At 70.8% G+C, this 55520-nt stretch carries 51 protein-coding genes and 2 pseudogenes (1 of these 53 cut by a window edge); 37 read left to right on the top strand and 16 right to left on the bottom strand.

Annotated elements, in window-relative coordinates:
* The 3 genes from ACZ6Z4_RS18365 to ACZ6Z4_RS18355 form a co-directional block, all read left to right on the top strand.
* Window positions 1-1876, top strand: the 3' portion of a protein-coding gene (locus tag ACZ6Z4_RS18365) for an acyl-CoA dehydrogenase family protein (RefSeq protein WP_465565230.1). The gene continues 92 nt to the left of window position 1, outside the view; 1876 of the gene's 1968 nt are visible here — the last part of the coding sequence; the start codon falls outside the window, past its left edge; its stop codon occupies window positions 1874-1876.
* Window positions 1869-2480, top strand: a complete 612-nt coding sequence (locus ACZ6Z4_RS18360) for a hypothetical protein (protein ID WP_363671835.1) — start codon at window positions 1869-1871, stop codon at window positions 2478-2480. Before ACZ6Z4_RS18365 ends, ACZ6Z4_RS18360 begins: the two co-directional genes overlap by 8 nt.
* A gap of 528 nt (window positions 2481-3008) precedes the next feature.
* Window positions 3009-3923 carry a GNAT family N-acetyltransferase gene (locus tag ACZ6Z4_RS18355; RefSeq protein ID WP_465565222.1) on the top strand — a complete coding sequence of 305 codons (915 nt, stop codon included), beginning with the start codon at window positions 3009-3011 and terminating at the stop codon, window positions 3921-3923.
* Here the strand turns inward: ACZ6Z4_RS18355 and ACZ6Z4_RS18350 are convergent.
* Complete coding sequence (locus ACZ6Z4_RS18350; protein ID WP_465565219.1) at window positions 3901-6414, bottom strand: bifunctional FO biosynthesis protein CofGH; 2514 nt, start codon at window positions 6412-6414, stop codon at window positions 3901-3903. The two genes, ACZ6Z4_RS18355 and ACZ6Z4_RS18350, sit on opposite strands and share 23 nt — an antisense overlap.
* 91 nt (window positions 6415-6505) lie before the next feature.
* On the opposite strand from ACZ6Z4_RS18350, the gene ACZ6Z4_RS18345 reads away from it, so the two are divergent.
* Both ACZ6Z4_RS18345 and ACZ6Z4_RS18340 read left to right on the top strand, forming a co-directional pair.
* On the top strand, window positions 6506-7126 hold the full coding sequence (locus ACZ6Z4_RS18345; RefSeq protein WP_465565214.1) for a TetR/AcrR family transcriptional regulator: 621 nt from the start codon (window positions 6506-6508) through the stop codon (window positions 7124-7126).
* Window positions 7127-7195: 69 nt separating this feature from the next.
* Window positions 7196-9085 (top strand): FtsX-like permease family protein, encoded by a 1890-nt coding sequence (locus ACZ6Z4_RS18340; RefSeq protein WP_465565208.1) that lies wholly within the window; start codon window positions 7196-7198, stop codon window positions 9083-9085.
* A gap of 3 nt (window positions 9086-9088) precedes the next feature.
* On the opposite strand, the gene ACZ6Z4_RS18335 is transcribed toward ACZ6Z4_RS18340, so the two are convergent.
* On the bottom strand, window positions 9089-10309 hold the full coding sequence (locus ACZ6Z4_RS18335; RefSeq protein WP_465565202.1) for an MFS transporter: 1221 nt from the start codon (window positions 10307-10309) through the stop codon (window positions 9089-9091).
* Window positions 10306-10752 (bottom strand): MarR family winged helix-turn-helix transcriptional regulator, encoded by a 447-nt coding sequence (locus ACZ6Z4_RS18330; protein ID WP_465565196.1) that lies wholly within the window; start codon window positions 10750-10752, stop codon window positions 10306-10308. The genes ACZ6Z4_RS18335 and ACZ6Z4_RS18330 overlap by 4 nt, the downstream gene beginning before the upstream one ends.
* 113 nt (window positions 10753-10865) lie before the next feature.
* Here ACZ6Z4_RS18330 and ACZ6Z4_RS18325 point away from each other — a divergent pair, with 113 nt between their 5' ends.
* The 3 genes from ACZ6Z4_RS18325 to ACZ6Z4_RS18315 are packed head-to-tail and all read left to right on the top strand — an operon-like array spanning window position 10866 to window position 13601.
* Window positions 10866-11600 carry an SDR family NAD(P)-dependent oxidoreductase gene (locus tag ACZ6Z4_RS18325; RefSeq protein WP_465565193.1) on the top strand — a complete coding sequence of 245 codons (735 nt, stop codon included), beginning with the start codon at window positions 10866-10868 and terminating at the stop codon, window positions 11598-11600.
* Window positions 11590-13059 carry an aldehyde dehydrogenase family protein gene (locus tag ACZ6Z4_RS18320; protein WP_465565190.1) on the top strand — a complete coding sequence of 490 codons (1470 nt, stop codon included), beginning with the start codon at window positions 11590-11592 and terminating at the stop codon, window positions 13057-13059. The genes ACZ6Z4_RS18325 and ACZ6Z4_RS18320 overlap by 11 nt, the downstream gene beginning before the upstream one ends.
* Window positions 13056-13601, top strand: a complete 546-nt coding sequence (locus tag ACZ6Z4_RS18315; protein WP_465565184.1) for an Lrp/AsnC family transcriptional regulator — start codon at window positions 13056-13058, stop codon at window positions 13599-13601. The genes ACZ6Z4_RS18320 and ACZ6Z4_RS18315 overlap by 4 nt, the downstream gene beginning before the upstream one ends.
* A 115-nt stretch (window positions 13602-13716) precedes the next feature.
* Here ACZ6Z4_RS18315 and ACZ6Z4_RS18310 read toward each other — a convergent pair whose 3' ends face one another.
* From ACZ6Z4_RS18310 to ACZ6Z4_RS18275, 8 genes are all read right to left on the bottom strand, one after another.
* On the bottom strand, window positions 13717-14553 hold the full coding sequence (locus ACZ6Z4_RS18310; RefSeq protein ID WP_363671856.1) for an SAM-dependent methyltransferase: 837 nt from the start codon (window positions 14551-14553) through the stop codon (window positions 13717-13719).
* A 71-nt stretch (window positions 14554-14624) separates the two neighbouring features.
* Window positions 14625-17078 carry an excinuclease ABC subunit UvrA gene (locus ACZ6Z4_RS18305; RefSeq protein WP_465565175.1) on the bottom strand — a complete coding sequence of 818 codons (2454 nt, stop codon included), beginning with the start codon at window positions 17076-17078 and terminating at the stop codon, window positions 14625-14627.
* Window positions 17079-17119: 41 nt separating this feature from the next.
* The gene (locus ACZ6Z4_RS18300) at window positions 17120-17974 is read right to left on the bottom strand and encodes a LamG domain-containing protein (RefSeq protein WP_465565173.1); all 855 of its coding nucleotides are present in this window, start codon (window positions 17972-17974) and stop codon (window positions 17120-17122) included.
* A gap of 11 nt (window positions 17975-17985) precedes the next feature.
* Entirely contained in the window at window positions 17986-18972 is a 987-nt protein-coding gene (locus ACZ6Z4_RS18295; protein WP_465565170.1) for a LacI family DNA-binding transcriptional regulator, read from the bottom strand.
* Window positions 18969-20174: a Gfo/Idh/MocA family protein gene (locus ACZ6Z4_RS18290; RefSeq protein WP_465565168.1), complete on the bottom strand. Its 1206-nt coding sequence runs from the start codon at window positions 20172-20174 to the stop codon at window positions 18969-18971. Before ACZ6Z4_RS18290 ends, ACZ6Z4_RS18295 begins: the two co-directional genes overlap by 4 nt.
* The gene (locus ACZ6Z4_RS18285; protein ID WP_465565165.1) at window positions 20171-21004 is read right to left on the bottom strand and encodes a carbohydrate ABC transporter permease; all 834 of its coding nucleotides are present in this window, start codon (window positions 21002-21004) and stop codon (window positions 20171-20173) included. Before ACZ6Z4_RS18285 ends, ACZ6Z4_RS18290 begins: the two co-directional genes overlap by 4 nt.
* A complete protein-coding gene (locus ACZ6Z4_RS18280; RefSeq protein ID WP_465565159.1) occupies window positions 21001-21924 on the bottom strand; it encodes a carbohydrate ABC transporter permease in 924 nt (307 codons plus the stop codon). The genes ACZ6Z4_RS18285 and ACZ6Z4_RS18280 overlap by 4 nt, the downstream gene beginning before the upstream one ends.
* Complete coding sequence (locus ACZ6Z4_RS18275; RefSeq protein ID WP_465565154.1) at window positions 21921-23198, bottom strand: ABC transporter substrate-binding protein; 1278 nt, start codon at window positions 23196-23198, stop codon at window positions 21921-21923. Before ACZ6Z4_RS18275 ends, ACZ6Z4_RS18280 begins: the two co-directional genes overlap by 4 nt.
* 169 nt (window positions 23199-23367) lie before the next feature.
* On the opposite strand from ACZ6Z4_RS18275, the gene ACZ6Z4_RS18270 reads away from it, so the two are divergent.
* The 8 genes from ACZ6Z4_RS18270 to ACZ6Z4_RS18235 all read left to right on the top strand — a co-directional run bounded on the left by ACZ6Z4_RS18270 (window position 23368) and on the right by ACZ6Z4_RS18235 (window position 31632).
* Window positions 23368-24912 carry a glycoside hydrolase family 3 protein gene (locus ACZ6Z4_RS18270; RefSeq protein ID WP_465565151.1) on the top strand — a complete coding sequence of 515 codons (1545 nt, stop codon included), beginning with the start codon at window positions 23368-23370 and terminating at the stop codon, window positions 24910-24912.
* A 4-nt stretch (window positions 24913-24916) separates the two neighbouring features.
* Entirely contained in the window at window positions 24917-25675 is a 759-nt protein-coding gene (locus tag ACZ6Z4_RS18265; protein WP_465565148.1) for a 6-phosphogluconolactonase, read from the top strand.
* Window positions 25662-26846 carry an N-acetylglucosamine-6-phosphate deacetylase gene (locus ACZ6Z4_RS18260; protein WP_465565145.1) on the top strand — a complete coding sequence of 395 codons (1185 nt, stop codon included), beginning with the start codon at window positions 25662-25664 and terminating at the stop codon, window positions 26844-26846. Before ACZ6Z4_RS18265 ends, ACZ6Z4_RS18260 begins: the two co-directional genes overlap by 14 nt.
* Window positions 26843-27859: an NAD-dependent epimerase/dehydratase family protein gene (locus ACZ6Z4_RS18255; RefSeq protein ID WP_465565142.1), complete on the top strand. Its 1017-nt coding sequence runs from the start codon at window positions 26843-26845 to the stop codon at window positions 27857-27859. The genes ACZ6Z4_RS18260 and ACZ6Z4_RS18255 overlap by 4 nt, the downstream gene beginning before the upstream one ends.
* A 1-nt stretch (window position 27860) precedes the next feature.
* Window positions 27861-28904: a dihydrodipicolinate synthase family protein gene (locus ACZ6Z4_RS18250; protein WP_465565139.1), complete on the top strand. Its 1044-nt coding sequence runs from the start codon at window positions 27861-27863 to the stop codon at window positions 28902-28904.
* 75 nt (window positions 28905-28979) lie between these two features.
* A complete protein-coding gene (locus ACZ6Z4_RS18245; RefSeq protein ID WP_465566779.1) occupies window positions 28980-29636 on the top strand; it encodes an acyl-CoA-like ligand-binding transcription factor in 657 nt (218 codons plus the stop codon).
* Entirely contained in the window at window positions 29633-31240 is a 1608-nt protein-coding gene (locus ACZ6Z4_RS18240; RefSeq protein ID WP_465565132.1) for an MDR family MFS transporter, read from the top strand. Before ACZ6Z4_RS18245 ends, ACZ6Z4_RS18240 begins: the two co-directional genes overlap by 4 nt.
* 92 nt (window positions 31241-31332) lie before the next feature.
* Entirely contained in the window at window positions 31333-31632 is a 300-nt protein-coding gene (locus ACZ6Z4_RS18235) for a thiamine-binding protein (protein ID WP_344182297.1), read from the top strand.
* On the opposite strand, the gene ACZ6Z4_RS18230 is transcribed toward ACZ6Z4_RS18235, so the two are convergent.
* Window positions 31629-32369: an SDR family oxidoreductase gene (locus ACZ6Z4_RS18230; protein WP_465565126.1), complete on the bottom strand. Its 741-nt coding sequence runs from the start codon at window positions 32367-32369 to the stop codon at window positions 31629-31631. The genes ACZ6Z4_RS18235 and ACZ6Z4_RS18230 overlap by 4 nt on opposite strands.
* Window positions 32370-32469: 100 nt before the next feature.
* Here ACZ6Z4_RS18230 and ACZ6Z4_RS18225 point away from each other — a divergent pair, with 100 nt between their 5' ends.
* Entirely contained in the window at window positions 32470-33342 is an 873-nt protein-coding gene (locus ACZ6Z4_RS18225; protein ID WP_465565119.1) for a helix-turn-helix transcriptional regulator, read from the top strand.
* A 37-nt stretch (window positions 33343-33379) separates the two neighbouring features.
* Window positions 33380-34684 carry an RICIN domain-containing protein gene (locus ACZ6Z4_RS18220; protein ID WP_465565114.1) on the top strand — a complete coding sequence of 435 codons (1305 nt, stop codon included), beginning with the start codon at window positions 33380-33382 and terminating at the stop codon, window positions 34682-34684.
* Here the strand turns inward: ACZ6Z4_RS18220 and ACZ6Z4_RS18215 are convergent.
* Window positions 34681-35580, bottom strand: coding sequence for a bile acid:sodium symporter family protein (locus ACZ6Z4_RS18215; RefSeq protein WP_465565107.1), 900 nt, complete (start codon window positions 35578-35580; stop codon window positions 34681-34683). The two genes, ACZ6Z4_RS18220 and ACZ6Z4_RS18215, sit on opposite strands and share 4 nt — an antisense overlap.
* Before the next feature lie 95 nt (window positions 35581-35675).
* On the opposite strand from ACZ6Z4_RS18215, the gene ACZ6Z4_RS18210 reads away from it, so the two are divergent.
* From ACZ6Z4_RS18210 to ACZ6Z4_RS18195, 4 genes are all read left to right on the top strand, one after another.
* A complete protein-coding gene (locus tag ACZ6Z4_RS18210; RefSeq protein WP_465565103.1) occupies window positions 35676-36755 on the top strand; it encodes an oxidoreductase in 1080 nt (359 codons plus the stop codon).
* 69 nt (window positions 36756-36824) lie between these two features.
* The gene (locus ACZ6Z4_RS18205) at window positions 36825-37643 is read left to right on the top strand and encodes an endonuclease/exonuclease/phosphatase family protein (protein ID WP_465565100.1); all 819 of its coding nucleotides are present in this window, start codon (window positions 36825-36827) and stop codon (window positions 37641-37643) included.
* Between the two features lie 233 nt (window positions 37644-37876).
* Window positions 37877-39259, top strand: a complete 1383-nt coding sequence (locus ACZ6Z4_RS18200; RefSeq protein WP_465565095.1) for a C40 family peptidase — start codon at window positions 37877-37879, stop codon at window positions 39257-39259.
* An 89-nt stretch (window positions 39260-39348) separates the two neighbouring features.
* Window positions 39349-39519 carry a hypothetical protein gene (locus ACZ6Z4_RS18195; RefSeq protein ID WP_363671903.1) on the top strand — a complete coding sequence of 57 codons (171 nt, stop codon included), beginning with the start codon at window positions 39349-39351 and terminating at the stop codon, window positions 39517-39519.
* Here the strand turns inward: ACZ6Z4_RS18195 and ACZ6Z4_RS18190 are convergent.
* Together ACZ6Z4_RS18190 and ACZ6Z4_RS18185 are read right to left on the bottom strand one after the other, a co-directional pair.
* Window positions 39506-41059, bottom strand: coding sequence for an alpha/beta hydrolase (locus ACZ6Z4_RS18190; protein ID WP_465565091.1), 1554 nt, complete (start codon window positions 41057-41059; stop codon window positions 39506-39508). The two genes, ACZ6Z4_RS18195 and ACZ6Z4_RS18190, sit on opposite strands and share 14 nt — an antisense overlap.
* A gap of 91 nt (window positions 41060-41150) precedes the next feature.
* Window positions 41151-41639: an inorganic diphosphatase gene (locus ACZ6Z4_RS18185; protein WP_363671907.1), complete on the bottom strand. Its 489-nt coding sequence runs from the start codon at window positions 41637-41639 to the stop codon at window positions 41151-41153.
* Between the two features lie 50 nt (window positions 41640-41689).
* On the opposite strand from ACZ6Z4_RS18185, the gene dacB reads away from it, so the two are divergent.
* The 15 genes and pseudogenes from dacB (at window position 41690) to ACZ6Z4_RS18110 (ending at window position 55068) form a co-directional block, all read left to right on the top strand.
* Window positions 41690-43060 (top strand): D-alanyl-D-alanine carboxypeptidase/D-alanyl-D-alanine endopeptidase, encoded by a 1371-nt coding sequence (gene dacB / locus ACZ6Z4_RS18180; protein ID WP_465565081.1) that lies wholly within the window; start codon window positions 41690-41692, stop codon window positions 43058-43060.
* Between the two features lie 36 nt (window positions 43061-43096).
* Window positions 43097-44179 carry a zinc-dependent metalloprotease gene (locus ACZ6Z4_RS18175; protein WP_363671911.1) on the top strand — a complete coding sequence of 361 codons (1083 nt, stop codon included), beginning with the start codon at window positions 43097-43099 and terminating at the stop codon, window positions 44177-44179.
* Complete coding sequence (tilS, locus tag ACZ6Z4_RS18170; protein ID WP_465565071.1) at window positions 44151-45188, top strand: tRNA lysidine(34) synthetase TilS; 1038 nt, start codon at window positions 44151-44153, stop codon at window positions 45186-45188. The genes ACZ6Z4_RS18175 and tilS overlap by 29 nt, the downstream gene beginning before the upstream one ends.
* Before the next feature lie 4 nt (window positions 45189-45192).
* Entirely contained in the window at window positions 45193-45744 is a 552-nt protein-coding gene (gene hpt / locus ACZ6Z4_RS18165; protein WP_363671916.1) for a hypoxanthine phosphoribosyltransferase, read from the top strand.
* Between the two features lie 196 nt (window positions 45745-45940).
* Window positions 45941-47971 carry an ATP-dependent zinc metalloprotease FtsH gene (gene ftsH, locus ACZ6Z4_RS18160; protein ID WP_465565065.1) on the top strand — a complete coding sequence of 677 codons (2031 nt, stop codon included), beginning with the start codon at window positions 45941-45943 and terminating at the stop codon, window positions 47969-47971.
* Between the two features lie 40 nt (window positions 47972-48011).
* A pseudogene (locus tag ACZ6Z4_RS18155) lies at window positions 48012-48251 on the top strand (GTP cyclohydrolase I); the annotation flags it as partial.
* 954 nt (window positions 48252-49205) lie between these two features.
* Window positions 49206-49553 (top strand): annotated as a pseudogene (folE, locus tag ACZ6Z4_RS18150) (GTP cyclohydrolase I); the annotation flags it as partial.
* Between the two features lie 134 nt (window positions 49554-49687).
* On the top strand, window positions 49688-50839 hold the full coding sequence (locus ACZ6Z4_RS18145; protein ID WP_465565062.1) for a S1 family peptidase: 1152 nt from the start codon (window positions 49688-49690) through the stop codon (window positions 50837-50839).
* A 142-nt stretch (window positions 50840-50981) separates the two neighbouring features.
* The gene (gene folP / locus ACZ6Z4_RS18140; RefSeq protein ID WP_465566776.1) at window positions 50982-51779 is read left to right on the top strand and encodes a dihydropteroate synthase; all 798 of its coding nucleotides are present in this window, start codon (window positions 50982-50984) and stop codon (window positions 51777-51779) included.
* Window positions 51776-52282 carry a nuclear transport factor 2 family protein gene (locus ACZ6Z4_RS18135; protein ID WP_465565059.1) on the top strand — a complete coding sequence of 169 codons (507 nt, stop codon included), beginning with the start codon at window positions 51776-51778 and terminating at the stop codon, window positions 52280-52282. Before folP ends, ACZ6Z4_RS18135 begins: the two co-directional genes overlap by 4 nt.
* Window positions 52279-52668: a dihydroneopterin aldolase gene (folB, locus tag ACZ6Z4_RS18130; RefSeq protein ID WP_363671930.1), complete on the top strand. Its 390-nt coding sequence runs from the start codon at window positions 52279-52281 to the stop codon at window positions 52666-52668. Before ACZ6Z4_RS18135 ends, folB begins: the two co-directional genes overlap by 4 nt.
* Complete coding sequence (gene folK, locus ACZ6Z4_RS18125; RefSeq protein WP_363671932.1) at window positions 52665-53231, top strand: 2-amino-4-hydroxy-6-hydroxymethyldihydropteridine diphosphokinase; 567 nt, start codon at window positions 52665-52667, stop codon at window positions 53229-53231. Before folB ends, folK begins: the two co-directional genes overlap by 4 nt.
* A gap of 2 nt (window positions 53232-53233) precedes the next feature.
* On the top strand, window positions 53234-53746 hold the full coding sequence (locus ACZ6Z4_RS18120; RefSeq protein WP_465565047.1) for a DUF3180 domain-containing protein: 513 nt from the start codon (window positions 53234-53236) through the stop codon (window positions 53744-53746).
* Between the two features lie 11 nt (window positions 53747-53757).
* Window positions 53758-54198 (top strand): hypothetical protein, encoded by a 441-nt coding sequence (locus ACZ6Z4_RS18115; RefSeq protein ID WP_184799463.1) that lies wholly within the window; start codon window positions 53758-53760, stop codon window positions 54196-54198.
* A 75-nt stretch (window positions 54199-54273) separates the two neighbouring features.
* Entirely contained in the window at window positions 54274-55068 is a 795-nt protein-coding gene (locus tag ACZ6Z4_RS18110; RefSeq protein ID WP_465565043.1) for an inositol monophosphatase family protein, read from the top strand.
* Here ACZ6Z4_RS18110 and ACZ6Z4_RS18105 read toward each other — a convergent pair whose 3' ends face one another.
* Window positions 55069-55437, bottom strand: a complete 369-nt coding sequence (locus ACZ6Z4_RS18105; protein ID WP_465565040.1) for a vitamin K epoxide reductase family protein — start codon at window positions 55435-55437, stop codon at window positions 55069-55071.
* Between the last annotated feature and the right edge of the window lie 83 nt (window positions 55438-55520).

The following is a 55520-nucleotide window of genomic DNA, read 5'->3' as shown; positions in this document are numbered from 1 at the left end:
CGCCGGGCTGCGGCTGAGCCGCGACGAGTACCGCGACGAGGTGCTCCGGACGCTGAAGGAGATGGCCGCCCAGGGGCACCCGTCCCGCGGCTTCCCCAAGGAGTACGGCGGCCAGGGCGACCTCGGCGGCTTCATCGCCGGCTTCGAGACGCTCGCGTACGGCGACCTGTCGCTGATGGTGAAGGCCGGCGTCCAGTTCGGCCTGTTCGCGGGCGCGATCCTGCACCTGGGCACCGAGCGGCACCACGAGCGGTACCTGGCCGACGCGCTCACCGGCGACCTGCTCGGCTGCTTCGCGATGACCGAGACCGGGCACGGCTCGAACGTCCAGGCGCTGCAGACCACCGCGACGTACGACGAGGCGACCGGCGAGTTCGTCGTGCACACCCCGACCGCGGCGGCGCGCAAGGACTACATCGGCAACGCGGCCCGGCACGGCCGGCTGGCGGCGGTCTTCGCCCAGCTCGTGGTCGGCGGCGAGTCGCACGGCGTGCACTGTCTGCTGGTCCCGATCCGCTCGGACGCCGGTGAGCCGCTGCCGGGCGTGACGCTCAGCGACTGCGGGCCGAAGCTCGGGCTGAACGGCGTCGACAACGGGCGGATCGTCTTCGACCAGGTCCGGGTGCCGCGCGAGGCGCTGCTCGACCGGTACGCGCAGGTCGATGCCGACGGCACCTACCGCAGCGACATCGAGAACCCGGACCGGCGGTTCTTCACGATGCTCGGCACGCTGGTCCAGGGCCGCGTGTCGGTCGGTGGTTCGGCGATCAACGCGAGCAAGGTCGCGCTGACGATCGCGATCCGGTACGCCGGCCAGCGCCGCCAGTTCGGCGCGCCCGGAAGCACCGAGGAGGCACTGCTGCTCGACTACCGGATGCACCAGCGCCGCCTGCTCCCGCTGCTGGCCCGGACGTACGCGCTGCACTTCGCGCAGGCCGAGCTGGTCGAGAACTTCGCGCGGATCTTCGGCGCCGACGACGGCGACCCGCGAGACGCCCGCGACGGGCGCGGCGGCGGCACCGGCGGCGACGAGCACGACCGTCGCGCGCTGGAAGCCCAGGCGGCCGGGACCAAGGCGCTCGGGACCTGGCACGCCACCGACACCATCCAGATGTGCCGGGAAGCCTGCGGCGGCGCCGGCTACCTGGCCGAGAACCGGCTGTCGACGCTGAAGGCCGACACCGACGTCTTCACCACCTTCGAGGGTGACAACACCGTCCTGCTGCAGCTGGTCGCCAAGGGCCTGCTGACCGACTACCGGCGCTCGTTCGGCGAGCTCGACCCGCTCGGTACGGCGCGCTTCGTCGCGGCGCAGGCGGTCGAGATCGCGGTCGAGAAGACCGCGCTGCGCGGACTGGTCGAACGGCTGCGCGACGTCGTACCGAACCGGTCGGACTCGACCGACCCGGACGCGGGGCTGCGCGACGACGACTACCACTCGGGGCTGCTGCGGTTCCGCGAGCAGCACATGCTGTCCGGGGTCGCGCGCCGGCTGAAGGCCGGGATCGACGCCGGGGACGATGCCTTCGAGGTGTTCAACCGCTGCCAGGACCACGTCATCGCGGCCGGGCGGGCGCACGTCGAGCGGGTCGTGCTGGAGGCGTTCCAGCACGCGGTCCAGGCGGCGCCGGAAGGTGAGACGCAGGACCGGCTGAAGGAGCTGTACGACCTGCACGCGCTGGCCACGATCGAGAACGACCGGGCCTGGTTCCTCGAGCACGGGCGGCTGTCCGGCCCGCGCTCGAAGGCGATCACGGCGCTGGTGAACGAGCTGTGCGGGCGGATCCGGGGCTTCGCGACCGACCTGGTGGACGCGTTCGGCGTACCGGGCGCGGCGGTCGACGTACCGATGGTTGTACGGTCGCTGCATGAGTGAGCCGATCGAGCCCGCCTCCGCTGCCGAGGCCGCCCGCGAACTGGCCAAGGTGCTGCTGGCCCAGGCCGACGCCCTGGACCTGCACGACCTGCGGGCGACGACGGCGATCGAGAACGTCCGGGTGCAGTCGCGGGTGCTGGCCGACGCCGTGCACGAGCGCGGCTGGGGCGACATCTTCCTGGGCATCGACTCCTACGACCCCGACGAGCTGGACGACGTACCGCTCGGGCCGGACGACTTCGACGACCCCGCGGACTACCGCGAGCTGGTCGAGGGGGTCGCCGAGATGGACGAGCCGATGATCCCGGAGAACGGGCTGCGGCTCAGCTACCAGGCCCGCTACGACTTCGTGGTGACCGACCCGGAGGCGTTCGTCGCGTACGTGCGCAGCCGCGCCGACGAGGCCCAGAACGACGACGTGATCGACGACATCGAGGACGCCCGGTCGGCGTTCGAGCTGCTCGGCTACCTGGACGGCATCGGCTCCAAGGACTACGACACGGTCGGCCTCAGCCCGGCCGGCGGCGAGGAGTCCCACAAGGTGGTCGAGTTCTCGCTGTGGGACATGGACCCCACCCGGCGCGACGACACCTACCCGTACTGAGCTGTTCCCGGGGCCGGGATCCCCTTCCAGCACGGCGATCCCGGCCGCGAAGACAATCAAGCACGCAAGCTTTTTACTTGTTGCGGCAGGCAACGTCGGTACGGAACGTGACGACTTGTATACAGTCTGTCGCCTTCTGAAAAGCCAATGCAAATGTTTGATGCCGAGGATGGCCCCGCTCCGGGCTCGCGTGACAACGTTCAGTTGTCGGCGACGGACGGGTCGCTGACACAGGCTCCTGGTGGAACACCGAACTCCCGTCCGCGACCGGACTGTACCTCCCCTGCCGGCCGCGGAAACGAGTCCGGGCCCACCTTCCTTCGGGCCGAACGCCCTCTCGGGGCAGAGCAAGACGCCGGTCGTGCCGCACAGGGACGCCGGTCGCCAGTGAGGTGGTGACCGACGCCCGGCACGGCCGGCGTTTTCTTGTCCCGGTGGTACCGGTGCGACTGGGGACCGATACCACCGGGCCAGGCCCCGGCCCGAAAATCAGGAGCCGATCGCGGCCCGGCCGGGCAAGCTGAGCGCATGACGACCAGCATCCGGACCGTGCGCACCGACGCCGACCACGAGGCCTGGCGGGCGGTGCGGATCGCGATCATGCCGTACGAGCGCTGCCCGAGCGTCGCGGAGCTCCGCGCCGTCGAGCATCCCGGCCGGCTGATGCTGCTCGCCGAGCTCGACGGCGAGGTCGTCGGCAGCGGTGTGGCGGACCGCTCAGGTGACCGGGAGCGCGAAGCGCTGTCGGCGCTGGTGCTGCCGGAGTACCGGCGGCGTGGAGTGGGTACGGCGGTGCTCCGGGTGCTCGCCGAGCACGCCGTTGCCCAGGGCTACGACATGGCCGGGGCGAGCGTCGACGAGGAGGAGTCGCTGCGGTTCACCGAGCGGTTCGGTTTCGTCGAGTCGAACCGGCAGGTCGAGCAGCTGCGCAAGATCGGCGCCGAGCCGTGGCCCGAGCCGCCCACGGCGTACGAGGTCGTCTCGGTCGCCGAGCGCCCGGAGCTGTGGGTGCAGGCGTACCAGGACGTCGCGCTGCCGACCTTCCCGGACATGGACCACCCGTCCGCGCTGAAGGTGTCGCTCGAGGACTGGGAGCAGGAGTGGATCAACGACCCGGCCGCGATGTTCGTCGCGGTCGCGGGTGAGCAGGTGATCGGCGTCGCCGGGCTGATGCTCGACACCGACAAGCCCGAGCGCGCCGAGGTCGCCTACACCGCCGTACGCCGGGAGTGGCGCGGCCAGGGCGTCGCCGCGGCGCTGAAGCGCACCAGCATGGCGTGGGCCGCCGAGCACGGGATCACGGAGATCTACACCTGGACCCAGCGCGGCAACCACGCCATGCGGCGCCTCAACGAGCAGCTCGGCTTCGGCTACGGGCTGGTCAGCGTCTCGCTGCGCGCCCCGCTGCCGCTGGCCGGCCTCACGCCAGCTCCAGCTCCGTGATCGGGCGCTGCGGCAGTTCGCCGTACGTCGTACTGCGCTGACGTGCCGGGCGCCCGGCCGCCGTCGCCATCGCGGTGAGCTCCTCGATCGACTTCCGCGAGCCGTGCTTCGAGCCGGCCATCCGGCTGATCGTCTCCTCCATCAACGTGCCGCCGATGTCGTTGACGCCACCGTTCAGGACCGCGACGCAGCCCTCGGTGCCGAGCTTCACCCAGGAGCACTGGATGTTGTCGATCCGGCCGTGCAGCATGATCCGCGCCATCGCGTGCACCGCGCGGTTCTCGTCGTACGTCGGACCCGGGCGGGCCACGCCGGCCAGGTAGATCGGCGAGTTGGTGTGGATGAACGGCAGCAGCACGAACTCGGTGAAGCCACCGGTCTGGTCCTGCACCGCGGCGATCGTGCGCAGGTGCTGCACCCAGTGGTGCGGGGAGTCGACGTGGCCGTACATCATCGTGGACGACGACGGCAGCCCGACCTTGTGCGCGGTCGAGATGACCTCGATCCAGCTGGCGGTCGGCAGCTTGCCCTTGGTCAGGATCCAGCGCACGTCGTCGTCGAGGATCTCGGCCGCGGTGCCCGGGATGCTGTCCAGCCCGGCCTCCTTGACCGAGATCAGGAACTCCTCGATCGACAGCCCGGTGCGCACCGAGCCGTTCACGATCTCCATCGGCGAGTAGGCGTGGACGTGCATCTGCGGGACCCGGTCCTTGACCGCGCGGACCAGGTCCGCGTACGCCGTACCGGGCAGGTCGGGGTGGATACCGCCCTGCATGCAGACCTCGGTGGCGCCGATCACCCAGGCCTCCTCGGCGCGCTGGGCGACCTCGTCCATCGACAGCGAGTACGCGTCGGCGTCGGTGCGGCGCTGGGCGAACGCGCAGAACCGGCAGCCGGTGTAGCAGACGTTGGTGAAGTTGATGTTCCGGTTCACCACGTAGGTGACGTCGTCGCCGACCACGGCCTTGCGCAGGTCGTCGGCGATCTTCGCCAGCTGGTCGAGCGCCGGCCCGGTCGCGGTCATCAGCGTGAGCGCCTGGCTGTCGGACAGCCCGGCCGGGTCGCGCTCGGCGGCCGCGAGGGCTTCCTTGACGTCCCCGTCGATCCGCTCCGGCGCGGCCCGGCCCGCGACCTGCTCACGCAGCACGTTCCAGTCCCCGTACGCCGCGTCGAAGTCCGAGCGCGTCTCGGTCCGCCGGCCCTCGGTGTCGATCGCCGTGTGCAGGTCGGTCCGCCCGACCGAGTCCCAGCCGCCGTCCGGCTCCTGCCACGGCAGGCCCTTCGGCATCGCGGCCTCGTTCGCCAGGCCGGTCGCCGGGTCGACCAGCGCCTCGACGTGGTTGATGAGCCGCGGGTCGAGCCACGGCTCCCGCAGGTACTCCGGGTGCGCGGTGAGCCGCTCGCGCAGCGTGAAGCCGGCGTCGGCGGTCAGCTTGGCCAGGTCGTCCAGGTGCGGCCAGGGGCGCTCGGGGTTCACATGGTCCGGCGTCAGCGGCGAGACGCCACCGAAGTCGTCCACGCCCGCGTCGAGCAGCAGCTTGGCCTCGTTCAGGTCGACCAGGTTCGGCGGCGCCTGGACGCGGGCGCGCGGGCCGAGCACGACCCGGGTGACCGCGATCGCGGCCAGCCACTCGTCCAGCGGGACGTCGGCGTCGTTGCGCATCGCCGTGTCCGGCTTCACCCGGAAGCCCTGGATGATGATCTCCTGCAGCCCGCCGTACTGGCGGCCGATCCGGCGCAGCGCGAAGATCGAGTCGGCGCGCTCCTCGATCGTCTCGCCGATCCCGATCAGCAGGCCGGTGGTGAACGGCACGTTGGAGCGGCCGGCGTCCTCGAGCACCCGCAGCCGGACCGACGGGTCCTTGTCGGGCGAGCCGAAGTGCGGCTGGCCCTTCTCCTCGAACAGGCGGCGCGACGTGGTCTCCAGCATCATGCCCATGCTCGGTGCGACCGGCTTCAGCCGCTGCAGGTCCTGCCAGGACATGACGCCCGGGTTCAGGTGCGGGAGCAGGCCGGTCTCCTCCAGCACCCGGACGGCCATCGCGCGGACGTAGTCGAGGGTGCTGTCGTAGCCGGCCTCGTCGAGCCACTGCTTCGCGGCGTCCCAGCGCTCCTCGGGGGCGTCGCCGAGCGTGAACAGCGCCTCCTTGCAGCCGAGCGCGGCGCCCTGGCGGGCGATCTCGAGCACCTCGTCCGGGCTCAGGTACGGCGACTCGACGCGGCCCGGCGTGGTCGCGAACGTGCAGTAGTGGCAGCGGTCGCGGCAGAGCCGGGTCAGCGGGATGAAGACCTTCTTGGAGTACGTGACGATCCCGCTCCGGCCGGCGTCCTGCAGGCCCTGGTCGCGGACCCGGGCGGCGGTCGCCATCAGCGCGTCGAGCGCCTCGCCGGAGGCGGTCAGCAGCACCTCCACCTCGGCCTGGTCCAGGGTCTTGCCGTCGTCCGCGCGCTTGAGCGCCCGCCGCATCGCGGTGCTGAGAGGAGAGGTCACGGGATCCGAGCCTAGGCGCTGCGCGACCCCGGATCTCGCGAATCCCGGGCCGAAAAACAATCAGTACGTCTGTCTTGCTAGTTTGCTGTTCGTGCAGGTCAGCAAGGGGGTGGAAGGGCGCGCGAGGCTGTCGCGGGCGCGCGGCGACCGGCGCCGGGAGGATGGTGTGCCGCGCAGCGACGGGCGCCGGGCGCGCGGCGCATTGCGGCGCGACGAGCTGCTGCGCGCGACGCTCGCCCTGGTCGAGCGGGCCGGTGTCGCCGGTGTCAGCCACCGGGCGGTCGCGGCCGAGGCCGGTGTCTCGCTGGCCTCGACGACGTACCACTTCGCGACGCTCGACGACCTGCTGGTCGCGGCGCTGATCAGCGCCGCCGAGGACCTCACCGCCGAGCTGCACGAGCGGGCGACCGAGCTCGGCGCGAGGCCGGCGGACGAGCTGGCCCGGCTGGTCGAGCACCTGCTCGTCTACCGCCGCGGACGCACGCTGGCGGCGTACGAGCTGTACCTGCTCGCTGCCAGGCGGCCGGAGCTGCGGGAGGCGGCCGGGGCCTGGCTGCAGCCGCTCACGGAGATGGCGGGGACGTTCACCACCAACCGCCAGAAGGCGAGCCTGCTGGTCGCCGCGCTGGACGGGCTGCTGCTGCAGTCACTGGTCAGTGCGAGGCCGTTCAACCAGGAGGACGTCGCTGCCCTGCTGGTGTACCTGAGGTAGCGCGCGCACTACCTGTGAACGGGTGCTGCGGCCCGGGCTCGATGCTGCTCGGCCCGGTTGGCTGGGGGCATGCTGAGGATGTCGCTGGGGGCGTTGCGGGATCGGTGGCACCTGTTCGCGGGTGCTGTGGTGGCGGTGGCGTTCGGGGTCGGGCTGATCCAGTCGGCCTTGCAGGTGCTGGCTGCGACCGACGCACCGGCGTTGCCTCCCGGGCTGTCCGGTCTGGAGCGCGCGAAGATCCGCGAGGGGTACGCCGGGGCCGGCACGCTGCTGGGGATGTCGGTGATGCTCGCCGTGTTCCTGACGGTGTTCGTGGTCAGTACGACGTTCGGCTTCGCGGTGGTCCAGCGCCGCCGGGAGCTCGGACTGCTTCGCCTGGTCGGCGCGCACCGCGGCAGCCTCCGGCTCATGTTGTTGCTCGAAGCAACCTTGACCGGGCTGGCCGGGACGGTCCTCGGGGTGCTGCTCGGCCTGATCGGCACCTGGGCGCAGTCCGCACTGCTGATCGAGGTCGGCATCCTGCCGCCCTGGTTCGAGGCGCCGTGGCTGTGGGGACCGGTGTGGGTCGCCGCGTGCGTCGGCGTCGGTACGGCGGTGGTCGGCGCCTTCGCGGCGGCCTGGCGGGCGTCCCGTGTCCAGCCGCTGGAAGCGATCGGCGACCTGCCGCGGACGATGCCGGTGATGACCGGCTGGCGCTGGTTCTGGGGCCTGTCGTCGACCGCGGCCACGCTGCTGATGGTGATCGCGGCGCAGGCGGCGCGGGATTTCGTGGCGGGGCTGGTGATCGCCCTGGGCGTGATGATCAGCGGCTCGGTCGCGCTGAGCCAGCTCAGCCCGGTCGTCGTCCCGATCGCCGGACGGCTGCCGGCCTTGCTGCTGCGCGGCCACGTCGTCACGGACCTCGCCCGCGCCGGCGTCCTGCACGCCGTACGGCGAAGTGCCGCGACCGCGGCGCCGCTGATCGTGCTGTTCGGGCTGCTCGCGGGGCTGTGGGGTGTGTTCGGGTCGCAGGCCAAGGCGGTGGGGGAGGAGCAGCGGCAGCTGATCTCGGCGGACCTGGTGGTCGAGGGGCCGGTCCGCCCGGGCCCGGGGATCGCGGCGGTGTCGGAGCAGACGACGGTGCCGGTCGCGATCACCGGGAAGAAGCGGACGACGTACTCGGAGGCGATCGGGATCGACCCGGCCGGCTACCAGCGCACGCACGACCTGCGACCGCGCCGCGGCTCGCTGGACAAGTTGTCGGGGGCAACGATCGCGATCGGGCCGGGGATGGCCGCCGAGGGCTACAAGCTCGGCCAGTCGGTGACGGCGACGATCGGCGGCGAGCGGCGGGTGCTGAAGGTGGTCGCGATCATGCCGGAGACCCTGGACGTCACGGAGAACTTCTTCGTACCGAAGGCGTTGACCGAGGGGGCGCGGGGTTCTACGGAGACGTTGGTGAGGGTGGATCCTGGTGCTGACCTGAAGGCGCTTGCGGGTGAGTTGGCGGCGGCGGGTGGTGAGGTGCGGACCGTGCGGGAGTGGGCCGAGGACAAGGCGGCCGTCGAGCTGCGCGACGACACCGGGATCTTCGCGGTCCTGATGGGCCTGGCCGGGGTCTACGCGGCGGTGGCCGTGGTGAACGCCGTGGTGATGGCAGCGGCCGAACGGCGGCGGGAGTTCGCGCTGGCGCGGATGGCCGGGCTGACCCGGCGCCAGGTGGTCGGGGTCGCGACGGTCGAGTCGATCACGGTGGTCGTGGTCGGGGTGCTGCTCGGTGCCGTCGTCGCGGGCGCCGCGCTGGCGGGAGTGGGCGCGGGGACCGCGCAGCTGTTCGGGACGGTGGTGGTCGCCGTACCGTGGACGCTGCTCGGGATCATCCTCGCGGGGGCGCTGGCCGTCGTCGGTGGGACGGCGGCGCTGACCGCCTGGACCACGACCCGGTTCAGCCCGGTCGTGGTCCTCGGCGGTCGGGAGTGAGGCTCAGGCGTCGGCGACGGTGAGCGCTTCGGCCTCGCTCTTGGAGTGCGACGACGGGATCCGCAGGTGGGCGAGCGGCTTCCAGCCGGTGGCCAGGGCGCCGACCGCGAGCACGACGGCGAAGGCGCCGACGTAGAACGGGAGCTGCACGTTGACCTCCTCGCCGAGCTTGCCGGCCAGCCACGGCGCGACCGCGCCGCCGGAGAACCGGACGAAGCTGTACGCCGCCGACGCCGTACCGCGTTCCACCGGAGCCGCACCCATCACGGCCTCGGTGATCAGCGTGTTGTTGACGCCGAGGAACAGCCCGGCCACCACCACGCCGACGGCGAGCACGTGCGGGTGGTGGGCGTAGACACCCATCACGGCCAGGTCGGCGGCGAACAGCAGCAGCGACGCCATCACCACCGGCAGGGTGCCGAAGTGCTTCTGCAGCCAGGGCGCCGCGAACACCGAGGTGAGGGCCAGGCCGATGCCCCAGCCGAAGAAGATCAGGCCGATCTGCCGGGCCGACATCGCCAGCGGGAACGGCGTGAACGCGAGCAGCGTGAAGAAGCCGAAGTTGTAGAGCAGGGCGGTGACCGCGACGGTGGCCAGCGACCGGTGCCGCAACGCCTTCAGTGGTTCGAGGATCGACGTCCGCCGGGGAGCCGGCGGCGAGGCGGGCAGCAGGAACGCGGTCGCGGCGAGCGCGATCGTCATCAGCACGGCGACGCCGAAGAACGGGCCGCGCCAGGAGATGGTGCCGAGCTCGCCACCGACCAGCGGGCCGGCCGCGATCCCGACGCCGAGCGCCGCCTCGTACAGGATGATCGCCTCGGCGACCGAGCCGGCCGCGGAGTTCACGATGGTGGCCAGCGCGGTCGCGATGAACAGGGCGTTGCCGAGCCCCCAGCCGGCGCGGAAGGCGACGATGGCGCCGATCGAGTTCGACAGGCCGGCCAGCGCGCTGAACACCACGATGATCGCGAGACCGATCAGCAGAGTGCGCTTCGCGCCGATCCGGCTGGAGACCGCGCCGGTGATCAGCATCGCGACGCCGATCACGGCCATGTAGCTGGTGAACAGCAGCGACACCTGCGACGGGCTGGCGTGCAGCTGCTCGGCGATCGGCTTGAGGATCGGGTCCACCAGGCCGATGCCCATGAAGGCGATCACACAGGCGAAGGCGACCGCCCAGACGGACTTGGGTTGCTTCAGGAAGGAGCTGCTGGTGCTGCTCACCGGGGGTTTTCCTCCACTGGTTCGAGGGTGAGGATCTTCTGCAGGACGGTGACCGCGACCTCCAGCGTGGTGAGGTCGGCGGCGGGGAGCTGGACCAGCCGCTGGGCGATGGCCGCACCGGCCTCGTGCCGGGCCCGGTTCAGCTCGGCGAGACCGGCGTCGGTGAGGCTGATCAGGCTGGCCCGGGAGTCGGCCGGGTCGGGCTCGCGCCGGACCCACCCGCTGTCCTCCTGGCGCTGCACCAGCGTCGACATCGTCGGCTGCGAGCAGCGGTCGGCCTTGGCGAGCTCGCTGATCCGGGTCGGCCCGAGCTCGTCGAGCCGGCCGAGCAGGCGCATCGCCGCGTGCGGCAGGGCGCTGACGTCCCGGCTGGCCAGGCGGCTCAGCCGGGCCGAGGCCACTACGACGTCGACACCGAGCGTGGAGAGGTCTGTCGCGATCACGTCCTCCATATTACATAGGAATGCTATGTGTTTCCAGTGTAAGGTCTGTGGCATCGTTTGCCTTACGAGTTCGATGATTTGGAGGCAATGAGGTGGGCGATCTTCAAGAAAAGGTGGTTCTGATCACCGGTGCGGGCGGAGGGATCGGTTCCGCGACAGCCCGGACGGTGGTCGCCCAGGGCGGGCACGCGCTGATCCACGACCGCGCGGAGTCGGCGCTGGAGGCCCTCGCCGCGGAGCTCGGTGACCAGGCGACGCCGCTGGTCGCCGACCTGACCGACCTGGCCGCGACCGGGCGGCTCTGGGACGACGCGTGGGCGGTCAAGGGGCGGATCGACGTACTGGTCAACAACGCCGGCGCCTACCCGCCGGCTCCGCTGGACGCGCCGCTCGACGAGTGGCTGCGGGTCTGGGACTTCTCGCTCGACCTGCACCTCAAGGCGCCCGCGGTGCTCTGCCGCGCGGCGGTCGCGGCGTACTCGGCGCAGGACGGCGGCGGGATCATCGTGAACCTCGCGTCCCGCGCGGCCTTCCGCGGCGAGGACCCGGAGTACTGGCACTACGCGGCGGCCAAGGCCGGGGTGGTGGCGATGACGCGCACGATCGCCCGGCAGTACGGGCGCGACGGCGTGACCGCGTTCGCGCTGGCGCCGGGGTACGTCGACACCGACCTCAACGCGCAGTTCCGCGACACCGTCGGCGTCGCGGTCGCCGCCGAGCAGACCGGGCTGGGCGAGGTCGCGCAGCCGCAGGACGTCGCGAACATCATCGCCTTCCTGGCCACCGGGCTGGCCAAGCACGCGACCGGGACGACGATCGACGTGAACGGTGCTTCCTATGTCCGTTGACGTCGGCGCGGCCCGGATGAGTGCGGACCTGTACGTCGGCGGCGCCTGGGTCGCAGGCGAGGCCGGGGCTCTGGAGAACGTTGACCCAGGCAACGGTCAGGTCGTCGGGTCGGTCTCGCTGGCCTCGGCCGAGCAGGTCGAGCGGGCGATCGCGGCGGCCTCCGATGCGTTCCCCGCGTGGTCGGCGTCGGCGGCGAGCGAGCGCGGCGGCATCCTGCGCCGGGCGGCGGACCTGCTCGCCGACCGGACCGAGGAGGCGGTCGCGACGATCCTGCTGGAGACCGGCAAGACCGAGGCGGACGCGCGCGGCGAGATCGGCCGCGCGGCCGAGACCCTGCGCTGGAACGGCGAGCAGGCCGGCCGCGTTCAGGCGACCGCGTTCCCGGGCGTCGTCCCCGGCTCCCGCCGTACGTCGGTGCCGACGCCGCTCGGCGCGGTCGCGGTGATCACGGCCTGGAACTTCCCGGCGGTGCTCGCGACCCGCAAGCTCGGCGCGGCTCTCGCGGCCGGGTGCACGGTGGTGTTCAAGGCGTCGGAGTTCGCGCCGGCAACCGCGCGGCTCGTCGTCGAGCTGCTCGTCGAGTCCGGGCTGCCGGACGGCGTGGTGAACCTGGTCTTCGGTGATCCCGGTGCGGTGTCGGAGCAGCTCACGGCGTCGGACCGGATCAAGGCGTTGTCGTTCACCGGCTCGACCGCGGTCGGGAAGACGCTGGCCGCGCAGGCGGCGCCGCAGCTGATCCGCACGGTGCTGGAGCTGGGCGGTCACGCGCCGGTCCTGGTGATGGACGACGCGGACGTCGACCAGGTGATCGCGACGACCGCGGGCGCCAAGTTCGGGTCGGCCGGTCAGTCGTGCGTCGCGCCGTCGCGGTACTTCGTGCACGAGTCGCTGTACGACGAGTTCGTGGCCAGGCTGACCGCGCGGGCGGCTGCGTACGTGCTCGGGCACGGGACCGAGCTGGGCGTGACGCTCGGCGCGGTGGCTCATCAGGGGCGCGTGGATGCGCTGGTCCGGCTCGCGGAGGACGCCGTCGCACACGGCGGAACCATCACCACCGGTGGCCGGCAGGTCGAGCGGGACGGGTTCTACTTCGCGCCGACGGTCGTCGCCGGGCTCGCGCTCGACGCCGGGGCCGCGATCCTGTCCGAGGAGCCGTTCGGCCCGATCGCGACCGTGTCGTCGTTCGGCGCGCTGGACGACGCGATCGCGGCCGCGAACGCGGCGCCGTACTCGTTCGCGGCGTACCTGTTCACCGATCGGCTGAGTGTGCGCGAGCACGTCGTACGGCGGCTGAACGCGTCCAACCTCGGGATCAACCAGCTCGCGCCGTCGCTGCCCGACGCCCCGCTCGGCGGTCTCGGGAACTCCGGCTACGGCTACGAGGGCGGCGTCGAGGGCATCCTGGCCTTCACCCAGTTGCGGCTGGTGTCCGAAACGGCTCTAGGGTTTGCCGGATGATCGCGGACAACAACTCGTCGCTGGCCCGGATCCGCGAGGTCGCCGCGGCGGCCCGGGAACCGTACGAGCTGGACGGCGTCGACCTGGCGCTGCTGAAGATCCTGGTCGAGGACTGCCGGACGTCGCAGCGGCAGATCGCCACCCAGCTGGGTGTCTCCGCCCCGACCGTCGGCGAGCGGATGGCCCGGCTGGAACGCAACGGCGTGATCACCGGGTTCAGCGCGCAGGTCGACTGGTCGGCGATCGGCTACGGGCAGGTCGTGTTCCTGTCCATCGAGGCGGCCGCCGGGTACGACGTCGCGACGATCATGACCGGGCTCTGGGAGCTGGCCGAGGTCGAGGACGTCACCCTCGTCACCGGCGACCTCGACCTGCTGATCCGGATGCGGGTCCGCGACTACGCCGAGCTGCGGACGATCCTGATGGAAGACGTCTGGCGGATCCCCGGGATCCAGCGCACGGCGACGTTGCTCTCGGTGGCCGAGATGCCGGCCAAGAACTTCGGGGCCGGGCTGCTCGGCAAGATCGAGCAGCCCGGTTGAAGCCCCTGGCTCAATCCGCCTAGCGCCTTTCAAGTACCGGCCACCGATCGAGGGTCGGTACTTGAAAGACGTCAGGCGACGACTGGTTCGAGTACCGAGGACGTCAGGCGACCGGTCAGGGCTTCTTCGCGACGCCGACCCAGAGGCTGCAGCTGACGTCGGTGAAGACGTTGCGCTCGGCGAGCTGCTCGGTCTCCTCGTCCGGGTGCCAGCGGAACGGGACCTCGACGCCCGGCTCGACCAGCTCCAGACCGGTGAAGAACTGCTCGATCTCGGCCTTGCTGCGGACCTGCGCGTCGCCGCCGTCGGCCTTGTAGACCTGGATCGCCTGCTCCCACATCGCCGGCGCGAAGTCCGGCGTGCAGTGCGAGAAGATCAGGAACGAGCCGGACGCCAGCGGCTCGAGCAGCTGCTGGACGAGCTCGTACGGCTTCTGGTCGTCGGTGATGTAGTGGAAGACCCCGACCAGGCTGAGCGCGACCGGCTTGCTCAGGTCGAGCAGCGAGCGGACCTCGTCCGATTCCAGGATCGCCTGCGGGTTCGTCACGTCGGCCTCGACGTACGCCGTCTCCCCCTCCGGCGCGCTGACCAGCAGGGCACGCGAGTGCGAGAGCACGATCGGGTCGTTGTCGGCGTACACGACGTGCGCCTGCGGCACGATCGCCTGGACCACCTCGTGCAGGTTCGGGCTGGTCGGGATGCCGGTGCCGACGTCGAGGAACTGGGTGATGCCGCGCTCGGCGACGTACTTGGCGGCCCGGTGCATCCACATCCGGTTCGACTGGGCGGCGGTCCGGAACCCCGGGAACGCCTCCAGCAGGTGGTCGCCGGCCGTCCGGTCGATCGCGAAGTTCGACTTGCCGCCGAGGAAGTAGTCGTACACCCGGGCACTGTGCGGCACGCTCAGGTCGATCCGGTCGGCGTTCGCGCTCTCGTCCGGAAGGTCACTCATCGCTGCTCCTCGCGCTGTCCCGTGAAGTAGGAAAGAATCGTAGCGGTTGCGGCGCAGCCCGTGACCAGGCCCTAGCGGTTGATGTACCGGCCGGTCACGCTCTCCGGGAACTCGTGCAGCCGCTGCGGAGTAGTCGCCGCGACGATCCGGCCGCCCTGGTCACCGCCGCCGGGCCCGAGATCGATCACGTGGTCCGCGTTCGCGATCATGTCGGTGTCGTGCTCGATGACGATCACCGTCGCGCCGGCGGCGATCAGGCGGTCGAGCACGGTGAGCAGGACGCGGAGGTCGCCCGGGTGCAGGCCGACGCTCGGCTCGTCGAAGACGAACAGCGTGCCCCGCTGCGGTTTCTCCAGGTCGGCGACGAGCTTGAGGCGCTGCGCCTCGCCGCCGGACAGCGCCGGGGTCGCCTCGCCGAGGATCAGGTAGCCGAGGCCGACCTCGTCGAGCGTGCGCAGCCGGGCCTGCAGCTTGCGGAGCTTGGGGAAGTGGTGGCGAGCCTCGGCGACGGTCAGCGCGAGGGCCTGGGCGATGGTCAGCCCGTCGAGGGTGACTTCGTCGGCCTTCGCGCTGTAGCGGGTGCCGCCGCACAGCGGGCAGGGGATCTCGACGTCGGGGAGGAACTGCACGTCGAGCGAGATCTGCCCGGTGCCCTCGCACTGCGGGCAGCGCAGACTGCCGGTGTTGTAGGAGAAGTCGGCCGCGGCGTACTCGGTGGTCTCCCGGGCGAAGGCCCGGCGGAGATCGTCCAGGAGGTTGCTGTACGTCGCGACGGTCGATCGCACGTTGCGTCCGATCGGAGTCGCGTCGACCACGACCACTCGCTCGATCTCGTCCGCTTCTAGTCGCTGCACATGGGTGGGCAGCGGGCGGTCGTCGTGGCGCGCGCCGAGTGCCGCGGCGGGGCTCTCCAGTACGAGCGTGGTCTTGCCGGAACCGGAGACGCCGGTCACCGCGGTCAGGCGTTGCAGCGGGAAGTCGACGTCCAACGGGTGCAGGGTGAAGCGCGGACCGGTCTCCAGATGGATCCGGCCGTGCTCGAAGACGTCGTCCACCCGCGGGCGGACGACTGTCGGCTCGCGGCCGCTCAGGAACCCGCCGATCAGTGAGCCGCCGGCCGCTTCCAGTTCCGGGATCTTGCCAGCGGCAACTACTCGGCCACCTTGGGAGCCTGCGCCCGGACCGATCTCGATCAGCCAGTCCGCGTGCCGCAGCACCCGGACGTCGTGATCGACCAGCACCACCGAGTTCCCGGTCTCGATCAGCCGGCGCGCGACCTGCATCAGCGCGTCGATGTTGCTCGGGTGCAGCCCGATCGACGGCTCGTCAAGCACGTACAGCAGCCCGGTCGCACTGCTCCGCAGCGTCCGGCTCAGCTGCACCCGCTGCAGCTCACCCGTCGACAGCGTCCGCGACGCGCGCCCCAGCGACAGGTACCCGAGGCCCAGGCCGAGCAGGTGATCGGCGTTCGCCGTGAAGGCTTCGACGATCTGCTCGGCCATCCGCCGCAGCTCCGGGGCGAGTGTTGCCGGCAGCGCGCGGACGAACTCGGTCGTCCGGTCGAGCGGCCAGGTCGAGATCACGTCCAGCGTGACCCCGTTCAGCGGCACCGACCGAGCCCGTTCGTTCAGCCGCGACCCACCACACGTCGGGCACTCGGCGACGTGCACGAACCGGTCCAGCCGCGTCACCGCCGTCTCGCTCTGCGCGTTGCCGAGAGCGTCCTCGATCACCCGGTTCGCGTTCCGGTACGTCGCGTTCAGCTCGAACGCGTTGCCCTTCTTGCTCGCCACCACCACGACCCGCGAGGTCTCCTCGCCGTGCAGCACGGTCTCGCGCTCGGCCGGCGTCAGCTCCCGGAACGGCACATCGGTCCGTACGCCGAGCTGCGCGACCACCTGCGGCAGCAGCCCGGCACCGAACGATCCCCAGGCCGCGACCGCGCCCTGCTCGATCGACAGCGACTCGTCCGGGACGAGCGAACGCTGGTCGATCTGCCGCGTCTCCCCGGTCCCCGAGCAGGTCGGGCAGGCGCCGTCGGAGTTGAACGCGAACTCCTCCGCACCAGGCGCCGCGAACCGCTCCCCGTCGACCGGGCAGGTCGCGAACCCGGTCGAGGCGATCTCGATCGTCGGCGGGACCGGGTGCCCGTTCGGGCAGCGGTGCACGCCGAGCCGCGAGTACATCAGCCGGAGCGCGTTGAGCAGCTCGGTCGCCGTACCGAACGTGCTCCGCACCCCCGGTACGCCGGGCCGCTGGTGCAGCGCGATCGCCGCCGGCACACCGTCGACCGCGTCGACGTCGGCCCGCGCCGCCTGGGAGAGGCGGCGCCGGGTGTAGGTGGAGAGCGCCTCGAGGTAGCGACGCGAGCCCTCGGCGTACAGGACACCGAGCGCGAGCGAGGACTTCCCGGACCCGGAGACCCCGGTCAGCCCGACGAGCTGCCGGAGGGGGACGTCGACGTCGACGTCCTTGAGGTTGTGCACCCGCGCGCCACGCACCGAGACCTGCTCGCCCCATCGCATGAGCTCATCGTAAGGAGCCGACGGCAACGGTCCGGGCGAGGTCAACGCCGGCGCGTGGCGGTCATCGCCTGCTGGTGGGCGGCGATCCGGGCCGGGGTGAGCTCCCGGGAGTAGACGGCGACCTTGCCGACGGCGCCCTGGAACCAGGAGCCGAAGTCGCGGGTGCCGATCCGTAGCGGGGCGGTGCCGTCCGAGGGGACGATGATCTGGCCGGAGATGCTCAGGTCGTCGGTGTCGCGCAGGACGCCGTCGCGGTAGATCTTGGTGTAGCCGTTGGGGTAGCTGGTGCTCTTCGCGTTCGCGTTGATCACCAGGACGTAGTGGATCCAGGCGCCGGCGACGACCGGGTCCTGGAAGTACGAGCCGGCGCCGAGACCGCCGGTGGCGTTGAACAGGTAGCCGGAGATGCGGTTGGGCCGGTTCTCGGTGTTGACCTGGGAGTACATCCGGGCGACGTACTCGTGCTGGTTGGTCTCGCCCTTGCCCATCCAGTGCACGTAGCCGCTGCTCTGGGCGTGCGGGAACTGCAGGGTGTCGGGCCGCATCCACGCCTCGAGCGTGAGGACGCCTTTGGTCGCGGGGCTCAGTACGGCGTGGTCCGGTACCTCGAAGTACCCGGTGGCGCCGTCGAACGCGGTCGCGCGGTCGCCGTTCGGGAGGGTGGTGGCGGTGCGGGAGCCCGCGTAGGTGCCGGTCAGGGCGGCTCCGCCGACGACGGGCGCCTCGCTGCCGGAGGTCGCGCGGGCGAGTCGCCAGAACGCGACCGGGGAGTCCTGGAGCACCGCGCCGTCATAGTTGCCGCAGGCAAACGCCTGGGCGGCGGGCGCGGCGGCCACCGAGGTGGCGGCGGCGAGGGTGAGGGTGAGGAAGCGGCGGCGGCTGGGTGAGTCGGACATGGCGGGTCCTTTCAGGCCGGGCGGGGTGCTGCGGTGGACATGCGGCGAACGACGGTCGCCTTGACGCCGACGGCCTCGACGGAGTCGGAGCCGTCCAGCAGCCGCGAGACGGCCAGCTGGCCGACGCGGTCGCTCTGTCCGGTCACGGTGGTCAGACCGGGGTGAACCAGTTCGGACAGGATGTCGTCGTGGCCGGTCACGCTGACGTCGTCGGGGACGGACTTGCCGAGGCGGCGGAGTCCTTCCACCAGGCCGGCCGCGAGGACGTCGTCGAACGCCATCACCGCGGTCACGCCGTACTCGACGACGGCCGCGGCGGCGGCGACGCCGTCGGCGTGGAAGCCCTCGGTCGGGTCGAGCCGGACGAGCTCGACGTCGAGAGCCTTGGCCCGGTCGGTCACCGTCCGGGCGCGCTGCTTGTTGGACCACGAGGCGGCCGGGCCGGGCAGGTACGCGATCCGGCGATGGCCCTGGCCGACCAGGTCGTCGACGATCTCGCGCAACGCGGCGCGGGAGTCGGTGAAGACGCAGGGGATGCCCTCGACCACCCGGTTCACCAGCACCAGCGGGACGAGCTGGCTGATCTCGCGGATGTGCGAGGTGCTCATCCGGGGCGCGCAGAGCACCACACCGCGGCTCTGCTGGGCGAACTGCTCGCAGACCTCGCGCTCGATGTCGGCGCTGTCGTCGGTGTCGGCGACGAAGATGCCGGTCGACTGCAGCCGCGACACCCGCTGCGCGGCCTTCAGCAGCGTGGTCATGTACGGGTTGGAGATGTCCGGTACGACCAGCCCGATGTTCGGCGAGGTCCCGGTGATCAGCGAGCGGGCCATCACGTTCGGGGAGAACCGCAGCCGGCTCGCCACCTCGCGGACCCGGCGAGAGGTCTCCGGGGAGATCCGGCCCGGGCTGGAGAAGACCCGGGAGACGGTCGAGATCGACACCCCGGCCGCCTCGGCGACGTCCTTGAGAGTTGCCGCCCGCGCCCGCGCGCTCATCTCGCCTCCCGGTCCACCGAACGGTCCGGGCTCAGCGCGGGGTGGGACAGGCCGTCGTACCTGGAAAGGCCGATCGAGCCGGTCGGACCGGCCCATGCCACGCCCAGTTCGCTGAAGAGGCTACCAGTGCTGACCGCTTCGCCGATCAGCCCGGACAGGCCCGGAAGCGTGCGCCGCGTCTCGTCCCCGGCCGGTACGACGTGCTGGTGCGCGGCGATGCTCGTCGGTGCGCCGACCGCCTGGACCGCCGCGTTGACGACGGTGACGAAGGGCCGGACGGCGTCGAGGCTGATCAGCGGATCGGGCGGCCCGTCGAGGTCCCGGAGCGCGGCGAGCAGCGGTGCGACCGGTGCCGGGAGCGCCGGCAGTGCGGACCGGACGCCGTCGGTGACGACGAACCCGGCGGCGTCGCGGTGCCGGACCGTCACCTGCCCGCGCGTGCCGTGCACGGTGACCGACGGTTCGCCGACGATGTCGGCCACGGTGGTTCCGACGGCGAGCACCGTCGGGCCGGACAGCGACCGGACCCGGATCGCCGCGGTGTCGTCGCCGCTGATCTCGTGCACCGAGGAGAACTCGGCCTGCACGCTGTCCGGTCGCCAGGCCGGGTCGACCCGGCGGGCGAGCGTGAGCGCGGTGTGCACGACGTGGGCGAGCGGGTTGAACAGCGGTCCGTCCAGGACCGCCTGGCCGTCGGCGAACCAGGAGCCCGCCCAGGCGTTGCGGGCGTAGTACGAGTCCGGACGGGCCAGGCAGCCGTGGGCGGTGATGCGGGTGACCTCGCCGATCGTCCCGGCGGCCACGACCGTTTCGAGGGCCTCGATCGACGCGCGGGCGAGCTGGAAGCCGACTTCGGCCCGGCGTACGGGCTTGAGCGCGTCGAGCTGTTGCAGCAGCGGGACCGGTGGCTTCTCCAGGTAGAGGGCGATTCCGGCGTCCAGGATGGTGCGGGCGAGCGGGTAGTGGGTGTGCGGCGGGGTCGCGACGACGGCCAGCTCGATCGCTGTCCGGTCGAGAGCTTCCTCGATCGAGCGGGCCCAGATCGGGTCGGCCGCCGCAGCGAGCTGCCGGGTCTCGGCGGTGACGTTCACGTCGACCAGAGCGGCCAGCCGGACGACGCCCTCGGCGTGCCAGGTGAGCAGCTGGTCGAGATGGGTGCGGCCGTAGCCCGCCGTACCGGCGAGCAGGACGGTGGGTCTCATCCCTTCAGCGCTCCCTCGGCCAGGCCCTTGAAGACCTGCTTCTGCAGGAGGAAGTAGACGAGCAGCGGCGGGATCATCACCACGATCGCGGCGGCGGAGATCACCCGCTGGTCGGCGGAGAAGGTCCCGGACAGGTACTGCACGCCGACGTTCACCGGGTACTTCGACGGGTCGCTGAGGATCACCAGCGGCCAGATGAAGTGGTCCCAGGAGTCGAGGAAGCCGAGCACGGCGACCACGGCCAGCGACCCGCGGACCGAGGGCAGCATCACGTGCCAGAACACCTGGAACGGTCCGGCGCCGTCGATCGCCGCCGCCTCGGCCAGCTCGTCGGGGATCCGCAGGAAGGCCTGGCGCATCACGAAGATCGCGACGATCGAGACCGCCTGCGGCAGCACCACCCCGAGCAGGGTGTCGTTCAGCCCGAGGTCGCGGGTGACCAGCATCGTCGACACCAGGATCACCTCGAACGGCAGCACAGCCGTTGCCAGCAGCAACATCGTGTAGAGGCTCCGGCCGCGGAACGCGATCCGGGCCAGCGCGTAACCGGTCAGGGTCGCGAGCACCAGGTTGGTGGTCATCCCCATCGCCGAGATGGCGACCGAGTTGAGCAGGTAGCGGACCAGCGGGATCTGCGTGAACGCGGTCGCGAAGTTCTCCAGCGTCGGGTGCTGCGGCAGCAGCGTGCCGGGGAAACCGACGGCCGACTCGCCCGCGCTCTTCAGCGCCGTACCGGCCTGCCAGAGCAGCGGGCCGAGCACGGTCGCGACGGCGAGCGCCATCAACGGCCAGCGGACGAGCTTCTCGCGGGTGCTGATCGGGGTGCTCATCGGGTCCTCCGGGAGACGAGCCAGCTGAGACCGGACACGACCAGCACGAAGACGAACAGCACCAGGCTGATCGCGGACGCGTAGCCGGCGTCGGTCCCGGGCGAGATGCCCTTCTGGAACAGGTAGACGACGATCGTCTGGGTGGAGTCGCCAGGCCCGCCGCCGGTGATCACGAACGGCTCGGTGAACACCCGCAGCGTCGCGATCGCGGCCAGGATCGCGATCATCACCGTGGTGCCCCGGATCTGCGGCAGCGTGACGCTGAGCGTCCGGCGCAACCAGCCCGCGCCGTCCAGCCGACCGGCCTCGTCGAGCTCGGGGGAGACGTTCTGCAACGCCGCCAGTGTGATCAGCGTGTAGAGCGCGCAGCCCTTCCAGATCGTCACCAGCGTCAGGCTGAACAGCGCCAGGTCGGGATCGGTCAGGAACGGGACCGGCTCGCTGACCAGTCGCAGCCCCTGCAGGACCGTGTTGACCAGGCCGTCGGAGTTCAGCAGGTACTGGAAGACGACCGCGATGACGGCCAGCGGGAGCACCATCGGCGAGAAGAGCAGCGGCCGGACCAGGGCGGCGCCGCGCAGTCTGGTGTTGACCAGTACCGCCAAGCAGGTCGACATGATCACCAGGGCGGGGACGCAGACCGCCATGTAGAGGAAGGTGCGACCGGCGGCGTTCCAGAAGGTGGTGTCGGCCAGCAGTTCGGAGAAGTTGGCCAGACCGGTGAACCGGCCACCGCCGAGCGTGCTGGCATCGGTGAAGGCCAGAACGAACGTGTTCGCCAGCGGCAGGAACAAGAACGTGATCTGCAGCGCGAGCGCCGGGCCGATGAACAACAGCGGTACGTACCAGCGGTGCCGGCGCGCGGCGGGGGCGGCGACGCGCCGGACCCGCACCCGGCGGCCGGTGGCGATGGTGGTCACTTCTGCCGCTCTTGGAGGATCTTGGTCAGCTTGGCCTCGGCGTCGCCGAGCGCCTGGGCCGGCGGGACGTCGCCGATGATCGCGGGCTGGACGGCCGACCACAGCGTCGCGCCGTACTCCGCGTCCGCGGCGGGCGGCTTGACCGTGGTCCGGCCGTCGCGCAGACCGGTGGCCGCGATCCGGCGGGCGGCCGCGGTCAGGTCACCGTCGCCGACGGCGAAGAACGGGTCGTTCAGCGACGCCGTCGTACTGGGGAAGACGCTGGAGACCTTCGCGAGCGCCAGCTGGTTCTCGGCCGAGGTGAGGAACTTCGCGAACGCCACGGCGGTCGGCAGGTTGCCGGACTTGGTGGGGACGGCCAGACCGTGCGCGACCACCCAGGTCCGCTTGGCCGCGTCGCCGAGCGGCTTGCCGACCGCGACGCTGCCGAACACGGCCGGCGAGTTCTCCTTGATGATCTTGAGCCGGGAGCCACCCGACTCCAGGTACGCCGTCTTGCCCTCGGAGAAGGTCTCGATCTCGCTGCGTTCCTTGGCGCTGACGCTGTCCTTCGGGATGCCGCCGGAGCGGTAGAGCTCGGCGAGCTTCGCGACGAAGGCGACGGCTTCGGGAGTGTTGACGACGGCCTTGGCGCCGGTCTCGTCGACGAGCGGGACCCCGACGGTGAGCAGCGAGTTCGCGAAACCGGTCTCGGTCGGCTGGAAGCCCGCGACGCCGGTCGCCTTCGCGATCTGCGCCGAGCGGGTGAGCAGTTCGTCGTACCCGGTGGGGTCGGGGCTGGAGCCGAGGCCGGCCTTGCCGAGGACCGCCTTGTTCGCGATCAGGACCGGGGTGTTCAGGTACCAGGGCAGGGCTGCCGCGCCGGTGCCGCCGAAGGCGAACGACTGCCAGGCGGTCGCGACGTAGCTGTCCTTGACGTCCCCGGCGGCCGTGGCCATGTCGACGGTGAGGCCCTTGCGGCCGAGCGGGGCCAGCGTCCCGGTGTCGAGGTCCATCACGTCCGGCAGCGTCCCGGCGATCGCGTCGGCGCTGACCTTACGGGCGGCGGCGTTGCTCGGGATGTCGGTCCACTTCACCGTCGTCCCGGGGTACTTGGCCTCGAACGCGTCGATGGTCGCCTTCAGGTAGTCGTCGAAGGTCGGCGACAGCTGCATCGTCTGGAAGGTGATCGTCCCCTCGACCTTGCCGCCGGTGTCGACCGGCGCGGTCGCCGGGGCGCCACCGAGACCGCAGCCGGTCAGCAGCAGCGCCGCGCCGGCGGCGACGGCGGTCATCCGAGGGTGTCGTGTCAGCGCTGGCATGAGAGTTCCTCCGGATCTGTGCAAACCTTTGACAAACGGTAGGGGAACCGTAGGCTGGTCCTGCCTTGTGGTCAACAGCTTCTGCTGTTCCACTCAGGATTGGTTCCCGAATCTGTGCAAACCTTTGACAAGGACGTGAGGCATGGCCGGAACGCTGAGCGATCGCGGTGAGCGGTGGATCGACGACCTGCTGGGCCGGTTGACCCCGGCGCAGAAGCTGGCCCAGCTGGTGCTGGTCGTGCCCGGGGTGGCCGACTGCCGCCCGGACGCCGCGACGCGGGCGGCGCTCGAGCTGGGGATCGGGGCGCTGCACAGTGTCCCGGCGATGCCGGTCTCCGCCGCCGCGCGGTATCACGACGAGGTCGGGCAGACCTGCGCCGCGGCCGGCCTGCCGTCGGCGCTGCTCGCGGGCAACCTGGAGAGCGGCCTGGCCTACGCGCTCGGCAGCGGCGGGACCGATTTCCCCTACCCGCGCGGGATCGGGCTCACCGGTGACGCGGAGCTGGCCTACCGGGTCGCCGCGGCCGGAGCGCTGGAGGCGCGGGCCGCCGGGTTCCACTGGACCTTCAGCCCCTGCGTCGACGTGATCACCGTGCCCGACGACCCGATCCTCGGCATCCGGGCGTACGGCGTACCAGCGGAGCAGACCGCGGCGCTCGGTGCCGCGCAGATCCGTGGCTACCAGGACCACGGGATGCTCGCGACGGCCAAGCACTTCCCGGGACACGGGGACAGCAGCGTCGACAGCCACCTGGATCTGCCGCGGGTCGCGCGGACCGCCGAGCAGCACGAGGAGATCCACCTGGCGCCGTTCCGGGCGGCCGTCGAGGCCGGCGTGGCGTCGATCATGGTCGCGCACCTGGAGCTCCCGGCGCTCGGCATCGACGTCCCGGCGACCTTCTCGCGCACGGTCAACCGGGTGTGGTTGCGGGAGGAGTTGGGCTTCGAGGGGGTGATCATCACCGACTCGCTCGGGATGGCCGCGGTCTCTCGCCAGTACGACGTCGCCGAGGGCGCGGTGCTGGCGTTGCGGGCCGGCGCCGATGTGGCGAACGCGAAGTGCGCGGCCGCTGAGGCGCCGCGGATCGTCGACCACCTGCTCGCGGCGCTGGCCGAGGGGCGGCTCGACGAGGAGCAGATTGACGCGAGCGTCCGGCGGTTGCTGCGGGCGCGGGTGGCGATCGGGCTCGACGACCCGCAGCCACTGGATTTCGAGCGGGCGGCGGCGCTCGACGAGGCGCTGACGTGGGAGGACCCGCGCCGGTCGGCGACGGTGTCGTTGTTCATGCGGGAGCCAGTGGTTGTCGGACCGAAGCAGGTTGTGGTGGGGGACTCCGCTCTGGCCCGCAGGTTCAGCGAGGTCGGTGTGCGGCGTCGGCTGCAGGTGACCTTGGAGCCCGAAGCGTTGGTGCCGGGTGCGCTGGCGAAGGTCGGCGCGCGGAACCCCGGGGCGTTGCTGATTCCGGTGGTCGACCCCGGTGCGGTGCCGCTCGCCCGGCAGCTCGAGGTGGTGCGTGACGCCGTGGGGGATGCGAACGCAGTCGTGGTGATCAACTCCGGGGAGCCCGCGGAGGCCTTCGCGGAGTGCGCCGGGCGGGTGCTGACGGCGCCGGCCGTGGACGCGTTCGGGATCGTGACCGACGCCGCGATCGACGCGGCGTTCGACGTACTGACCAACGAGGAGTGAGTTGATGACCGTCGGGATCGACCATCCGCCGCGGACGCGGACCTATCCGACCCGGGACGCGCTCGGGCTGGCGTCGGCCGGGGACGCTGCGACGGTGCTGCGGCAGGCGATCGCGGAACGCGGGCAGGCCCGGTTGATGCTGGCCGCGGCGCCGAGCCAGGCCGCGACCCTGACCGCGCTGGCGCGGCAGCCGGGGATCGACTGGGATCGCGTGGTCTGCTTCCACATGGACGAGTACGTCGGCCTGGCGCCGGACGCGCCGCAGGGCTTCGCGAACTGGCTGCGCGCCACCTTCCTCGATCAGGTGCCACAGGCAACTTTCTGGCCGATCGAGCCGGCTGCCGACCCGGAGACGGTGGCGAAACGGTACGAGGAGCTGATGGGGGACGAGCCGTTCGACCTGGTGCTGCTCGGCCTCGGCGTCAACGGGCACCTCGCCTTCAACGACCCGCCGGCCGACTTCGGTGATCCGCGGGCGGCGAAGGTGGTCGCGCTGGATGCGACGAGCCGCCGGCAACAGGTCGACGAGGCGCACTTCGCCACGCTGAACGACGTACCGACGCACGCGGTGACGGTGACGATCCCGCGACTGCTGAACGCGCGGGAGGTGATCGCCTCGGTCCCCGGCGCACCGAAGCGGCAGGCGGTGCACGACACGCTGACCCGGCCGATCGGGCCGGACTTCCCGGGGACCGCGTTGCGCACCCACCCGCGGGTCCGGCTCTTCCTCGACGTCGAGTCGGCGCCCGATGGCCGGGGTTGAGCCGCAGGTTCTGACCGGCGCGCGGCTGGTGCTGCCCGACGAGGTCGTCGACGGGTTCTCGGTGGTCGTCCGCGACGGTGTGATCGCGGCCGTCGTACCGGATGCGGAGGCGCCGGCGTCCACCGCCCGGTACGACGGCTGCACGATCGTGCCGGGGCTGGTGGACCTGCACGTGCACGGCGGCGGTGGGCGGTCGTTCGACGAGCCCGACCCGCAGGCGCATCGCGAGGTGGTGGCGTTCCACGCGCGGCACGGCGTCACCACGCTGCAGGCGTCACTGGTCTCGGCCGCGCCGAACGAGTTGGAGCAGCGCCTCGACGCGCTGGCCGGGTCAGTGGGTCGCGGCGGGCTGCACGGCGTGCACCTGGAGGGCCCGTACCTCGCCGCCGACCAGTGCGGCGCGCACGACCCGTCCGTCCTGCGGGCGCCGTCACCCGCCGACGCCGACCGGCTGCTCGCGCGCGATGGCCTGGTGACGATGGTGACCGTCGCCCCCGAGCTGAACGGTGCCGCCGAGTTCGTACGCCTTCTCGCCGGCGCGGGTGTCGTGGTGGCCGCCGGGCACAGCTCGGCCCGCGCCGCGGACTTCAATGCGGCGGTCGCCGGCGGGCTGAGTCACCTCACCCATCTCTGGAGCTGCCAGTCCACGACAGTGCGCGAGGGACCGTACCGGGTCCCCGGCCTGCTGGAGGAGTCGCTCGCCTCCGACGGTCTGACCGCGGAGATCATCGCCGACGGGCACCACCTGCCGCCGGTGCTGATCGAGATCGCCCGCCGCTGCCTGCCCGGGCGGCTGGTCGCGGTCTCCGACGCCACCCCGGGCGCCGGGATGCCGAACGGGTACCGCTACCGCCTCGGTGTCGTCGAGTGCGAGGTGGTCGACGGCGTCGGCAAGATCGTCGGCCAGGACGCCTTCGGCGGCAGCGTCACGCCGTTGAGTCAGATGCTCGTCCACCTGCACCGCGGGCTCGGCTGGCCGCTGCCCGAGGCCGTCGCCGCCACCAGTACGCGGCCCGCGCAGGTGCTCGGCCTCGACCGGAAGGGCCGGCTGGCGCCCGGTCACGACGCAGACCTGGCGGTGCTCGGCGGGGACCTGTCGGTCGTCGCGACGATGTCCGGCGGCCGGTGGATCCACCGCTCGCCGTCCGTGTCCAGTGAGGAGACCCGATGAAGACGCTCACCGACCTGTACGACGCCCTGTCCGCTCCGACCCCCGAGGTCGTGGACGGCCTGGCCCAGCTCGACGGCGACCTGATGCTGCTCGGCGTCGGCGGCAAGCTCGGCCCCGAGCTCGCGCTGATGGCCCGCCGGGCGCTGGACAAGGCCGGCAAGGACAACCGCGTGATCGGCGTGGCCCGCAACCTCGACGACGAGACCGCGACTCGGCTGCGGGACGGCGGCGTCGAGCTGGCCAAGGCCGACCTGATGGACGGCGACCAGCTCGCCGCCCTGCCGTCCGCGCCGAACGTGATCTACCTGGCCGGCCGCAAGTTCGGGACAAGTGGCGGCGAGCACCAGACCTGGGCGCTGAACTCGTACCTGCCCGGCCTGGTCGCGCAGCGCTTCCGCGACGCCCGGATCGTTGCCTTCAGCACCGGAAATGTCTACCCGCTGCTCCCGGTGACGTCCGGCGGCGCCGACGAGACCGTCGCTCCGGACCCGGTCGGCGAGTACGCCCAGTCCTGCCTGGGCCGCGAGCGGCTCTTCGAGCACTGGTCGCGCACCAACGGCACGCCGGTGGCGATCGCGCGGCTGAACTACGCGGTCGAGCTGCGGTACGGCGTACTGCTGGAGCTGGCGCGGACGGTCGCCCGCGGCGAGCCGGTGGACCTGCGGATGGGCAACGTCAACGTGATCTGGCAGGGCGACGTGAACGCGTGGACGCTGCGGATGCTGGAGCACTGCTCGGCGCCGCCGTTCGTGCTGAACCTGGCCGGACCCGAGACCGCGTCGGTGCGCTGGGTCGCGGAACGCTTCGGCGAGCTGCTCGGCGTACCGGTGCGGTTCTCCGGGACGGAGGAGCCGACGGCGCTGCTGTCGAACGCGGCGAAGGCGCACCGGCTGTTCGGATACCCGCAGGTCGCGCTCGGCACGCTGCTGGAGTGGACGGCCGACTGGGTGCGTTCCGATGGCGCGACGCACGACAAGGCGACGCACTTCCAGCAGCGCGACGGGCGGTTCTGAGATGTTGCCTGAAGCAACTGCTGCCGCGCTCCGCGAGGGCGTCCTGATCCCGGCCCACCCGCTGGCGCTGACACCCGACCTGCAGCTCGACGTACGCCGCCAGCGGGCGCTCAGCCGCTACTACCTCGACGCCGGCGCCGGTGGTCTCGCCGTCGGTGTGCACACCACCCAGTTCGGCATCCGCGACGCCGGCCTGCTCGAACCTGTGCTGCGGCTGGCTGTCGAGACGGTTCGCGAGACGCCGCGGGACCGGCCGATCGTGATGGTGGCCGGTGTCGCCGGTCCGGTCGAGCAGGCCGTCGCCGAGGCGAAGCTCGCGGCCGAGCTCGGGTACGACCTGGCGATGGTGATCTTGCGCGGGCTCGGCGACGCGTCCGAGGACGAGCTGATCGAGCACATCGCGGCCGTCGGTGAGGTGCTGCCGGTGTTCGGGTTCTACCTGCAGCAGGCCGTCGGCGGTCCGGCGCTGCCTCACAGCTTCTGGGCCCGGCTGGCCGAGCTGCCGAGCCTGGCGGCGATCAAGATCGCGCCGTTCGACCGGTACCGGACGATCGATGTGGTCCGCGCGGTCTGTACGTCGAGCCGCGCCGCCGAGGTCGCGCTCTACACCGGGAACGACGACAACATCGTCGCGGACCTGCTGACGACGTACCGGTTCATGGTCGACGGGAAGCAGGTGTCGCAGCGGATCGTCGGTGGGCTGCTCGGGCAGAACGCCGTCTGGACGCGGGCCGCGGTCGAGCTGTTCGAGCGGGTCCGCCGGGAGCCCGTCTCCGCCGAGCTGCTGACGCTGGGGGCGCAGCTCACCGACGCCAACGCTGCCGTCTTCGATGTGGCCGGGAACTTCGCGGGCTGCGTGGCCGGGATCCACGAGGTGCTGCGCCGGCAGGGGCTGCTGGACGGGATCCACCTGCTCGACCCCGAAGAGCGGCTGTCCCCGGGACAGGCCGAGGAGCTGGACCGGGTGATCGCGGCGTACCCGCACCTGACCGACGACGCGTTCGTGGCCGCCCACTTGAATCGATGGCTTGAGCACGGAGAGTGATCACTGCGTGACTGCAAGATTGCAGTCACAAATAGTTTGCACGGACTGCAAGTTCGAGTCACCATAGATCTCGTGATGCAGACCGAGGACGTCGTGGCCGGTGGCCGGCGCGAGCGCAAGAAGCGGGAGACGCGGCTCGCCCTGGCCGCCGCGGCCCTGCGGCTGGCGATCGAGAAGGGGCCGGACAACGTCACGGTCGAGGAGATCAGCGAGGCCGCCGACGTCTCAGTGCGGACCTTCTTCAACTACTTCCCGCACAAGGAGCACGCCATCCTCGGGCGCGATCCCGAGGACCTCGAGCGCTCGCTGACCCGGCTGCGCGAGGCGCCGGCCGAGCAGTCGCCGCTGACCATGCTGCGGGTGCTGGTCAGCCAGGCGCTGGCCGACTTCGAGGACAAGGCCGGCGACGCCAAGCAGCGCTTCGAGCTGATCGGGCGGTCGCCGGCGCTGCTGGCGCAGTTCGTGCTGCTCGGGGCCGAGGACGAGCGGGCGCTGTCCGCCGCGCTCGCCGAGCGGATGGGCGAGCCGGCGACGTCGCTGCGTCCCGCGCTGCTGGTCGGCGCCGTCACCACCGCCGTCCGGGTCGCGGCGGAGAAGCAGAAGCTCGCGGGCGGGCACGAGGTGCCCGGCCTGACCACGCTGGTCGACGAGGCGTTCGCGCTGCTCGCCGACGGCCTGGACCCCGCGTACGACAGAACAATTCTCACCAGAGATCAGGAAGGTCAGTCATGACAACGACCTCATCGCCCACGCCGTCCGACGCGGCGGGCGAGGTCACCCCGCCGGAGGCGGCCGCCGCCGAGGTGGCCGCCCTCACTCCGCGCCAGACCGTGCAGGCCATCTCCGGCCTGATGATGGGCATGTTCGTGGCGATCCTGGCCGGCACCGTGGTGTCGACCGCGCTGCCGCGGATCATCCACGACCTCGGCGCGAGCCAGTCGTCGTACACCTGGGTGGTCACCCTGGAGCTGCTGACGATGACGGCCACCGTGCCGCTGTGGGGCAAGCTCGCCGACCTCTACAACAACAAGCTGCTCGTCCAGCTATCCCTGGGCTTCTTCGTGATCGGCTCGCTGGTGGCCGGGTTCGCGCCGAACATCGAGGTCCTGCTCGGCAGCCGGGTCCTGCAGGGGCTGGGCGCCGGCGGCCTGACCGCGCTGGTCCAGATCGTGATGGCCGCGATCATCCCGCCGCGCGAGCTCGGCCGGTACTCCGGCATCTTCGGCGCGATCTTCGCCTCGGCGACCGTCGGCGGTCCGCTGCTCGGCGGCTTCCTGGTCGACTCGCCGCTGGGCTGGCGGGCCTGCTTCCTGGTCGGCGTGCCGTTCGTGCTGGCCGCGATCGTGCTGCTGCAGCGGACGCTGAAGCTCCCGACCGTGCGCCGGGACGTGAAGATCGACTGGTGGGGTGCGTTCCTGATCACCGCCGGGGTCAGCACGCTGCTGGTCTGGTCGTCGTTCGCGGGCAACAAGTTCGAGTGGGCCTCGGGCTGGAGCTTCCTGCTCGTCGGTGTCGCCCTGGCCGCGCTGGTCGCCGCGGTGATGGTCGAGCGCAAGCACCCCGAGCCGATCATCCCGATGGACCTGTTCCGCAACCGCACGGTGACGCTGTCGATCGTCGCCAGCGCGCTGGTCGGTGTCGCGATGTTCGGTGGCTCGGTGTTCCTGGCGCAGTACTTCCAGATCGCCCAGGGGTACTCGCCGACCAAGGCCGGGCTGATGAGCCTGCCGATGATCCTCGGCATGATGGTCGCCTCGACGATCGCCGGTGGCCTGATCACGAAGTACGGCAAGTGGAAGATCTACCTGGTCGTCGGCAGCGTGCTGCTGCCGATCGGGCTGGGACTGTTCGGCACGATCGACGCGCACACGTCGAAGTACCTGCTGTGGGCGTTCATGATCGTGCTCGGGGTCGGCATCGGCCTGGTGATGCAGAACCTGGTGCTCGCCGCGCAGAACGACGTCCCGGCACGTGAGCTCGGGGCGGCGACCTCGGCGGTCAGCTTCTTCCGCAGCATGGGCGGCACGATCGGGGTCAGCGTGCTCGGCGCGATCCTGGCCAACAAGGTCACCGAGACGCTGAACCCGGGCGGTGCCTCGTCCGGCGGTGGTGGCGCGGTGCCGAACATCCAGGAGCTGCCGGAGCAGGCGCGCGCTGTGGTGGAGAACGCGTACGGCGCGGCGACCGCGGACCTGTTCATGATGTCGGTCCCGTTCGCGGTGCTGGCGCTGGTCGCGGTGCTGTTCATCAAGGAGAAGCCGCTGATGACCACCAGCGGCGCCGAACGACGGGCCGAGGAAGAGGCCCGCGAGAAGCTGGTGCAGGACGAGGTCTGAGCCGCAGGCCCGGGCCCGCTCGGCCCGGGCCACCCCTCCCCGCCGCGCGGCCCGGGCCGCCTCCGCCGGGGCGGGGCTGGTTAGCTGGAGCCATGATCGTTGCCTTCAGTATCAGCCCGGCGGCCGGGGACGAGACCGGTGGCGTGAGCGAGGCGGTCGCCGAGGCGATCCGCGTGGTGCGCGCCTCCGGCCTGCCGAACGAGACCAACGCGATGTTCACCAACCTCGAGGGCGAGTGGGACGAGGTGATGGCGGTCGTGAAGCAGGCCGTCGACGCCGTCGCCGCGGTCTCGCCGCGGGTCAGCCTGGTCCTCAAGGCCGACATCCGGCCCGGGTACACCGGCCAGCTGACCGCGAAGGTCGAGCGGTTGGAGCAAGCCCTCGGCGACTAGTGGCGGTTGAGGGCCGCGAACGTCTCGGCGTACCGGTTCTCCAGCTCGGAGTTGCGCAGGAAGCCGACCCCGACCTGGATCTCGTGCGCGTCGGGCTGCTCGGCGAAGGCCTGCATGGTCCCGTCGACGTACTCCTCCAGCGGCATCCAGCTCGGGTCCGGCGCCTGGCCGTCGAACAGGTAGGTCTGGACCGCCGGCGGGACGAGCTCCATCACCTGGATGTTCGTCCCACGCAGCTGCGCGCGCAGCGCCTCGGAGTAGCTGTGCACCGCGGCCTTGGTCGCGTTGTACGTCGGCGTCACCACCAGCGGCGTGAACGCCAGCCCGGACGACACCGTGACGATCGTGGCGTCCGGCTTGTCCAGCAGGAACGGCAGGAATTTCGTGATCGACCGGATCGTGCCGAGCAGGTTGATCTCGATCGCCTCCTCGGCCGTCTCCAGATGCGCCGGGTCGAGCAGGTCCTCACTGCGCATCACCCCGGCCATCGTGATCAGCACGTTGGTCTCGGGGTAGCGCGTCGTCACACTCTCGTACGCCGCCGCGATCGACGCCGGGTCGGCGACGTCCAGCTCGACGGTGCCGAAACCCTCGTCGGCGGCCAGCTGGTCGAGCAGGTCCTTGCGCCGGCCGCTGATCACCACGGTGTTGCCCAGATCGCGGAACCGGCGGGCCAGCCCGAGCCCGATGCCCGAGGTCGCGCCGGTGAGGAAGATCGTGTTGCCAGTCGTTTTCATGACCCCAGCCTCGGCCGGTTCGGGCGCCCCAACCAGCCCCGGCTGAGCCTGTGCTCGGCAAGCAGTGGCTAGCGCTGGTCCGGCCTGAGAACCTGGAAGCATGGAGTACGGCGAACTGTCCGACTTCCTGCGCAAGCGCCGGGAAGCCCTGCAACCCGAGGACGTCGGGATGCCGCGCGGCCGGCGCCGCCGGACCCCGGGCCTGCGCCGCGAGGAGGTCGCCTCGCTGGCGTCGATGTCGACCGACTACTACAGCCGCCTCGAAGGGGGCCGTGGGCCCCAACCGTCGGTGGAGATGCTCGGCGCGATCGCCCGGGCACTGCGGCTGACGCTGGAGGAACGCGACCACGTGTTCGTGCTCGCCGGGCACGGTACGCCGCCGCGCACGACGCGGGCCTGCCACGTCGACCCGGGCATGCTGCGGATCATGGACCGGCTGCAGGACACGCCCGCGCTGCTGCTCAACCGCTGCGGCGAGACGCTCGCGCAGACCCCGGCGCACGTCGCGTTCGCCGGTGAGCAGACCAACCGGACGGGAATGGACCGCAGCGAGATCTACCGCTGGTTCGCCGATCCGGACAGCCGCACGCTGTACCGGGAACCGGACCGCTCGAACCACAGCCGGATGCTGGTCTCGATGCTGCGCGGGGTGGTCACCGCGGACGGCCCGTCGTCGTACGCCGCGACGATCGTCGCCGCGCTGCACAAGCTGAGCCCGGAGTTCACCGAGCTGTGGGAGCGGCACGAGGTCGGGGTGACGCACAGCCGGACGAAGTTCTTCGACCACCCGGTGGTCGGCGAGCTGGAGCTGTACTGCGAGGTGATCGACAACCGGGACCAGCAGCAGACGCTGGTGGTGTTCACCGCGAAGCCCGGCAGCGAGAGCGCGGAGCGGCTGCAGTTGCTGACCGTGCTGGGGAGTAATGAAGGAAACTTCTGGAAAGGGCTTGCAGGGTCTAAAACTGAAAGTTAGTTTAAGTCCTGAAATTTCACCGGAAAGGACCGCCCCCATGCCTTTCGTCCGACGCTCTGTCCTGCCCAGAATCCTGGCCGTGATGCTCGGCTTCTTGCTGCTCGCGGCAGTGCCCACCGCCCAGGCGAAGGTCCAGCAGGAGCAGAAGGTTCAAGCGACCTTCAACGTGCTGGCCTTCTACAACGGCAACTACGACGCCGCGCACATCGACTTCGTCAAGGAGGCGAACCAGCGGTTCCCGCAGTTCGCCGCCCAGAACGGGTTCACCTACACCTCGACCACCGACTGGAACCGGCTGAACAACATCACCGCGTCCCAGTACCAGGTGGTGATGTTCCTCGACGGTGCGCCGACCGGGGCCTCGCAGCGGGCCGGCTTCCAGCGCTACATGGAGAACGGCGGTGGCTGGTTCGGCTTCCACGTCACGGCGTACAACGACGCCCAGACGCCGCCCAGCTGGCCGTGGTTCTTCCAGACCTTCCTCGGCACCGGCCGGTTCCAGACCAACACCTGGGGCCCGACCGCGGTGAACCTGCGCACCGAGAACCGCTCGCACCCGGCCCTGGTGAACACGGGCGCGACGTTCCGGTCCTCGGTCAGTGAGTGGTACGGCTGGCAGAACGACCTGCGCACCAACCCGAACATCCAGATCCTGGCCGCGATCGACCCGGGCAGCTACCCGGTCGGCACCGACCCGAACCAGACCTGGTACTCCGGCTACCACCCGATCGTGTGGTCGAACAAGAACTTCAAGATGGTCTACGCCAACTTCGGCCACAACGCGATGAACTACGAGACCAACACCCGGCTGTCGTCGACCTTCGACAGCGCGGCCCAGAACACCTTCGTGATGGACTCGCTGAAGTGGATGGGCGGCGGCGGTACCCCGCCGGTCGACCCGCCGACCGGTCAGCCCGAGCCGAACACCTTCTACACCGCGACCAGCAAGGCGACCGGCAAGTGCGTCGACGCCCGCGCCGCCGGTACGACGAACGGCACGGTCGTCCAGCAGTACGCCTGCAACTCCACCACCGCGCAGCAGTGGCAGTTCCAGCCGACCTCGGGCGGTTTCGTCCGGGCCAACAACCGCAACGACGCCACCAAGGTCATCGACATCACCGGCGTCTCCGCGGCCGACAACGCCGGCCTGCAGCTGTGGACCTACAGCAACGGAAACAACCAGCAGTGGCAGGCCGTTGCCGAGGGCGACGGATACTTCCACTTCGTCAGCCGGCACAGCAGCAAGTGCCTGACCGTCCCCGGCGGCTCCACCGCCGACCAGGTCCAGCTGGTTCAGCTGACCTGCAACGGGTCCGCGACCCAGTCCTTCAAGCTCGCCTAGGCGGCGGCCCGGTCGGGGAACGACTCGTTCCCCGACCGGATCCCGCGCCGGCTGAGGTAGTAGGCGAAGAGCGCGGTGGGGAAGAACATAACGATGCCGTAGACGGCGACCGGGATCGACATCTCGCTGCTGCCGAGCAGGGACGGGCTGAGGGCGATCGTGAGGGCCAGCGTCGCGTTGTGGATGCCGATCTCCATCGAGCAGGCGATCGACTGGCGCTCGGCCAGGCCGGTCAGCTTCGGTACGGCGTACCCGATGGCCAGGCTGAGCACGTTCAGGGTGAGCGCGATCAGGCCGACCTCGACCAGGTAGTCGAGGATGTTGGCGCGTTCGGTGAAGATCGCCGCGAAGATGACCAGGGCCAGCACCAGGATCGAGCCGAGCTTGACCGGGCGGGCCATCCGGTCGGCGAAGGCCGCGCGTTTGGCGCGGACCAGCATGCCGAGCGCGACCGGGACCAGCACGATCGCGAACACCTGCAGCATCTTGGCCGGCTGCAGGCCGATCTGGCCGTCGCCGAGGAAGTGGTTCAGCGACAGGTTGACCACGATCGGCAGGGTGATCACCGCGAGTACCGAGTTCACCGCGGTCAGCGTCACGTTCAGGGCGACGTCGCCGCCGGCCAGGTGGCTGAACAGGTTGGCCGTCGTACCGCCGGGGGAGGCGACCAGCAGCATCATGCCGACCGCCAGCGCGGGGGCCAGGCCGAAGACCTTGACCAGGCCGAAGCAGATGACCGGCAGCAGCAGGATTTGGGTGCCGAGGGCAACCAGTACGGCGCGCGGCATCCGGAGCACCCGGGTGAAGTCGCGGACCGTCAGCGTCAGGCCGAGGCCGAACATGATCACGGCGAGCGCGATCGGCAGCAGCACCGAGGTGAGCACGGAGTCGTTCACGTCAGCCTCCTTCTGGCGGGTGCTCAGAGTGACAGTGCGCCCGGGTGTCGGCAAGGGGTCGTGCTCGCCGCGACGGTGTACTAGCTTTGCCGGTCATGAAGACCCTGCGCATCGCCGCCGCGCTCGCGGCCGGAGTCCTGCTCGCCGCCACGCAGCTGACCCCCGCGCACGCCACCGGGCGGCCGTCGTACCAGTGGGAACTGACGCCGACCGGCAGCGAGTCGCAGTTCCGCGGCCTGGCCGCGGTGAGCAAGGACGTCGCGTGGGTCGCGGGCAGCGCCGGGCAGGTGCTGCTGACCACCAACGGCGGGAAGAAGTGGCAGAACGTGAGCCCGCCGGGCGCGGAGGCGCTGCTGTTCCGCGACGTCGAGGCGTTCGACGCGCGGCGGGCCGTCGTCCTGGCGATCGGGCCGGGCGAGGACTCGCGGGTCTACCGGACCGCCGACGGCGGCAAGAGCTGGACCGAGACCTTCCGCAACACCGAGCCGGCCGCGTTCTACGACTGCTTCGACTTCAACGACTCCCGGCACGGGCTCGCGCTGAGCGACCCGGTCGACGGCAAGTTCCGGATCGCCGGTACGTCGGACGGCGGCAAGTCGTGGAAGGTCCAGTCGTCGGCCGGGATGCCGGCCGCGCTGCCCGGTGAGTTCGCCTTCGCCGCGTCCGGGACTTGCCTGGTTGCCGGGACCGGCCGGACCGCGTGGTTCGCGACCGGCGGCGGCGACCGGCCGCGGGTCTTCCGGACCGCCGACGGCGGCCGGCACTGGAAGGTGACCGACTCGCCGATGGCCAGCGGCGCCGCGGCCGGCATCTTCACGCTCGCCTTCCGCGGTCCCCTGTACGGCGTGGCGCTGGGCGGCGACTTCGAGAAGCCGACCGAGGCCGTTCGCGCGGCGTCGGTGACGTACGACGGCGGCCGCAGCTGGCGGCTGATCCCGGCCGCGCAGGCGCCGAAGGGCTACCGCAGCGGCTCGGCGTTCGTCCCGGGCACGCTCGCGACGGTGGTCGCGGTCGGCCCGTCGGGCAGTGACGTCTCGCTCGACGGCGGCCACCACTGGAAGCAGTTCTCCGACGCGAACCTCGACAGCGTCGAGTGCGGCGGCCACGGCCGGCAGGCCGGCTGCTGGGGGTCGGGCGCGAAGGGTGTCGTGGGGCGGCTGACGCTGAGCCGGTGAACCGGTGTTCAACTCGCCGACACTCGGACGTCGTACCCGGGTCGCACCGGCTCGGGAAGGATTGAGGCCATGCGAATCCTCCCCAAGAGTCTGCTCGCTGCCGTCGCGGGACTGCTGATGGTGCTGCCGACCGCCGCCGCGGCGAGCCCCCGGCACGACGACCGGACGCTGAAGGTGATCACCTACAACATCCACCACGCGGCCGGCGTGGACGGCGTGCTCGACCTCGAGCGGGTCGCCAAGGTGGTCGAGTCCTCGGGCGCGACCGTGGTCGGGCTGCAGGAGGTCGACAACCACTGGGACGTCCGCAGCAACTGGGTTGACCAGGCGGCCTGGCTGGCCAAGCGGCTGAAGATGCACTACCGCTTCGCGCCGAACCTCGACCTGCCGCCGGTCAACCCCGGTGAGCCGCGCCGGCAGTACGGGACCGCGGTGCTGTCCCGCTACCCGATCCAGGACTTCAAGAACACGCTGCTGCCGAAGTACCCGACCGGTGAGCAGCGCGGTCTCGCGGTCGCGACGCTGAAGGTGCGTGGGCAGGAGCTGCGGTTCGCCAACACGCACCTGACCAGCAACAACAACGACGAGCGGCTGGAGCAGGCCAAGAAGGTCGTCGAGCTGCTCGGGACGTCCAAGAAGCCGACCCTGCTGGTCGGTGACCTGAACGCCGTCGACACCTCGCCGGAGATCAAGACGCTGACCGCCGTACTCCGCGACACCTGGCCGCAGGTCGGAAAGGGACCGGGCTACACGATCGAGGCGAGCAACCCGACCAAGCGGATCGACTTCCTGCTGCACAACGCCGGTCTCCGGCCGACCGCCGCGAGCGTTCCGGTGACGCTTGCCTCCGACCACCTTCCGGTCGTTGCCTCGTTCACCCTTCGCTGATCTGCCCGGTTTTCAGGCGCCCTCCGCGGTTGCGGAGGGCGCCTTTATTTGTCCCGGAAGGAATTACAAGCTTGTAGTTTGTCAAGCCGACACGCAGGTGCAACAAAGTTCTTCGTGGGACAAGTGTTCCCAATGGGGCTGAAGGCAACTAGTGTCACTCCTGTGGCCCAGGAGGGCCAAGTGGATCGGGAGCTCTGGGGAAGGAGCTCGCGACCGGCGGAAGGAAGAACCCGATGCGGACGCCCCCGTCCGGCAGCCGGGTCGCAGGCACTGGGAAGACCGGAAGGGCGCTGCTCTCCGGGGTGCTCGCGATCTGTCTGACCGGAAGCATGGCCCTGACCGTTCAGCCGGCTGACGCCGCGCCGACACCGCCGGTCATCCCGTCGCAGTCGCAGGTCGACGCGGCGAAGCAGGCCGCCGCCGCGAAGGCCGCCCAGGTCGCCGCGATCGAGCAGCAGCTGGCCGGCGCGAACGCCCGGCTCGAGCAGCTCGGCCGGGAGACCGGTATCGCGGCCGAGAAGTACAACGGCGCCGTCTACCGGCTGACCAAGGCGAAGGCCGAGGCGGCCGCCGCCGCGGGCCGGGCCGCGAAGGCCGCTCAGACGCTCGCGGACCAGCGCCGCCAGATCGGCCGCTTCGCTGCGGCGTCGTACCAGGGTGGTGGCGATCTCGCGCAGCTCGGACCGCTGCTGAGCGCCGACGGGCCGCAGCAGCTGCTCGACTCGGCCGGTGCGGCGCGCTCGGTGTCGCAGGCGATGCAGGGCTCGTACCTGCGCTTCACCGCGACCCAGGTGGTCAGCAACGCGTTCAAGGTGCAGGCCGACCAGGCCGTCACCAAGGTGCAGGCCGCGACGGACGAGGCGGCGAAGGCGAAGAAGGCGGCCGAGGCCGCCGAGGCGAACCAGGCGTCGGCCGTCGCGGCGATCGGCGCTCAGCGCACGCAGCAGATCACGCAGCTCGCGGCGTTGCGCAGTACGTCGTACCAGGTGGCCGACCAGCGGCAGCGGGGACTCGAGGAGCTTGCGCGCCAGCGAGCCGCCGCACTCGCCGCGAAGAAGGCGGAGGAGCTGCGCAAGCGGATCGCCGCCAAGGAGGCTGCCGAGCGCGCTCAGGCCGCTGCCGAGCAGGCCCGTAAGGATCGCGAGGAGCGGGAGGAGGCGGCCAAGCACGGGACGAAGCCGCCGAAGAAGAAGCCGAAGCCGAAGACCGGCCGGCCCGGCGGCGACGGCGGCAGCAGTACTCCGAACCGCAAGGGCGCGGCGGCGGCGATCGCGTTCGCGCTGTCCCAGCTCGGCGAGCCCTACGTCTGGGCCGCCGCCGGTCCGGACTCGTGGGACTGCTCCGGCCTGACCATGAAGGCCTGGAAGAAGGCCGGCGTCTCACTGCCGCACTACAGCGTCGCGCAGTACGAGCAGGTCCGGCACATCTCCGAGGACGAGCTGCGGCCCGGCGACCTGATCTTCTGGGCCGAGAACGCGAACGACCCGGGCACGATCTTCCACGTGGCGATGTACCTGGGCGGAGGCCGGATGGTGCACGCCCCCCGGACCGGCCGCCCGGTCACCATCGACAGCGTCTACTACTGGGAGGACCCGGACTTCTTCGGGCGCCCGTAGCCCCTGATCCGCTGCGGCGGCGCTTGTCCCGGCCGCCGCAGCCCAACCGTCAGCCCGCCCCTGACACCACAGCAGAACGGTGGTAGCTGATGAGTCCGACCCGCAACCGCACCCGTCTCGCCGCAGTGCTGACCCGGCGCCGCCCGGCGGCCCCCAAGCAGGAGGCCGCCAACTGCCCCGGCGGCGAGACCCGACCGGCGCCTGCCGTCGCTGAGCCGGTCGAGGTCAGCCGTCCGTCCTACTCGCTCATCGGCTGGTAGCCCAGCGGCCTGTGCTCTGCGGTTCGGTCTGAGCGGTCCTGGCGAGTGCTGGGTTGTTCGCGGCGCAGCGGGTGCCGTCGGCCGGCAGCGTCCCGTCGAGCAGGTAGTTGTCGGCAGCAGCTCGCGTGCAGGCCGTCCGGCTGTAGACGACGTGCCCAGCGCCTTCGTACGTGACCAGTACGGCGCCCTTGCCCAGCTGACGCTTCACGTTGAGCGCCCAGGCGTAGCCGGTCGCCGGGTCGTGCACACCGTTCAGCATCAGGATCGTCGGAGCGCCCTTGACCTTCAGCCGGTGCTGCGGGTTGTTCACCTTGCCCGGTACGCCGAGGCAGGCCGTCATCGAGGACAGCGCGAGCGTCGACGCCCGCATCCGCGGCGCGACCTTCAAGCTCGCCTTGTACATCGCGTCCAGCTCACGGAACCCGCTGACCGGCACCGACCAGTCCTGGCAGAACTGCGGCCGCACATCCTCCACCAGCTCCTCGTCCGCCTGCCGCTGCGTGCCGCGGCTCTTGGCCAGCTCCGCCTCGGCGGAGCGGAACGTGGTGGCGGCCGGCTCGCCGCTGTGCAGCGACGCGAGCAGCTGGCCGAGCTGCACCCATCGTGGCCGGACGAAGTAGAACTGGGTCACATCGAGCAGACCCCAGTTCGACAGCTTCGAGCCGTCCGCCGGGTCGACCAGCTCGCCGGCGTCGGCTTTGGCGAGCAGTTCGGCGTACACCTTCGGCACGTCCTGGCCGTTGAGCGCGCAGTTGGTGCTCTGGCCGCACCAGTCCACGAACTGCTGGAACGAGTCCTCGGCGAAGGCGCTCTCGCTGAGCAGGAACGGCCACTTGCCGAGGCTGTGGTCCATGTTGCCGTCGTTGACCATGCTGCGGATCCGGTGCGGGAACAGCTCGGCGTACATCTGGCCCATCAGGCTGCCGTAGGAGGCGCCGTACCAGTTGAGCTTGTCGGCGCCCAGTGCGGCGCGGACGGCGTCCAGGTCACGCGCGACGGACAGGGAGTCGACGTGGTCGTACAGCGGGCCGGTCTGCTTGCGGCAGTCGGCAGCGAGCTGCTTGTTGTACGCCGTGAGCGCGGTGTACTCGGCAGGTGTCCGGGGGAGCACGGTGAACCCCGGCTGGTCGAGGGCTGTCGCCGAGCAGACCACAGGGTGGCTGCGGGCGACGCCGCGCGGGTCGACGCCGATGATGTCGAAGCTGCGCAGGATCGCCGGGCTGAACAGGGTGCCGGCGGAGAAGGAGTAGCTGACGCCGGAGCCGCCGGGGCCGCCGGGGTTGATGAACAGCGGGCCCTTGGAGGAGGCCGGGTCGTCGGCGGGGCGCTTGGCCAGGGCCAGCTCGAAGGTGGGGCCGGCGGGCTTGGACCAGTCGACGGGGAGGGTGATGGTGCCGCAGGACATGGTCGGCATCTCGGCGCACGGGGTCCAGGTGATGGAGCGTGGTGCCGCGGCAGCTGTCTGAGTGACGAGTCCGGCGGCCAGCAGGAGCAGGGCAGAGCCCGTGGCTGCCGGCCGGGTGAGGCGCTTCCAAGTCATGTGGGCGGTCCCTCCGTCGGAATGGTCCGTACGGAGGGCAACCTACCGAGGACGGCCGGTCACCCGGCAGTCCTTTGCAGCTAGCTGCAGGTCAGTGCTCTTCGGTCTTCAGGCGCTCGAAGGAGGCGGTGATCTCGGCCTCGGCGTCGGAGCGGCCGACCCAGGTGGCGCCCTCGACGGACTTGCCCGGCTCCAGGTCCTTGTAGACCTCGAAGAAGTGCTGGATCTCCAGCCGGTCGAACTCCGGCACGTGGTGGATGTCGCGCAGGTGCTCCTGGCGCGGGTCGCCGGCCGGGACGCAGAGGACCTTGTCGTCCGGCCCCTTCTCGTCGGTCATCCGGAACATGCCGATCGCCCGGGCGCGGATCAGGCAGCCCGGGAAGGTCGGCTCGGTCAGCAGCACGAGCGCGTCCAGCGGGTCGCCGTCCTGACCGAGGGTGTCCTCGATGAACCCGTAGTCGGAGGGGTACTGAGTGGCCGTGAACAGGGTGCGGTCGAGCCGCAGCCGGTTGGTCTTGTGGTCCAGCTCGTACTTGTTGCGGGTGCCCTTGGGGATCTCGATGAAGACGTCGAACTCCATACGGCAGATACTGTCACGGTTCGGACCGACCAAATGACAGGAGCAGGCTGGTGGCCCGTCCTCCCCGTGCGGTGTTCGTCACGCTGGCGGCCGGAGCCGCGCTCGCGGGACTGGTCGGCGCGGCCCAGGCGGTGCCCGCGTCGCCCCGGAATGTGACCAGTGGCACAGCTGGTACGGCGGCACCCGTCGTACTGGCGGCGGCGAAAGCAGAGGGCGTCGCGCCCACCGCAGCCGGCGTGCAGAAGGCGCTGGCGGCCGCGCTGGCCGACCCGTCGCTCGGCAAGCACTACGGCGCGACGGTGTTCGACGCCTCCCGCAACAAGACGCTCTACTCGGTCGGTACGACGCGTCCGTACGTCCCGGCCTCGACGCTGAAGCTGCTGACCACGGTGTCGGCGCTGGAGACGCTCGGGCCGGACCACGAGTTCACGACCTCGACCGTGCTGAGCGGGAGCTCGCTGGTCCTGGTCGGCGGCGGTGACCCGTTGCTGACGCTGAAGCGGTCGAAGGACCCGCTGGACTTCCCGGTCCGGGCCACGCTGCAGGACCTCGCGACCAGTACGGCGAAGGCGCTGCGCGCCCAGGGCGTCACCACCGTCACCCTCTCGTACGACGCGTCGCTGTTCTCCGGTCCGGCGGCCAACGCCAAGTGGGAGGCCAACTACATCCCCGAGGGCATCGCCGCCCCGACGTCGGCGCTCTGGGTGAACGAGGGCCGGCTGAGCCCGGGCATGGCGAAGCGGGCGTCCTCACCGGCCGCCGCGGCCGCCACCTCCTTCGCGGCGCTGCTGCGGACCGCCGGGATCAAGCTGAACGCCGGTGTGAAGCCGCTGCAGGCGCCGGTGGCCGCGAAGCCGATCGCCACGGTCAGGTCGGCGCCGGTCGGGGACATCGTCGAGTACGTGAACCTGCACAGCGACAACGACGGCGCCGAGGTCCTGCTGCGGCACGTCGGCCTGGCCACCGACAACGGCGGCTCCTACACCGGCGGGCTCAAGGGACTGCGGGCCACGCTGACCAAGCTCGGGCTGAACGTCAGCAAGGCGCGGATCGAGGACGGCAGCGGGTTGTCGCGCACCAACCAGGTTCCGCTCGACGTGCTGGCCGGTGCGGTCCGGGTGGCGGTCAGCAAGCCCGAGCTGCGACACCTGATCAGCGGGCTGCCCGTGGCCGGCTTCACCGGGTCGCTGGAGAAGCGGTTCGCCGGACCGGGTACGGCGGGCGGCACCGGGCTGGTGCGGGCCAAGACGGGGACGCTGACCGGCGTGCACTCGCTGGCCGGTCTGGTGCGAACGCGGACCGGGTCGCTGCTGGTCTTCGCGGTCGCCACGGACGCCGTACCGGCTGACAAGCCGCTGGAGGCCAGGGCCGCGCTGGACAGGGCAGTTGCTGCTTTGGCCGGTTGTGGCTGTGCTGTCTGACAGGCGCTTGTTGGAACATGGGATTAGGGTCGGTGTATGACGGCTGAAGCGGCGGAGATGGTCGACTGGCAGCTGGCGACCGGAGTGGCTCGGAAGCTGCTGCGACCAGGCCCTGTGGTCAGCCGCGCGGAGGCGGACCAGGTGGTCGCCGAGCTGCGCCAGTTCGCGGCGGAGTCCGAGCACCACGTGCGGGAGTTCACCGGGCTGCAGGCGACCTCGGCCACCGCGCCGGTGGTGGTCGTCGACCGGCCGGGCTGGGTGCAGGCCAACGCCGACGGCTTCCGGACCGTGCTGGCGCCACTGGCCGACAAGCTGCGGGAGAAGCAGGAGAACACCGGCGGCCTGTCGTCCGCGGTCGGCTCCCGGGTCACCGCCATCGAGGCCGGTGCGCTGCTCGCCTTCCTGTCGTCGCGGGTGCTGGGCCAGTTCGACCCGTTCTACCCGGCCGAGCCCGACCCGGCGCGGCCCGGGCTGACCGGCCGGCTGCTGCTGGTCGCGCCCAACGTGATGCACGTGGAGAAGGAGCTCGGCGTCGTACCGCGGGACTTCCGGCTCTGGGTCTGCCTGCACGAGGAGACCCACCGGGTGCAGTTCACCGCCGTACCGTGGCTGCGGGACCACCTGCGCTCGGAGATCGCGCTGTTCCTGGACCAGGCCGAGCTGGACGCGTCGGCGTACGCCGCGATGTTCCGCGAGGCCGTGCAGCGGCTGGGCCGGTCGGTGAAGGGCGAGGCCGAGCTGAGCCTGGTCGACCTGATGCAGTCGCCGGAGCAGCGGGCCGTGCTGGACCGGCTGACCGCGGTGATGTCGCTGCTGGAGGGCCACGCGGACTTCGTGATGGACGGCGTCGGCCCGTCGGTGATCCCGACCGTCGAGACGATCCGCTCGAAGTTCAGTTCGCGGCGCGCGGGCGGGAACCCGGTGGACCAGCTGCTGAAGAAGCTGCTCGGCCTGGACGCCAAGTTGCGCCAGTACCAGGACGGCGCCGCCTTCGTCCGCCGCGTCGTCGACCGGGTCGGCATGGAGGGTCTGAACAAGGTCTGGACCGGCCCGAACACACTTCCCACCAAGAACGAGATCGCCAATCCCGATGCCTGGGTCAGCCGACTCCACGGATGACCTGGTCGACAGCCGGCGCGGGAAACTGCACCCGGCTGTCGCCAGAGTCCGGGAAGCCGTCCGCATCGCGCTGGCGGACCTGCCTGCTGAGACAACTGTTCTCGTCGCCTGCTCTGGTGGCGCTGACTCTCTGGCTCTTGCTGCAGCTACTGCGTTCGAGGCGCCCAAGCTGGGCCTACGCGCCGGTGCGGTGATCGTCGACCACGGGCTGCAGGCCGACTCCGCTCACGTGGCAGCAGTGGCTGCCGACCAGTGCAGGGCTGTCGGCTTGGACCCGGTCGAGGTGCGAGCAGTGGAGGTCGGCACCGAAGGCGGCCCTGAGGGCGCGGCCCGCACCGCCCGGTACGACGCGCTGCGCGACGCCGCCGACGCGTTCGGCGCCGACGTCGTCCTGCTGGCCCACACCCGCGACGACCAGGCGGAGACCGTCCTGCTCGGGCTGGCGCGCGGCTCCGGCGCCCGCTCGCTCGCCGGGATGGCAGCGGTGGCCGGGCTGCTCCGGCGACCGTTGCTGGAGGTCCCACGCGCCTCGACGGCCGCAGCGTGCATCGCCTCCGGGCTGAAGCCGTGGCACGACCCGCACAACGACGACCCGCAGTACAGAAGAGTGCGGGTCCGCCACGAGGTGCTCCCGGTGATCGAGGAGGCCCTGGGCCCCGGCGTGACCGAGGCGCTGGCCCGGACCGCCGGGCTGCTCCGCGCGGACGCCGACGCGCTCGACGCGCTCGCCGCGGACCTGGCCGAGACCGCGGTACGGCGTACCGGGGAGGAGGTGGTCTGCGACATCGGCATGCTCGCCGCCGAGCCGCAGGCGATCCGCACCCGCGCCCTGCGCCAGGCCGCCCTCGAGGCCGGCTGCCACGCCACCGACCTGACCGCCGGCCACGTCGCGGCCGTCGACACCCTGATCACCGACTGGCGCGGCCAGCGCTGGATCGACCTCCCCCAGGCCGTCCGAGCGATCCGAAGAGGCGGATTCATCCATCTGGCGAGGGGTGTGTCAGGCTAATCCCGTGGACGCTTCGGACATCGAGAAGGACCTGACCGAGATCCTCCATACCGAGGAGGAGATCCTGGCCAAGCTCAAGGAGCTGGCGCTGCGGATCGAGGCGGACTACGAGGGCAAGGACCTGCTCGTGGTCGGTGTCCTCAAGGGTGCCGTGATGGTGATGGCCGACCTGGCCCGCTCGTTCAGCCGGCACGTCGAGATGGACTGGATGGCGGTCACGTCGTACGGCTCGGGCACCAAGTCCTCCGGGGTGGTCCGGATCCTCAAGGACCTGGACACCGACATCTCCAACCGGCACGTGCTGATCGTCGAGGACATCATCGACACCGGGCTGACGCTGACCTGGCTGGTCAGCAACCTGGAGTCCCGCAAGCCCGCCTCGGTCGAGATCTGCACCGCCTTCCGCAAACCGGACGCGGCCAAGATGGCGGTCCCGGTCAAGTACGTCGGTTTCGACATCCCCGACGAGTTCGTGGTCGGCTACGGCCTCGACTACGCGGAGAAGTACCGCAACCTGCGCTGCGTGGCCACGCTGGCGCCGCACGTCTACTCCTGAGTCCCCCTCCGCCGGTGCTCGGCGGGCCCCTCCAGGCGGGACTTGGTGACAGCCTGTACAACGGACCGTACCGTCGTCAGGTGACCCTCGTGGTGTGTTGTCTTGTGCGACACGAGACACTTGGACTGGTGTTACCGTCGAAGGCCCCCATACCCGGGCCTGCTGAGCTAGGAGGGACGGGGCTCGAGCCTCGATCATGGACGTGAAGCGCATCTTCCGCGGACCCCTGTTCTGGATCGTCGTCGCCTTCCTGGGCGTGCTGGTGATCGGGCAGCTCCTGACCGGCTCGACCGGGTACAAGACCGAGCCCACCGGCCAGGTCGTGCAGCTGATCCAGCAGGCCACCACCTCGTCGGACAAGACGATCAAGTCGGTCACGCTGATCGATCCCGACCAGGAGATCCGGGTCGAGAAGACCGACGGCACCAAGGTGCGGGCGCACTGGGTCGACGGCCAGGCCAACACTCTCGGCACCTCGCTGCAGACGCTGTTCCAGCAGGGCAAGATCGAGCGGTACGACGTGGAGAACCCGAAGCCGAGCTTCATCGGCCAGGTCTTCTCGACGCTGATCCCGTTCCTGCTGATCGCGGTCGTGTTCATCTTCCTGATGAACTCGATGCAGGGCGGTGGCTCCCGGGTGATGAGCTTCGCCAAGTCGAAGGCCAAGCTGGTCACCAAGGACACCCCGAAGACCACCTTCGCGGACGTGGCCGGGGCCGACGAGGCGATCGAGGAGCTCGGCGAGATCAAGGAGTTCCTCCAGGAGCCGGGCAAGTTCCAGGCCGTCGGCGCCAAGATCCCGAAGGGCGTCCTGCTCTACGGCCAGCCCGGTACCGGCAAGACCCTGCTGGCCCGCGCGGTCGCGGGTGAGGCCGGCGTCCCGTTCTACTCGATCTCCGGCTCGGACTTCGTCGAGATGTTCGTCGGTGTCGGTGCCTCGCGGGTCCGCGACCTGTTCGAGCAGGCCAAGACCAACGCCCCGGCGATCATCTTCATCGACGAGATCGACGCCGTCGGCCGGCACCGTGGCGCGGGCCTCGGCGGTGGCCACGACGAGCGCGAGCAGACCCTGAACCAGCTGCTGGTCGAGATGGACGGCTTCGACGTCCGCGGCGGTGTGATCCTGATCGCCGCGACCAACCGGCCGGACGTGCTCGACCCGGCGCTGCTGCGCCCGGGCCGCTTCGACCGCCAGATCCCGGTCGACGCGCCGGACCTGCCGGGCCGCGACAAGATCCTCAAGGTGCACGCCCGCGGCAAGCCGATGGCCGAGGACGCGGACCTGACCGCGGTCGCCCGGCGTACACCCGGCTTCACCGGTGCCGACCTGGCCAACGTGCTGAACGAGGCGGCGCTGCTGACCGCCCGGCTGAACAAGCAGCAGATCGACAAGAACGCGCTCGACGAGGCGATCGACCGCGTGATCGCCGGCCCGCAGCGACGGACCCGCCTGATGTCGGACAAGGAGAAGGTGCTCACGGCGTACCACGAGGGCGGGCACGCCCTGGTCGCCGCCGCGCTGCCGCACTCCGACCCGGTGCACAAGGTGACGATCCTGCCGCGCGGCCGCGCGCTGGGTTACACGATGGTCCTGCCGGACGAGGACAAGTACTCGACCACCCGGTCGGAGATGCTCGACAAGCTGGCCTACATGCTCGGTGGCCGCGCCGCCGAGGAGATGGTCTTCCACGACCCGACCACCGGCGCCAGCAACGACATCGAGAAGGCGACCGGCCTGGCCCGCGCGATGGTCACGCAGTACGGCATGACCGAGCGGCTCGGCGCGATCAAGTTCGGCCAGGACAGCAGCGAGCCGTTCCTGGGCCGCGACCTGGGCAGCCAGCGCAACTACTCCGAGGAGATCGCCGCGGCGGTCGACGAGGAGGTCGGCAAGCTGATCCTGAACGCGCACCAGGAAGCCTTCGACATCCTGGTCGAGAACCGCGCGGTGCTCGACCACCTGGTCGAGGAGCTGCTGGAGAAGGAGACCCTGGACAAGGGCGAGATCGCGAAGATCTTCGCTCCGGTGCACAAGCGTGAACTGCGGCCGGCCTGGACCGGGTCCTCGACCCGGGTGCCGTCCGAGCAGCCGCCGGTGATGCCGCTCCCGTCACGCGCCGAGCAGAACGGCTCGCTCCAGGACGTCATCCCGGGCGGGTCGGTCGGCCCCGACGAGGCCGCCCACGGCCCGAACTACGGCAGCGGTCCGACGCCTCCGGCTGAATGACCCACCTGCCCGCGGTGCTCCCGACGCCGGCGAGGTCCTCGTGACCTCGCCGGCGTTCGACCATGAGCGGGCCGAGCGCGCCGTCCGCGAACTGCTGATCGCGATCGGCGAGGACCCGGACCGCGAGGGCCTCAAGGAGACCCCGGCCCGCGTCGCCCGCTCGTACGCCGAGATCACCGCCGGCCTCGGCCTGACCGCCTCCGACGTCCTGACCACCACCTTCGACCTCGGCCACGACGAGATGATCCTGGTCAAGGACATCGAGGTCTGGTCGATGTGTGTTCCGAGTCGCCAGACGGTCAACGCAGTGGGTGGCCGCAAGAAGGCTGCTGATGTAGCTGTCGGCGACAAGTTGTGGACCTTGGTCAACGGGCGAGCCGAGCAGACCGAGGTGACCGCGGTGCAGGCCCGGCAGACTCGGGAGCTGGTCGAGGTCGTGACCGAGCAGGGAACTTTCAAAGTCACGCCTGACCATCCCTTCGCGACACCGGACGGGTGGATGGAGGCTCGCGACCTCGAAGGCCGCTTCGTGGAGTGGACTCAGGCGCGCAAGCTTTGCCGGGGCCGGCCCGAGCTGACGTTCGGGTACGAGTTCGGCTACTTCCTCGGAACGATCTGCTCGGACGGCACGGTCGGCAAGAACTACATCTCGCTGGTGGTCAACGAGGAGGAGTTCGCCAAGAAGTTCGCCCGCAGCGTCGAGGTGGCGACTGGCCTGGTCGCCAGAGTCGAGCCGGTGAGCCGTCCGTCCGGGTTCACCGGTCTGGACACCCCCGGGTACCGGGTCAGGGTGGTGTCGTCGTACCTGGCCGATCTCGTCCGCCAGTACGTCGGCGGTGACGCTCACCACCTACGCCAGCGCTTTCCACGGGTGGCGCTCCGCGATCTGCCGACTTTTGAGGGGTTCGTCGACGGGTACGTCGACGGCGACGGCTGCCGGATCAAACCGACCGCGAGGGTGATCGTCTCGCACAACACCCCGTTCCTCGAGGATCTAGCCTCAGTGATCGGTGCGCGTTTCACCCCGAAGACCGGTCGGCAGTCGGCGCTCTACGTCGCCGACAGCTGGTTCCGCAAGCACGGGTTCGCGGCGGAGGACCACCGGACGGACCTGATCGAGTCGTCGTGGGTGAAGGTTCTCGAGGTGCGGCCGGTCAACGCGGACGGCAAGAAGCCCTACACGGTCTACAGCTTCACCTGCTCCCCGCATCCGACGTTCCTCATCAACGGTCACCTGTCACACAACTGCGAACACCATTTGGTGCCCTTCACCGGGGTCGCGCACGTCGGGTACATCCCCGGGCCGGACGGCCGGATCACCGGGCTGTCCAAGCTGGCCCGGCTGGTCGACGTGTACGCCAAGCGGCCGCAGGTGCAGGAACGGCTGACCACGCAGGTCGCCGAGTCGCTGGTCGAGATCCTCAAGCCGCGCGGCGTGATCGTGGTGATCGAGTGCGAGCACCTGTGCATGACGATGCGCGGCGTCCGCAAACCGGGCGCCAAGACCATCACCTCCGCGGTCCGCGGCCAGCTCCGCAACCCCTCCACCCGCGCCGAGGCGATGAGCCTGATCGTCGGCTGACCTTCACCAGGCCGTAGCCCTGGCGAGTTCAGGTCGTTGAGAACTCAGAGGCTGCTGACCATGGACTTTCCGTGGTTGAGCGTTTACGTTCCGTAGTGGCGTCCGACTCGGGGCGGCCTTGTGAGGAGGAACGTATGGCTGGGCGTGGCCGGATCGGTGCCGCGGTGGCTGGGATCGTCGCGTTGACCGCGGCGGGACTGGTAGCGGCGAACGGTGCGCAGGCGGAATCCCGCGCTGGACAGGCGGGAGCGGGTGGCACGGTCGAGGCGCAGGACGCCGACGTGCTGCAGCAGCAGGGGATCCTGAAGGCCGCTGAGCTGGACACCAAGCTCGGCTCCCGGATCGTCGGCAGTTATCTGGACGACAGCGGGGAGCTGGTGGTAGCCGTCGCCGACGAGGCGACCGCGGAGCTGGTCCGCGCGGCCGGGGCGGTGCCGCGGCTGGTCCGCTTCACCGCGGCCCAGCTGCAGTCGGTGCAGCGCGACCTGGACCGGCTCGCCACCGGCTCCACGGCCGGCCAGGTGAAGTCCTGGTACGTCGACCCGATCAGCGGCACCGTCGTGGTCACCGTGCCCGACGGCGCCCACGACCTGCGGACCCAGCGCTTCCTGCGCCGGGCCGCCGCCAAGGGCGACCGGGTCACGATCCGCACCTCACCGGGCACCATCCGCCCGACGGCCGACGACTTCGGCCTGCGTGGCGGCGTACAGGTCGACAAGAACACCGGGTACACGTGCTCCCTGGGCTTCAACGCCCGCACCGACGACGGCAGCCGGATCTTCCTGACCGCCGGGCACTGCACGGCGGGTAAGCCGTCGTTCTCCCGCAACGGGTACGTGCTCGGCGAGACCCGCAGCTCCAGCTACCCCGGCAACGACTTCGGCACCGTCAAGGTGATCGACGGCTGGGACCTGCGCGGCGAGGTCGAGCGCTGGAACGACGGCGACATCCGCCTCCAGGGCACCGCCGGAGTCACCGTCGGCGCCTCGGTCTGCAAGTCCGGCAAGTCCACCCGCTGGTCCTGCGGCCGGGTGGTCGCCAAGAACGTGACCGTGAACTACGGCGAGAACCAGATCGTCAAGGGCCTGTACCAGCACACGGCCTGCGTCCAGACCGGCGACTCCGGCGGCCCCAACATCACCGGCAGCTACGCGCTCGGCATCACCAGCGGCGCGGCGCTGCTCAGCGGCGAGTGCCTGCAGAAGCGCGGCCGCACCAACGAGTCCTACTCACAACCGATCGGTGAGGCGTTGTCCGCTAGTAACGCCTCATTGGTACTGGGTTAGCGACCCCCGGCAGGCGCTCGGGGATCGATGGGGGCCTGGTACCTAGGTGGGGCAGTTCGGCCGGGACCACTACGGTGGTCCAGTGCGAACTGCCCCACCGAGTCATGTTCAGGGACTGCCCACACCGGACCGCGCGCTGGTGATGGGTGTCGTCAACGTGACCCCGGACTCGTTCTCCGACGGCGGGGAGTGGTTCGAGCCCGCCGCCGCGATCAAGCACGGGCGCGAGCTGATGGCCGAGGGCGCCGACCTGCTGGACGTCGGTGGTGAGTCGACCCGCCCGGGCGCGGTCCGGCCCGAGCCGGCCGAGGAGATCCGCCGGGTGCTGCCGGTGATCGAGGCGCTGGCCGCCGACGGCGCGCTGATCTCGATCGACACGATGCGCGCCGACGTCGCCGTACTGGCGCTCGACGCCGGCGCCGTGATGGTCAACGACGTCTCCGGCGGCCTGGCCGACCCCGACATGCTCCCGCTGGTCGCCGACCGCGGTACGCCGTACGTCTGCATGCACTGGCGCGGACACTCCGCCGACATGCAGGACCGCGCCCGGTACGACGACGTCGTCGCCGAGGTGATCGCCGAGCTGGCGGTCCGGCTGGACGCGATCGCGGCCGCCGGGATCGACCTGGCCAAGGTCGCGCTCGACCCCGGACTGGGGTTCGCGAAGAACGCGGACCACAACTGGGAGGTGCTGCGGCGGCTGCGCGAGTTCGGCGTACTGGAGCGGCCGCTGCTGATCGGTGCGTCCCGCAAGGCGTTCCTCGGTAGGCTGCTCGCCGACGAGCACACCGGCGAGCCCAGGCCCGCCGTACGACGAGACGACGCGAGCGCTGCTGTTTCCGCCCTGGCCGCCGCGAATGGGGCCTGGTGCGTCCGGGCACATTCGGTGGCACCGAGCGCGGACGCGGTCCGGGTGGCGAGCAGGTGGGGAGCTGTATGACCGAGGAACAGCCGAACCAGGAGCAGCAGCCGGCCGCGGCGTCCGGTACGCCGGAGCGCGGCGCCGGTTCGCGGGGTCCGTCGCCCGAGACCGGCGTACTGACCGCGAACACCGCGTTCTACAACGCGTTCGAGGCCGGCGACCTGGACCTGATGGCCGCGGTCTGGCTGCCCGAGCCCGACCCGGTCTGCATCCACCCCGGCAACGCGGCGATCTCCGGGTACTCCGAGATGATGCGGGCCTGGGCGATGATCTTCGCGAACACGCCGTACATCCAGTTCTTCCTGACCGACGTGCAGGCCCGCGTCGACGGCGACGTGGCGTACGTCACGTGCACCGAGAACGTGCTGTCGTCCGGCGAGGGCGCGCCCGAGGAAGGCTTCGCGGGCGGCAAGGCGCTGGCCACCAACGTGTTCCGCAGGACGTCGTCCGGCTGGCGGTTGTGGATCCACCACGCCTCCCCGGTACTGTCGTCTGGGGGTCCATCGGAGGAGGCGCAATGAGCGGTCCCGCGGTTCCCCCTGACGTGATCGAGATCCGCGGCATCCGGGGCTACGGCCGGCACGGCGTGTTCGACCACGAGCGCGCCGACGGGCAGGAGTTCGTCGTCGACGTCCGGCTCGAGCTGGACACCCGCAAGGCCGCCGCCACCGACGACCTGGCCGACACCGTGAACTACGGCGTGGTCGCCGAGCAGGTGCACGCGGCGATCGAGAACGACCCGGTCGACCTGATCGAGACCCTGGCGCAGCGGATCGCGACGATCTGCCTGGCCGACCCCCGGGTCACCGCGACGGCGGTGACCATCCACAAACCTTCGGCGCCGATCACCGTGCCGTTCGACGATGTTGTCCTGACCGTGCAGCGCACAAACGGAGAGACCCCGTGACCGAGACCCCTAGTCCCCACGTCATCGACGCGGACACCCTCAGCGGCGGCCTGAAGCCGATCCGCCAGGTGATCCTGTCGCTCGGCAGCAACCTCGGCGACCGGGAGGCGAACCTGCAGGGCGCCGTCGACGCGCTCCGCGACACCCCGGACGTCGTCGTCGTCGACGTCTCGCCGGTCTACGAGACCGAGCCGATCGGCGGCCCCGACGAGTCCGGCCCGTACCTGAACATCGTGCTGCTGGCCGACACCACGCTGGCCGTGGAGACGCTGCTGGACCGCGCCCACGCGGTCGAGCAGGCCTTCGGCCGGGAGCGCAGCGTGCCGGGCGCGCCGCGGACGCTGGACGTCGACCTGATCACGTACGGCAAGAAGACGATCGAGTCCGAGGAGCTCACGGTCCCGCACCCGCGGGCCCACGAGCGTGCGTTCGTGCTGGCGCCGTGGCTGGACATCGAGCCGGACGCCGAACTGCCGGGCCTCGGTCCGGTCGCCGACCTGCTGGCCAAGGTCGGGACGGCGGGCGTCACCAAGCTCGACGACCCGACCATCGAGTTGCAGTAGTGGTGTCTGGCAGTCCTGGGCCGGGCCGCGCGCCCGGCCAGCAGCCGCCGCGGCCGGGCTCGGTCCGGCCGACGTCGCGCCGCCTGCTGATCGCGATCGCCGTCCTCGGGGCGGCGATCGGGGTCACCATGGTCAAGGCGATCGAGTCCGGCGGCGGCGTCGCGCCGACCGTGTCCTGGCTGACGCTGGTCGCCTGGTCGTTCCTGGCCGCGCTGCTGTTCGTTGCCGCGCGCAACACCAACCAGCGGGTCCAGGTCCGCCGCGAACGGATCGAGCCGTCGCGCGCGGTGTTCCTGCTGATGATCGGAAAAGCCAGCGCTTTCGTCGGCGCGTTGTGCACCGGTGTTTACGCAGGGTTCGCGTTATCCTTCCTGAACGCGGTGGGCTCCAGCGGGCCGCGGAACCGGGTGATCACAGCGGGTGTCGCCGCCGTGATCTCAGCGCTGGTCGTCACGGCCGGATTGTTGCTCGAACGTGCGTGTCGTATTCCCGAAGACCCCGACGAGACCCCCTAACATGTCGGTCCATGGGGTCAAGGGGTAGCCGCCGTCGAACCAGGACCACAGTTCTCACCGCCGCCAACAGTCTGCTGATCGTCGTCTGCCTGGCCGTCAGCATCGCGCTGTTCGCCCAGAACGCGTGGATCCTGCGCGCCGCCGCGGTCGCCGCCGTCCTGGTCGCGATCGGTGCCTCGCTGCTGATCCGCCACCAGCTGCTGGTCGAGCGCCTCGCGCACAGCGACGAACGCGCCCAGGTCGCGCAGGAGTACTCCCGCATCACCAGCGCCCGCGTCGTCGAGAACGCCGAGTTCGTCGACCTGATGCAGCGCCGCCTGGACAAGATCGACCAGCGCCTCGACAAGATCGACGAGGAGGTCGCCACGGTCGTCGCCGCCGGCGACAAGCACTCCCAGGCCGACGCACCCACGGTCGTCGACCTCAAGCTCCGCGGCCTCGCTGCCTCCTGAACCGCCGTACCGGTTGGTTGGGGCGGACTGGTCCTCGGTTAGGTTGCTGGTACTGACCTAGCTGAGGAGATGCGTGTGAGCGACCTGCCCCGTTTGCTGGAGATTGCTGAAGGGGCGGTGGCGGTTGCTGCTGACCTGGTGGAGTCGCGGGAGCCGGGGGCGTTGCACTCCAAGGGGGACCGGGACATGGCCTCCGACACCGACATCGCGGTGGAGCAGGCGGTGCGAGAGCATCTGGCGAAGGTGACGCCGGAGATCGCGTTCCTCGGTGAGGAGGAGGGCGCGTTCCCGGGTGAGGGCGAGCTGTCCTGGGTGCTCGACCCGATCGACGGCACGGTCAACTACGTGCACGGCGTCCCGCTGTGGGGGATCTCCCTCGGGCTCGTCTCCGGCAAGCGGCAACTGGCCGGCGTACTGGACTTCCCGATGCTCGGCACCCGCTACCTGGCCGCCGACGGTTTGGGGGCCTCGCGCAACGGTGAGGCGATCACGGCCAGCCGTACGACGGTGCTGTCCGAGGCGCTCGTGATGGCCGGCGACTTCGCGGTCGACGAGCAGGCCGTCGAGAAGAACCGCCCGCGGTTCGCCCTGATCGACCTGCTCGTCCCGCGCGTCCAGCGGATCCGGATGCTCGGCACCGCGGCCCTGCACATGGCGCTGGTGGCCGACGGAAGCCTCGACGCGGCGATCATGTTCAGCAACAAGCCCTGGGACACCAGCGCCGGCGCCGTGATCGCCCGCGAGGCCGGCGCGGTCGTCGTCGACGTCGACGGCTCCCCGCACGACCTCAGCTCGGGCGCGACCATCGCCCTGTCGCCGGGGATCGCCGACGAGATCCTCCCGCTGATCCAGCAGGCCGTCCGGGCCTGACTACAGCAGCGTCCGCCAGTACGGCCAGAACTGCTCGGTGATCAACGTCAGTACGCCGACCGCCCACAGCGTCAGCACGACGCCGTGGAACCGGACGGCGACGCGCACCGGGAAGCTGCGCAGTACGACGTACCAGCAGATCGGGACGGTCACCGCCCAGACCACCAGGCAGTACGGGCAGAGCGCCCCGATCCGGTACAGGCTCTGGAACATCAGCCAGTGCACGAACACCACGCCGAGCATCGCGCCGGCTTGCAGCCCGAGCCAGTACCAGCGGTGCAGCGTCGCGCCGGCGAGCAGCGCCGCGCCGGTCGCCGCGACGACCGCGAACCCGGCGATCCCGAGCAGCGAGTTCGGGAACCCGAACACCTCGGCCTGGGGGGGGGGGGGGGGGGGGGGAGGGGGGGGGGGGGGGGGGGGGGGGGGGGGGGGGGGGGGGGGGTATGGCCCGG

The sequence above is a fragment of the Kribbella sp. NPDC104740 genome (genome assembly GCF_055583505.1).
This window is presented reverse-complemented; position numbering and strand designations above follow the sequence as displayed.

Coding starts and splice junctions, on each gene's coding strand:
- ACZ6Z4_RS18360 (WP_363671835.1), top strand. CDS start 1,869: ATGAGTGAGCCGATCGAGCCCGCCTCCGCTGCCGAGGCCGCCCGCGAA.
- ACZ6Z4_RS18355 (WP_465565222.1), top strand. CDS start 3,009: ATGACGACCAGCATCCGGACCGTGCGCACCGACGCCGACCACGAGGCC.
- ACZ6Z4_RS18340 (WP_465565208.1), top strand. CDS start 7,196: ATGCTGAGGATGTCGCTGGGGGCGTTGCGGGATCGGTGGCACCTGTTC.
- ACZ6Z4_RS18320 (WP_465565190.1), top strand. CDS start 11,590: ATGTCCGTTGACGTCGGCGCGGCCCGGATGAGTGCGGACCTGTACGTC.
- ACZ6Z4_RS18315 (WP_465565184.1), top strand. CDS start 13,056: ATGATCGCGGACAACAACTCGTCGCTGGCCCGGATCCGCGAGGTCGCC.
- ACZ6Z4_RS18310 (WP_363671856.1), bottom strand. CDS start 14,553: ATGAGTGACCTTCCGGACGAGAGCGCGAACGCCGACCGGATCGACCTG.
- ACZ6Z4_RS18305 (WP_465565175.1), bottom strand. CDS start 17,078: ATGCGATGGGGCGAGCAGGTCTCGGTGCGTGGCGCGCGGGTGCACAAC.
- ACZ6Z4_RS18300 (WP_465565173.1), bottom strand. CDS start 17,974: ATGTCCGACTCACCCAGCCGCCGCCGCTTCCTCACCCTCACCCTCGCC.
- ACZ6Z4_RS18295 (WP_465565170.1), bottom strand. CDS start 18,972: ATGAGCGCGCGGGCGCGGGCGGCAACTCTCAAGGACGTCGCCGAGGCG.
- ACZ6Z4_RS18290 (WP_465565168.1), bottom strand. CDS start 20,174: ATGAGACCCACCGTCCTGCTCGCCGGTACGGCGGGCTACGGCCGCACC.
- ACZ6Z4_RS18285 (WP_465565165.1), bottom strand. CDS start 21,004: ATGAGCACCCCGATCAGCACCCGCGAGAAGCTCGTCCGCTGGCCGTTG.
- ACZ6Z4_RS18275 (WP_465565154.1), bottom strand. CDS start 23,198: ATGACCGCCGTCGCCGCCGGCGCGGCGCTGCTGCTGACCGGCTGCGGT.
- ACZ6Z4_RS18270 (WP_465565151.1), top strand. CDS start 23,368: ATGGCCGGAACGCTGAGCGATCGCGGTGAGCGGTGGATCGACGACCTG.
- ACZ6Z4_RS18265 (WP_465565148.1), top strand. CDS start 24,917: ATGACCGTCGGGATCGACCATCCGCCGCGGACGCGGACCTATCCGACC.
- ACZ6Z4_RS18260 (WP_465565145.1), top strand. CDS start 25,662: ATGGCCGGGGTTGAGCCGCAGGTTCTGACCGGCGCGCGGCTGGTGCTG.
- ACZ6Z4_RS18255 (WP_465565142.1), top strand. CDS start 26,843: ATGAAGACGCTCACCGACCTGTACGACGCCCTGTCCGCTCCGACCCCC.
- ACZ6Z4_RS18250 (WP_465565139.1), top strand. CDS start 27,861: ATGTTGCCTGAAGCAACTGCTGCCGCGCTCCGCGAGGGCGTCCTGATC.
- ACZ6Z4_RS18245 (WP_465566779.1), top strand. CDS start 28,980: ATGCAGACCGAGGACGTCGTGGCCGGTGGCCGGCGCGAGCGCAAGAAG.
- ACZ6Z4_RS18240 (WP_465565132.1), top strand. CDS start 29,633: ATGACAACGACCTCATCGCCCACGCCGTCCGACGCGGCGGGCGAGGTC.
- ACZ6Z4_RS18235 (WP_344182297.1), top strand. CDS start 31,333: ATGATCGTTGCCTTCAGTATCAGCCCGGCGGCCGGGGACGAGACCGGT.
- ACZ6Z4_RS18230 (WP_465565126.1), bottom strand. CDS start 32,369: ATGAAAACGACTGGCAACACGATCTTCCTCACCGGCGCGACCTCGGGC.
- ACZ6Z4_RS18225 (WP_465565119.1), top strand. CDS start 32,470: ATGGAGTACGGCGAACTGTCCGACTTCCTGCGCAAGCGCCGGGAAGCC.
- ACZ6Z4_RS18220 (WP_465565114.1), top strand. CDS start 33,380: ATGCCTTTCGTCCGACGCTCTGTCCTGCCCAGAATCCTGGCCGTGATG.
- ACZ6Z4_RS18210 (WP_465565103.1), top strand. CDS start 35,676: ATGAAGACCCTGCGCATCGCCGCCGCGCTCGCGGCCGGAGTCCTGCTC.
- ACZ6Z4_RS18205 (WP_465565100.1), top strand. CDS start 36,825: ATGCGAATCCTCCCCAAGAGTCTGCTCGCTGCCGTCGCGGGACTGCTG.
- ACZ6Z4_RS18200 (WP_465565095.1), top strand. CDS start 37,877: ATGCGGACGCCCCCGTCCGGCAGCCGGGTCGCAGGCACTGGGAAGACC.
- ACZ6Z4_RS18195 (WP_363671903.1), top strand. CDS start 39,349: ATGAGTCCGACCCGCAACCGCACCCGTCTCGCCGCAGTGCTGACCCGG.
- ACZ6Z4_RS18190 (WP_465565091.1), bottom strand. CDS start 41,059: ATGACTTGGAAGCGCCTCACCCGGCCGGCAGCCACGGGCTCTGCCCTG.
- ACZ6Z4_RS18185 (WP_363671907.1), bottom strand. CDS start 41,639: ATGGAGTTCGACGTCTTCATCGAGATCCCCAAGGGCACCCGCAACAAG.
- ACZ6Z4_RS18175 (WP_363671911.1), top strand. CDS start 43,097: ATGACGGCTGAAGCGGCGGAGATGGTCGACTGGCAGCTGGCGACCGGA.
- tilS (WP_465565071.1), top strand. CDS start 44,151: ATGCCTGGGTCAGCCGACTCCACGGATGACCTGGTCGACAGCCGGCGC.
- ftsH (WP_465565065.1), top strand. CDS start 45,941: ATGGACGTGAAGCGCATCTTCCGCGGACCCCTGTTCTGGATCGTCGTC.
- ACZ6Z4_RS18145 (WP_465565062.1), top strand. CDS start 49,688: ATGGCTGGGCGTGGCCGGATCGGTGCCGCGGTGGCTGGGATCGTCGCG.
- folP (WP_465566776.1), top strand. CDS start 50,982: ATGGGTGTCGTCAACGTGACCCCGGACTCGTTCTCCGACGGCGGGGAG.
- ACZ6Z4_RS18135 (WP_465565059.1), top strand. CDS start 51,776: ATGACCGAGGAACAGCCGAACCAGGAGCAGCAGCCGGCCGCGGCGTCC.
- folB (WP_363671930.1), top strand. CDS start 52,279: ATGAGCGGTCCCGCGGTTCCCCCTGACGTGATCGAGATCCGCGGCATC.
- ACZ6Z4_RS18115 (WP_184799463.1), top strand. CDS start 53,758: ATGGGGTCAAGGGGTAGCCGCCGTCGAACCAGGACCACAGTTCTCACC.